Origin of the sequence: Arthrobacter sp. AB6 (genome assembly GCF_031844545.1) — a bacterium.
Classification (GTDB): domain Bacteria; phylum Actinomycetota; class Actinomycetes; order Actinomycetales; family Micrococcaceae; genus Arthrobacter.
Window position 1 is genome coordinate 57131 of sequence record NZ_JAUZVL010000001.1, and the last position, 57671, is coordinate 114801.

At 61.2% G+C, this 57671-nt stretch carries 50 protein-coding genes and 1 pseudogene (2 of these 51 running past the window's edge); 23 read left to right on the plus strand and 28 right to left on the minus strand.

Features of this window, described 5'->3' with window-relative positions:
* Window positions 1–118 carry the final stretch of a hypothetical protein gene (locus Q9R30_RS00270; RefSeq protein ID WP_311216411.1) on the plus strand. The gene continues 161 nt to the left of window position 1, outside the view, so 118 of the gene's 279 nt are visible here — the last part of the coding sequence; its start codon lies off the left edge, out of view; the stop codon is at window positions 116–118.
* A gap of 167 nt (window positions 119–285) precedes the next feature.
* On the opposite strand, the gene Q9R30_RS00275 is transcribed toward Q9R30_RS00270, so the two are convergent.
* Window positions 286–1584, minus strand: coding sequence for a hypothetical protein (locus Q9R30_RS00275; protein ID WP_311216412.1), 1299 nt, complete (start codon window positions 1582–1584; stop codon window positions 286–288).
* Window positions 1585–2127: 543 nt separating this feature from the next.
* Here Q9R30_RS00275 and Q9R30_RS00280 point away from each other — a divergent pair.
* Window positions 2128–3534, plus strand: coding sequence for a hypothetical protein (locus Q9R30_RS00280; protein ID WP_311216413.1), 1407 nt, complete (start codon window positions 2128–2130; stop codon window positions 3532–3534).
* 201 nt (window positions 3535–3735) lie between these two features.
* Here Q9R30_RS00280 and Q9R30_RS00285 read toward each other — a convergent pair whose 3' ends face one another.
* From Q9R30_RS00285 to Q9R30_RS00295, 3 genes are read right to left on the minus strand one after another with little or no spacing between them, the layout of a single operon-like run.
* Window positions 3736–4968 (minus strand): hypothetical protein, encoded by a 1233-nt coding sequence (locus Q9R30_RS00285; RefSeq protein ID WP_311216414.1) that lies wholly within the window; start codon window positions 4966–4968, stop codon window positions 3736–3738.
* A gap of 49 nt (window positions 4969–5017) precedes the next feature.
* Entirely contained in the window at window positions 5018–6139 is a 1122-nt protein-coding gene (locus Q9R30_RS00290; RefSeq protein WP_311216415.1) for a DegT/DnrJ/EryC1/StrS family aminotransferase, read from the minus strand.
* A complete protein-coding gene (locus Q9R30_RS00295) occupies window positions 6136–6894 on the minus strand; it encodes a glycosyltransferase family 4 protein (protein ID WP_311216538.1) in 759 nt (252 codons plus the stop codon). The genes Q9R30_RS00290 and Q9R30_RS00295 overlap by 4 nt, the downstream gene beginning before the upstream one ends.
* A gap of 234 nt (window positions 6895–7128) precedes the next feature.
* Here Q9R30_RS00295 and Q9R30_RS00300 point away from each other — a divergent pair, with 234 nt between their 5' ends.
* Window positions 7129–7299: a hypothetical protein gene (locus tag Q9R30_RS00300; RefSeq protein ID WP_311216416.1), complete on the plus strand. Its 171-nt coding sequence runs from the start codon at window positions 7129–7131 to the stop codon at window positions 7297–7299.
* A gap of 61 nt (window positions 7300–7360) precedes the next feature.
* Here the strand turns inward: Q9R30_RS00300 and gmd are convergent, their stop codons facing one another.
* Window positions 7361–8371: a GDP-mannose 4,6-dehydratase gene (gene gmd / locus Q9R30_RS00305; RefSeq protein ID WP_396136677.1), complete on the minus strand. Its 1011-nt coding sequence runs from the start codon at window positions 8369–8371 to the stop codon at window positions 7361–7363.
* Window positions 8372–8623: 252 nt separating this feature from the next.
* Between gmd and Q9R30_RS00310 the strand changes: the two genes are divergently transcribed.
* Window positions 8624–10228 (plus strand): nucleotide sugar dehydrogenase, encoded by a 1605-nt coding sequence (locus Q9R30_RS00310; protein ID WP_311216418.1) that lies wholly within the window; start codon window positions 8624–8626, stop codon window positions 10226–10228.
* Between the two features lie 467 nt (window positions 10229–10695).
* Here the strand turns inward: Q9R30_RS00310 and Q9R30_RS00315 are convergent, their stop codons facing one another.
* Window positions 10696–11340 (minus strand): acetyltransferase, encoded by a 645-nt coding sequence (locus Q9R30_RS00315; protein ID WP_311216419.1) that lies wholly within the window; start codon window positions 11338–11340, stop codon window positions 10696–10698.
* 454 nt (window positions 11341–11794) lie between these two features.
* On the opposite strand from Q9R30_RS00315, the gene Q9R30_RS00320 reads away from it, so the two are divergent.
* From Q9R30_RS00320 to Q9R30_RS00340, 5 genes are all read left to right on the plus strand, one after another.
* Window positions 11795–12910: a GNAT family N-acetyltransferase gene (locus Q9R30_RS00320; RefSeq protein WP_311216420.1), complete on the plus strand. Its 1116-nt coding sequence runs from the start codon at window positions 11795–11797 to the stop codon at window positions 12908–12910.
* Window positions 12907–14820, plus strand: coding sequence for a sugar transferase (locus Q9R30_RS00325; protein ID WP_311216421.1), 1914 nt, complete (start codon window positions 12907–12909; stop codon window positions 14818–14820). The genes Q9R30_RS00320 and Q9R30_RS00325 overlap by 4 nt, the downstream gene beginning before the upstream one ends.
* Window positions 14807–15562, plus strand: a complete 756-nt coding sequence (locus Q9R30_RS00330; protein ID WP_311216422.1) for a GNAT family N-acetyltransferase — start codon at window positions 14807–14809, stop codon at window positions 15560–15562. The genes Q9R30_RS00325 and Q9R30_RS00330 overlap by 14 nt, the downstream gene beginning before the upstream one ends.
* Before the next feature lie 203 nt (window positions 15563–15765).
* Window positions 15766–16530 (plus strand): DegT/DnrJ/EryC1/StrS family aminotransferase, encoded by a 765-nt coding sequence (locus tag Q9R30_RS00335; protein WP_311216423.1) that lies wholly within the window; start codon window positions 15766–15768, stop codon window positions 16528–16530.
* 39 nt (window positions 16531–16569) lie between these two features.
* Window positions 16570–17736 (plus strand): glycosyltransferase, encoded by a 1167-nt coding sequence (locus Q9R30_RS00340; RefSeq protein WP_311216424.1) that lies wholly within the window; start codon window positions 16570–16572, stop codon window positions 17734–17736.
* 312 nt (window positions 17737–18048) lie between these two features.
* Here the strand turns inward: Q9R30_RS00340 and Q9R30_RS00345 are convergent, their stop codons facing one another.
* The 8 genes from Q9R30_RS00345 to Q9R30_RS00380 form a co-directional block, all read right to left on the minus strand.
* A complete protein-coding gene (locus Q9R30_RS00345) occupies window positions 18049–18822 on the minus strand; it encodes a transposase (protein WP_311216425.1) in 774 nt (257 codons plus the stop codon).
* A gap of 32 nt (window positions 18823–18854) precedes the next feature.
* Window positions 18855–20162, minus strand: a complete 1308-nt coding sequence (locus tag Q9R30_RS00350; protein WP_311216539.1) for an ISL3 family transposase — start codon at window positions 20160–20162, stop codon at window positions 18855–18857.
* 111 nt (window positions 20163–20273) lie between these two features.
* Window positions 20274–20792 (minus strand): transposase family protein, encoded by a 519-nt coding sequence (locus tag Q9R30_RS00355; protein ID WP_311216426.1) that lies wholly within the window; start codon window positions 20790–20792, stop codon window positions 20274–20276.
* A gap of 412 nt (window positions 20793–21204) precedes the next feature.
* Window positions 21205–22335, minus strand: a complete 1131-nt coding sequence (gene wecB, locus Q9R30_RS00360; RefSeq protein ID WP_311216427.1) for a non-hydrolyzing UDP-N-acetylglucosamine 2-epimerase — start codon at window positions 22333–22335, stop codon at window positions 21205–21207.
* A 2-nt stretch (window positions 22336–22337) separates the two neighbouring features.
* Window positions 22338–23429, minus strand: a complete 1092-nt coding sequence (locus tag Q9R30_RS00365; protein WP_311216428.1) for a capsular biosynthesis protein — start codon at window positions 23427–23429, stop codon at window positions 22338–22340.
* The gene (locus Q9R30_RS00370; RefSeq protein WP_311216429.1) at window positions 23426–24490 is read right to left on the minus strand and encodes a polysaccharide biosynthesis protein; all 1065 of its coding nucleotides are present in this window, start codon (window positions 24488–24490) and stop codon (window positions 23426–23428) included. Before Q9R30_RS00370 ends, Q9R30_RS00365 begins: the two co-directional genes overlap by 4 nt.
* 68 nt (window positions 24491–24558) lie before the next feature.
* Window positions 24559–25695 (minus strand): aminotransferase class I/II-fold pyridoxal phosphate-dependent enzyme, encoded by a 1137-nt coding sequence (locus Q9R30_RS00375; RefSeq protein WP_311216430.1) that lies wholly within the window; start codon window positions 25693–25695, stop codon window positions 24559–24561.
* A complete protein-coding gene (locus Q9R30_RS00380) occupies window positions 25688–27430 on the minus strand; it encodes a nucleoside-diphosphate sugar epimerase/dehydratase (protein WP_311216431.1) in 1743 nt (580 codons plus the stop codon). Before Q9R30_RS00380 ends, Q9R30_RS00375 begins: the two co-directional genes overlap by 8 nt.
* A 421-nt stretch (window positions 27431–27851) precedes the next feature.
* Here Q9R30_RS00380 and Q9R30_RS00385 point away from each other — a divergent pair, with 421 nt between their 5' ends.
* The 4 genes from Q9R30_RS00385 (at window position 27852) to Q9R30_RS00400 (ending at window position 32754) form a co-directional block, all read left to right on the plus strand.
* Window positions 27852–29351, plus strand: coding sequence for a polysaccharide biosynthesis tyrosine autokinase (locus Q9R30_RS00385; protein ID WP_311216432.1), 1500 nt, complete (start codon window positions 27852–27854; stop codon window positions 29349–29351).
* Window positions 29352–29497: 146 nt separating this feature from the next.
* Window positions 29498–31252 (plus strand): DUF4012 domain-containing protein, encoded by a 1755-nt coding sequence (locus Q9R30_RS00390; protein ID WP_311216433.1) that lies wholly within the window; start codon window positions 29498–29500, stop codon window positions 31250–31252.
* Window positions 31253–31450: 198 nt separating this feature from the next.
* A complete protein-coding gene (locus Q9R30_RS00395; protein ID WP_311216434.1) occupies window positions 31451–32032 on the plus strand; it encodes an LPXTG cell wall anchor domain-containing protein in 582 nt (193 codons plus the stop codon).
* 377 nt (window positions 32033–32409) lie between these two features.
* Window positions 32410–32754: a VanZ family protein gene (locus Q9R30_RS00400; protein ID WP_311216435.1), complete on the plus strand. Its 345-nt coding sequence runs from the start codon at window positions 32410–32412 to the stop codon at window positions 32752–32754.
* Window positions 32755–32773: 19 nt separating this feature from the next.
* On the opposite strand, the gene galU is transcribed toward Q9R30_RS00400, so the two are convergent.
* From galU to paaA, 8 genes are all read right to left on the minus strand, one after another.
* Window positions 32774–33664: a UTP--glucose-1-phosphate uridylyltransferase GalU gene (gene galU / locus Q9R30_RS00405; protein ID WP_104998861.1), complete on the minus strand. Its 891-nt coding sequence runs from the start codon at window positions 33662–33664 to the stop codon at window positions 32774–32776.
* Between the two features lie 53 nt (window positions 33665–33717).
* Window positions 33718–33894 (minus strand): hypothetical protein, encoded by a 177-nt coding sequence (locus tag Q9R30_RS00410; RefSeq protein WP_311216436.1) that lies wholly within the window; start codon window positions 33892–33894, stop codon window positions 33718–33720.
* 255 nt (window positions 33895–34149) lie between these two features.
* Window positions 34150–34929 (minus strand): enoyl-CoA hydratase/isomerase family protein, encoded by a 780-nt coding sequence (locus tag Q9R30_RS00415; protein ID WP_311216437.1) that lies wholly within the window; start codon window positions 34927–34929, stop codon window positions 34150–34152.
* Window positions 34930–34973: 44 nt separating this feature from the next.
* On the minus strand, window positions 34974–36215 hold the full coding sequence (gene paaE / locus Q9R30_RS00420) for a 1,2-phenylacetyl-CoA epoxidase subunit PaaE (RefSeq protein WP_311216438.1): 1242 nt from the start codon (window positions 36213–36215) through the stop codon (window positions 34974–34976).
* 9 nt (window positions 36216–36224) lie between these two features.
* Window positions 36225–36746 (minus strand): 1,2-phenylacetyl-CoA epoxidase subunit PaaD, encoded by a 522-nt coding sequence (gene paaD / locus Q9R30_RS00425; protein ID WP_311216540.1) that lies wholly within the window; start codon window positions 36744–36746, stop codon window positions 36225–36227.
* Window positions 36747–36757: 11 nt separating this feature from the next.
* Complete coding sequence (gene paaC / locus Q9R30_RS00430; RefSeq protein ID WP_311216439.1) at window positions 36758–37651, minus strand: 1,2-phenylacetyl-CoA epoxidase subunit PaaC; 894 nt, start codon at window positions 37649–37651, stop codon at window positions 36758–36760.
* Entirely contained in the window at window positions 37648–38028 is a 381-nt protein-coding gene (gene paaB, locus Q9R30_RS00435) for a 1,2-phenylacetyl-CoA epoxidase subunit PaaB (RefSeq protein WP_311216440.1), read from the minus strand. The genes paaC and paaB overlap by 4 nt, the downstream gene beginning before the upstream one ends.
* Complete coding sequence (gene paaA / locus Q9R30_RS00440) at window positions 38025–39041, minus strand: 1,2-phenylacetyl-CoA epoxidase subunit PaaA (protein WP_104998866.1); 1017 nt, start codon at window positions 39039–39041, stop codon at window positions 38025–38027. The genes paaB and paaA overlap by 4 nt, the downstream gene beginning before the upstream one ends.
* A gap of 412 nt (window positions 39042–39453) precedes the next feature.
* Here paaA and Q9R30_RS00445 point away from each other — a divergent pair, with 412 nt between their 5' ends.
* Window positions 39454–40473, plus strand: coding sequence for a hypothetical protein (locus tag Q9R30_RS00445; protein WP_311216441.1), 1020 nt, complete (start codon window positions 39454–39456; stop codon window positions 40471–40473).
* A gap of 21 nt (window positions 40474–40494) precedes the next feature.
* On the opposite strand, the pseudogene Q9R30_RS00450 reads toward Q9R30_RS00445, so the two are convergent.
* Window positions 40495–40634, minus strand: a pseudogene (locus Q9R30_RS00450) (Phenylacetic acid catabolic protein); the annotation flags it as partial.
* Between the two features lie 202 nt (window positions 40635–40836).
* Between Q9R30_RS00450 and Q9R30_RS00455 the strand changes: the two are divergent.
* From Q9R30_RS00455 to Q9R30_RS00495, 9 genes are all read left to right on the plus strand, one after another.
* On the plus strand, window positions 40837–41811 hold the full coding sequence (locus Q9R30_RS00455) for a type IV toxin-antitoxin system AbiEi family antitoxin domain-containing protein (protein ID WP_311216442.1): 975 nt from the start codon (window positions 40837–40839) through the stop codon (window positions 41809–41811).
* A gap of 179 nt (window positions 41812–41990) precedes the next feature.
* A complete protein-coding gene (locus Q9R30_RS00460) occupies window positions 41991–43268 on the plus strand; it encodes a hypothetical protein (protein ID WP_311216443.1) in 1278 nt (425 codons plus the stop codon).
* 201 nt (window positions 43269–43469) lie between these two features.
* A complete protein-coding gene (locus tag Q9R30_RS00465; protein ID WP_311216444.1) occupies window positions 43470–44189 on the plus strand; it encodes a hypothetical protein in 720 nt (239 codons plus the stop codon).
* A 37-nt stretch (window positions 44190–44226) separates the two neighbouring features.
* On the plus strand, window positions 44227–44988 hold the full coding sequence (locus Q9R30_RS00470; protein WP_311216445.1) for a hypothetical protein: 762 nt from the start codon (window positions 44227–44229) through the stop codon (window positions 44986–44988).
* Window positions 44989–45023: 35 nt separating this feature from the next.
* Window positions 45024–46349, plus strand: coding sequence for a hypothetical protein (locus Q9R30_RS00475; RefSeq protein ID WP_199775268.1), 1326 nt, complete (start codon window positions 45024–45026; stop codon window positions 46347–46349).
* A 2-nt stretch (window positions 46350–46351) separates the two neighbouring features.
* Entirely contained in the window at window positions 46352–47917 is a 1566-nt protein-coding gene (locus Q9R30_RS00480) for a hypothetical protein (RefSeq protein ID WP_104998872.1), read from the plus strand.
* A gap of 9 nt (window positions 47918–47926) precedes the next feature.
* The gene (locus Q9R30_RS00485) at window positions 47927–48994 is read left to right on the plus strand and encodes an aminotransferase class I/II-fold pyridoxal phosphate-dependent enzyme (RefSeq protein ID WP_311216446.1); all 1068 of its coding nucleotides are present in this window, start codon (window positions 47927–47929) and stop codon (window positions 48992–48994) included.
* Window positions 48994–49788, plus strand: coding sequence for an amidohydrolase family protein (locus Q9R30_RS00490; protein ID WP_311216541.1), 795 nt, complete (start codon window positions 48994–48996; stop codon window positions 49786–49788). Before Q9R30_RS00485 ends, Q9R30_RS00490 begins: the two co-directional genes overlap by 1 nt.
* Entirely contained in the window at window positions 49779–50387 is a 609-nt protein-coding gene (locus Q9R30_RS00495; RefSeq protein WP_158677273.1) for a hypothetical protein, read from the plus strand. Before Q9R30_RS00490 ends, Q9R30_RS00495 begins: the two co-directional genes overlap by 10 nt.
* On the opposite strand, the gene Q9R30_RS00500 is transcribed toward Q9R30_RS00495, so the two are convergent.
* The 5 genes from Q9R30_RS00500 to Q9R30_RS00520 all read right to left on the minus strand — a co-directional run.
* Window positions 50345–51739, minus strand: a complete 1395-nt coding sequence (locus tag Q9R30_RS00500; RefSeq protein ID WP_311216447.1) for a sigma 54-interacting transcriptional regulator — start codon at window positions 51737–51739, stop codon at window positions 50345–50347. The genes Q9R30_RS00495 and Q9R30_RS00500 overlap by 43 nt on opposite strands.
* Window positions 51740–52299: 560 nt before the next feature.
* Window positions 52300–53157, minus strand: coding sequence for an alpha/beta fold hydrolase (locus Q9R30_RS00505; RefSeq protein ID WP_104998877.1), 858 nt, complete (start codon window positions 53155–53157; stop codon window positions 52300–52302).
* Window positions 53157–54056, minus strand: coding sequence for a diacylglycerol kinase family protein (locus Q9R30_RS00510; RefSeq protein WP_311216448.1), 900 nt, complete (start codon window positions 54054–54056; stop codon window positions 53157–53159). The genes Q9R30_RS00505 and Q9R30_RS00510 overlap by 1 nt, the downstream gene beginning before the upstream one ends.
* A 272-nt stretch (window positions 54057–54328) precedes the next feature.
* A complete protein-coding gene (locus tag Q9R30_RS00515; RefSeq protein ID WP_311216449.1) occupies window positions 54329–54604 on the minus strand; it encodes a hypothetical protein in 276 nt (91 codons plus the stop codon).
* A gap of 637 nt (window positions 54605–55241) precedes the next feature.
* A protein-coding gene (locus Q9R30_RS00520; RefSeq protein ID WP_311216450.1) for a DNRLRE domain-containing protein crosses the window boundary here: on the minus strand, window positions 55242–57671 show its 3' portion. The gene runs 1572 nt beyond the window's last position; only the last 2430 of its 4002 coding nucleotides appear in the window; its start codon lies beyond the right edge, outside the window; it ends in the stop codon at window positions 55242–55244.

Consider the following 57671-nt stretch of genomic DNA (forward strand, 5'->3'; position numbering starts at 1 on the left):
CGACCACTTCCCTAGGCCCGAGCCCACCCAAGACATGCGCCGCATCACCATACAAGCCAACGCACTCGGCCTCACCGTCTGCTTCGACCCCGTTCATCAAACCGCACCGGCAACTTGAACCCACTCACCATCCATTTTCGAGTCAGTCAACGCGATGGGTAGCGCCGCCGGCCTCCTGTCGGATACCATCCGGACCCTCGACGGGCCACCACCTGACTGCCCCCTATTAGGGCGCACCCATCATCTGCCACATGCACACCGAACAGATGAAAGCTCCCATGCCGTTCATGATTCTCGGCGACACTTAGCGGGAGAAGCGGCGTGGTCACTTGGCCGCTCCGTCCTTGCTTGTTTAGCCATCAGGCCCAAGAGGGCAAGCACCACCCAAACGATCGTCGATGCCCGATTCACGGTGAGCGACGGGATACCCAAAGACGCCCCGGCAAGGAAAAGGGTAATGAAGATTCCCAGCATCCGGACCCCGGCATCCTCGATCCGCCGCGCCATCCACCATAAGCCAAGGTATACGAAAGCCAAAAGGACAAGACCCGCCACCCCGGCAAGGACCACAGCTTCAGTCCAGGCGCTGTCGTAGGAGACACCCAAACCCCCGAGGCCGAACCCGAGCAGCGCCCTGGTCCTGAATACCGCTTCAAACACATCCAGCATTGCCGCTTCTGCGTTCCACCGTCCGGCGCTGTAGAACTCAACGAGCCCTTGATTTTCGGCCGGGACGAACAGTCGGGCAAGGTAATTAAAGCCAGTCCACTGTTGCAGGAACCCGGACTGGGCCACACCGGCAGCGGCCACTGCCGCACTGAACAATGCCCACAGCTTCCTTGCCCCTGTGCGGGACACCCAAACGTAGCCGAGGATCAAGGGCAGGCCGCCGAAGATGAAAACTTTACTAACACATAGTAGACCTCCAATACAGATCAGCGTCAGTATGAGCACCATCATTTTCGGTCTACGCCGGAACCTCCAGACGGCCAGTATCCCGGCCATGCCGTAGACGACGCCAGCCTCCGCAGGTTGGTTGAAGATCCCCGATAACCGGCCAAGCTCCGCGGCACGCTCCGCCGTGGTCTCTCCCTCGCCCCCGCCACCACCCCAGAAGATCCTGAGGTAGCCGCTGAGGTCCATACGTGTTCCAATGATCCCCAACACCCCGTTCAACGCCGCGCCAACCGCGACGGCGGCGGCGGCGAGATGCAAAGCCCGTGCCGCCATCGACACCGGGACAACGGACCACACCAGCAGCATCACGACAAGAGGAAGGAATAAGTTGTCAATGCTGCTGAGCATGTTGGCGGGCGGATAGTTGCTGCTGTGCGCCGTCGGAGGAATGAGCCCCATCACCGAGGCGAGGATGAGTCCTGACCAGGGCAGGATGACTGGGATGTAAGGGCGGGTGAACGCGACAGTAAAGGGTAGAAGTACCGCCGCAGCCCCGTAAACGGCGAGTTGTTCCGTGCGGATATTCCCTGTCACGTAGGGGCCGAACGCCGCTGCCGTAAGCACCCCTACCAGAAAAAGTGGGAAGCGCTTGGGCGCAGTGTTGACCGTGGCCGTGAAACTCGTCAACTGACGGCCCGACCGCGATGGGGAAAAAAGCGCTCCGCTATGTCCGTCAGACGCCCGAGCGTCCTGTCAAAGATGCGGAACCAGAATCCACGCATACGCAGCTCGACACCCCGGTGTAGGACGTACGAAACGACGACGATCGCTACGCCCGCAAGCACCATCAGGGTCGCACCGAACCTGTAGGGATCAACAATCTGGATACGCTCCGCTACCCGCACCTTCGTTGCCGTACGCGTGATTACCATGAGTCCCCCGGGCTGTTGACAAAAGCTCCCTGTAGCTTACAGGCAGCTTTCCATAAGTCGGAGGCGGGACGGGGCTTGGTTTTCGGAGCTAGCCGATGCTAACCACCTCGAGCCGATTCTGCACTGAGCGCGGATTTTCCCCTACGAGTGTTGGCTCCCGGTCATTCGAGTATTACCGAGGCTTGGCAAGCAAATCCTCCACCAAAAACGAGTATCTTCCACTGTGGTTTCACACCAGCATGAAATCTAACTTCTAGTCACGGCACCCAAATGAGTTCAGGAAGGCTCGGTAGCGGCCATGACCAGTACCAACGGGAAGCAAAGCGTTCCGGCGGCAGAGAAAAGTTTCAGGCGACGCGGGCTTCTTCGTTTGGGAACCCTGATCACGGCCTTCACTGGAGCATCGGCAGTCACCTCCGCTGGTGGGGCCCAGGCTGCGCCCGGAGACAAAAATCCGGCCACCGCCTATGTCCCGCTAGCTGAAAAGGGCGCGCCGGCAGGCGTAGCAACACTGGACACGTCCTCGAAAATCCCGTCCTCCCAGATCCCGGACCTATCGTCCAGCTTCGTACAGGTACGCGAGGCACCTTTGACGCCCTACCAGTTCGGCGCCGTGGCACCCGTCGCCTCGTCAGATAACACGGCGGCGCTATCTCAGATGTGGGCTGCGGCTTGCGACGCAGCGAACCCGGAAATCAGGCTCCCCGCCGGCTACTGGAACACGACTGGTCCCACTGCGGGGTGCTTACCGCTTGTGACCAACATGAAAGTATCCGGCGCCGGTCGCCTCAAGACGAGATTGACGATATCTGCCTCATCCTCGCGACCCATGTTCACGTGGAACACCGAAACTAGCGGTGTAGACCTGAGCTCCATGTTCCTGAATGTGGGGGCGGGGGGCTCAGACATCTTCGCCCCCGGCCCGACGGGCGGGTTGCACGCCTCGACGTTCCGCAACATGTTCATCAATCAGCAGCATCCCGGTCGAAGAATCTGGTGGCAGGACAACGCTGCATCCTTCATACACAATACATTCGAAGACGTCGAAATGCAGCGCGTGACTGCGGCTACTGTTCCGGCCTTCCAAGTGCACAATTCCGGCGGCGCGGCCAATTTCAATCTGTTCAAGCAGGTCCGCATTAACGGCTACAACTGCACCAGTTCGCCTTTCTTCTCCTTCGAGTCCACGCTGCCGCAAACGTTCCTTACCGATTGGACATTCATCAACCTGCTCGGGGAACAGAACCCGGGCGGTATGATCCATGCCGCAGGCGCTTTCAACTGGACGCTGGTCAATGCTACGGACGAGGATGCAACAGTTCCCTACTCGTCTGACCTATTCAGATTCAGCGCAAACAGCGCAGGGCTGGCACCTCGCAACCTGACCTTCGTTGGCTGCGGAAGGCGGGGATCATCCATGGCGCCAGCAGCTTACGAGTTCAACATAGCTCCGAGCGGGGCTAACGTGACGCTCATTAACTGCAACCCAACACCGACCTCGGCCACTACGAAGGCACTCCTGCCTCGAAGTTCCACCATCATTGGGAGCAGGAACTACCCACAAACGTTGCAAGGCGCAGGCTCGCCGGAAGGATCAGTCTCGGCCGTGATCGGATCTACTTGGATGCGCACTGACGGAGGACCGGGGACTTCGTTCTATGTCAAGGAATCCGGAACCTCCGCCACAGGCTGGGCGGCCAAATAGCAAAAACCGGCGAAGTACTCATTGCTAACTTAGCCGCCGCGACGGCCTTCTCGAGCGGGCTGGCAGCTCGGCACGTGCTGACTAACAGACAACGCTCCAGAGGCAGGCGGCATGGCTCTCAGGACGAGCAGCAAGTGAACCGGGCGGACCTTTTGGGCCGCGTGGGACCGGGCCGCTGCAGACGGAAGCCAACAAAGCATTTCAAGACACGCGGGCGGTCGCCTTTTCATCACTTTTCATCAGCTGCCAATAACTTGCCCACCACAGAACGACGTTTAAGACAGAAATAGCAGCCATCATCCAGGCAGCTCCGACGGCGCCAGCCGCTGTACCGGCGGCTACAACCGCGACTGGTCGGACTATTCCAACGGTCAAGCGCAAAGTGAGAGCGCGTGCACCGGCGAGTTTTGACCTGTGTCCCGCCGACGCCACGCTGCCAGCGAGCGCCGCAGCCGACTCTATCGCCAACGGCGCCAGGACTGGTGCTACAACCTCCCAGCTTTCTCCCAACAATTCCGCCCCGAAAGCGTCGGGAATGAGTAGGAGAATAGCCGCTAAAGGCAACACGGCCAGCATGAGAGCGCTCGTAATCAAAGCAGCTGAGCGCACTTCGTGAGCAGCGCCCCTCAACCTGGCCCTCGTGAGATAAGGAAGCGCCAGCGATCGCGCTGTAGTAGACAAGAGGTTCATCGGGCCTAGAACCGTCCCGGCGCCCCGCAACGCGGCGACAACGGACGCGCCCAGAACAGCACCCAGCAGGCCAGTCGACACAAGTGAACCGCCGCTTCCTGCTAAGTAATCGACGGAAAACCAGGCAGCGGCGCGCGTGTCGCGTTCGTTTCTCCGCCATAGCGGTCGCAGCGGAAAGCGCCCCAACGCCCAAGCCACAAGCCCGATGACCGCGCCCGAACCGCTCCATACGGCGAAGACAGTCAATGGCTCAACCCGAACGAGGAGTGCGGTGACGCCGATTGCAAAGACACTTATTGTCCATGCCAGCCCCAGCCAAAGTGCAGCCATGGGCCGGTACATCGCTGAGTGGGTGACGCGGATGTAATCCAAGGCTGCTAACCCTGGAGTGCTGATCCCTACTACCAGCACGAAGTTCATTCCTGTTATCAGCCCCCCTATTATGAGAACACCGCCGATAACTAGAGAAATCAGTATTGCTCGCTGGAAGCCGTTGTGAAGGTCTACCTTCGATGGCCCGAGGGACAGTGTCGTCTCGGTAACCGCAGCCCGGATTAGGCCCATTGAAAAGAGGTATAGGACCGTCGCTAATCCAAAAGCGCCGAATTCCTCGACACTCGAGGAGCGTGCTATTGCTATGGCCAGCAACAGGCTGGACACGCTGAAAAGGCCGTCCACTGCCAAGGCAAGGTACGCCCGGCGACTCGACATCAGCGCCACAGCGCTTCTCAATATCCTGGACATGCGCATCAACTCAACGACCTACAGCGGCGTATCCGTATCATGCAGCGAATCACGCGTGACCAAGCTGATGAACCGCATCCACTGCTGAGATAAGCGACTCAACCACGTGTTCGACGCCAGAACGATCCAGCCCTGGGTATGTCGGCAAGCTTATGCCACAGCGGGCTAGCCGGGTCGCGTTCGGTGTCTCAATGCCCTGCGCCCCAAGGAGATAGGGCATCTGCTGAAGGGCCCGGAAGACCGGGCGCGTTTCAACTCCAGCCCCGCGCATCCGAAGGATCACAGTGTCTCGAAGGGGTTCGGTTGCCCCAGCCAATTCTAGTGAAAACATCCAAGGACTGGCCTGGGCACGCGAAGAAGAGCCTTGCGGCACGATGTCTGATCTGTTTTCCAGCAAATGCGAGTACCATCCGATGACCCGCTTCCGACTAGCAATGAGGTCAGATACTCTCTCCAATTGCGCGGTTAAGATCGCAGCAGAAAGATTGGTCATTCGGTAGTTGTACCCGAGCACTTCGTGATAGTACCGAACATCCGGGTGGTTGCCTTGATTTCGCAGTTGACGGATCTTACGATCTATTTCCGGATCGTTGGTCGTGATGGCTCCGCCTTCCCCGCACGTCACGACCTTATTTCCAAAAAACGAAAACGTCGAGATATCCGCAAGGGAACCAACAGGCCTTCCACTCAGACTTCCGCCAAGGGACTCTGCGGCATCAGCAACTATTGCGATTCCGTGTCGGGTACCGATGACAGCCAACGCATCATAGTCGGCAGGGTGACCGTATAGGTCGACCGCTATTATGGCCCGCGACCGGTCGCTGATAGCCGCTTCAACCGCCAGAGGGTCGATACACCACGTATCCGTCTTCACGTCGACAATGACGGGCGTCGCGCCAACGTACAGCACGGCATTCAGGGTAGCCACATACGTTGTTGCCGGCACTATGACCTCGTCCCCCGGACCGACGTTCAGGGCAAGAAGCGCAAGGTGCAGAGCGGTGGTCCCATTGCTAACAACGGCTGCATGTCTGGCTCCTGCCACTGCCCGCAATGCAGTCTCCGACCGTTCAATGTATGGGCCCAGGGACGAGATCCAGCCGCTGTCAAAAGCGTCCAAGAGATAACGCCGTTCGAGAGGCCCGAGGTCGGGCTCCGAGATCGGAATCATGGCGTCCCGACATCTTGGAGATGAGTGGGCTTGGCGCCTTTGCCTGATACCCAGTGGAAAACCTCAAGATAATCCCGGGCGGTGTCTTTCCAAGTTCGGGACCGGACGCCATGCGCCGCAATCGCCAATTTCGACTGGTACATTTCGTACGACTCTATTACTCGGTCCACGGCCTGCGCGGCATCCTCCGGGTCGTCCCACTGGAAAGTGGGCATATCAACGTCCAGCAGATCCATCTGGGCAGATATCGGCTCGATATCGCTGGCTACGAAAGGTAGCTCCCGCACTACCGCCTCAAATATGGGGCCGCTCGCGGCTTCCCAGCGGCTTGGCATCACCAGTATGTGAGCGCGAACGTACTCCTGTTCGAGCTCGTCCGCCGTGACGTATCCCCGCCACTCGACGCGCTCAGAAACCCCAAGCTGCTCGGCAAGTTTCATCAACGAAGCCAGATGTTGCTGAACGTGAGCACCGGTGCAGATCAAGCGCATGTTTGGGCGCTTGGCGAGCATCCGGATGATAACTTCGTGATTTTTGTGGGGCGTTACCGAAGCGGGGTAAAAAAGCCTTATGGGCTCACCGTGTGGCAGCGACCGGGGAGTAGTGGACCCGGGGTTAAGCACAGGCAACGGAACTAAGAATGTTTTAGATGCCGCCTGCGGGAACAATCGAATCAGATGCCGGTAGGGGTGAGCCCAACTGCAGACGATAGCGGCGGCCCGGGTGATGTTCGAGGCAATGATTTCCTGATCCATCACAGACGCGAGTTTCGGTTCAAATACCCGGAGATCATGCACTGTCACTACGCTTGACTCCGCGCGGGCTACGGACCGATGAAATGGGAACCATGTCGTAGCTGGACCGGCCGCTCGAGTAATTGCTCTACTCCTAAGCGTCCTCACCACACCTACGGCCTTCGACGTCTTCAGATAGCTCGGAAGCACTCCCCTCAGTGCCGACTGCCAACGGCTGCCAGGCCCTAAGGCAACATGGACTTCTTCGAGTTCCGGAAAGGACGCGTTGAGCTTATTCCTCCACGCTTCCCCGGTGCCGTGGCCGATCAAGCAACGTGGGTGAACCCCGAGCTCAATGAGTCCCGTGACGACGCCGACGGCAACCGCTTCGACACCTCCGGTGGCCCCAGGGGCAATGGAGGTTAGGTCAACCGTGTAGTTTGCGCGTCTCGGTTGGTTCCGTGTCGCCGCCATCAAGCGGAAACGCCTAAATGTCGATGCGAACAAGTTTCCCGGCCTTTTCGTCGCGGACGCTCTGTACGTCCTCATCAACCATCCGGTTAACCAGTTCAACAAAGCTCGTTTGAGGTTTCCACCCAAGCACTCGTCGAGCTTTTGAAGCATCACCGATCAGCGCGTCTACTTCGCTGGGCCGCTCGTACCTTGCATCCGTTCGCACGAACTTCTCCCAGTCGAGATTGACCCTGGCAAATGCGGCTTGCGCGAATTCTCTCACGGAATGGGCTTCACCGGTGGCAATCACGTAGTCATCTGCCGTTTCCTGCTGGAGCATGAGCCACATCGCTTCGACGTATTCCGGCGCGTAACCCCAGTCTCGGACTGCGTCCAAATTGCCGAGGACAAGTTCCGACTGGAAACCCTCCGCAATCCGAGCCACAGCCCTACTGATCTTCCGTGTCACAAATGTTTCGCCGCGCCTGTGGCTCTCGTGATTAAACAAAATCCCGTTCGAGGCATGAATACCATAAGCTTCGCGGTAGTTCACCGTCGCCCAGTAGCTGTAAACCTTGGCGACGCCATATGGGCTGCGGGGGTGAAAGGGCGTCGACTCATTTTGGGGAGGAGGTGTCGAGCCAAACATCTCCGAGGAAGACGCCTGATAGAAGCGCGTAGGAACACCACTGGCCCGAATGGCTTCCAGGAGCCTGATGGTAGATACGCCTGTCACATCGGCGGTGTACTCCGGCACAGCGAAAGAGACGGCGACATGACTTTGTGCCCCAAGGTTATATATCTCATCGGGGCGGATGTCACGGACGAGGTTCGTGATAGAGGCTGAGTCGGCAAGATCAGCGTAATGCAGCACAAGATTGTCCGGTCGGTGACCCAGCTCTCGGCTGATGTCCTCTAACCGGGATGTATTGAACGAGGATGAGCGCCGTTTGGTACCGTGGACTTCATATCCTTTGCTAAGTAGGAGCTCTACGAGATAGCTCCCGTCCTGGCCTGTTACGCCAGTCACTAGTGCTGTTTTCACGGTTCCCCTCATCTGACCCCAGTGTTCGCCGATCCGGGGTTCCTCGGTTGATCAGGATCGAGCATAGTTGAAGATCTTAAACCCTTCCAACGGCGTCAACCGCATCTATATGTACAAACGGAAGCCCGCTGAACGGATCAGTAGCAGTTTTCGTGAAGATAGCTGCAGTCGGACCCCGTGTTCATTTCCTCTGCCGATGGAATTGTCTGCCAAAGCGGCTTAGCGCATACCTAGTTCTCTTATACAAATTCTGTGACACGCACCGATCTGAGTTCTGGATTTTGGCAGACAGAACGCTCCCGCAAGCGCCGGATCGGCCGCCGCCCAAGTGATAGCGGACCGCGTTGGCGAGCGGCCGTAAAGGCTGACTGGCACCTCGTTAGCTTGTGCGCGCGCTGTGTCGGACGAGACTGCGTGTCCTTCGGCTTGAAGCTCGCATTAGGCAATAAAGTAACAGTGTTGGCAGGTAGTTTAACTCTGCCGAAAAGCAATCTTATGGACAGTAGTTCGCCACGCTCACTTCCCCCGTTCTGCGGGGGCGAAGGGAATTGCGAATACAAGCGGTCTCTGCTGGATGCTGATGATCAGGACGGAATAAGCGTGAAAAATGTTGTTGTTATTGGGCAAGGCTATGTTGGGCTGCCCCTCGCTAAGGAAGCTGTAGCGGCAGGCCTCCGCGTCACAGGCCTGGAACTACATGATGCGCTCGTCGAAAACTTGAACCGCGGCGTCTCCCATGTGGATGACCTTTCCAACGATGACATTCAAATGATGGTCAACCTAGGCTACGTGGCCTCTACTGATCCGTCTGTGATAGCTCAAGCAGACGTTGTTGTCGTTTGCGTGCCGACGCCTTTGGGAGAAGCTGGCAGCCCAGATCTAGGTGCAGTAACCTCTGCGATGCAGACAATCTCCAACTTCATTACACCTGGCACGCTAGTGATCCTGGAATCTACGACTTACCCTGGCACCACAGACGGCATGTGCAGGGCGATCCTAGAGTCGAATGGTGGCGAACTCGACCAAGGTTTCTACTTGGCATTCTCACCAGAGCGTATTGACCCCGGCAACGTGCGCTTTGGTATAAAAAACACTCCGAAGGTTGTTGGAGGTGTATCCACACAATCGACGACACTGGCCGTCAAGTTCTACAGTCTTTTTGTGGATACTGTTGTACCGGTCAAGGGCGCCAAGGAAGCGGAAACCGCGAAGCTCCTGGAGAATACTTACCGCCATATTAATATCGCATTAGTTAATGAGATGTCTAAGTTCTGCCATGAGCTGGGCATTGATCTATGGAATGTCATTGACGCGGCCAAGACGAAACCTTTTGGATTTGAAGCTTTCTATCCCGGACCGGGCGTGGGCGGTCATTGTATCCCGATTGACCCGAACTATCTCAGCTATGAGGTACGAAGGTCATTGGGCTATCCATTTCGATTTGTGGAATTGGCGGAAGAGATCAACAATTCGATGCCCGGCTACGTCGTAGACCGCATCCAAGAGCTCTTGAACGATCGGTCACTACCTTTGCGCGGCTCGAGGATCCTACTCTTGGGAATTACATACAAACCTAATATCGCGGACCAGCGGCAATCGCCTGCGCTTCCAGTCGCAGAGACCCTTGACCGTCGTGGGGCGGTCGTCGCTTTCCACGACCCCAAGGTGACTGAATGGAGGGTGTCATTCGGAACGCTCAAAACAGCTCCGGACCTACACTCGGCAGTTGATGAAGCGGATATGGTGGTCCTTCTCCAAAACCATTCTGACTACGACGTGCCCACGCTGGCGTCACGCTCTAAAATCTTTTTTGACACCCGTGGCGTAACTAAGGGTGCAGACAATTACCGCTTGTAAGCACTAAGAGAGTCCCTACATTGAGGATCAGCCTGGAACGCGGCCGCCCGGCCGCGCATGCCGACCGTCGTGAGGAACTAGGTGGTTTTCACAGACAGAAAATCATTAGACGAAGGCGGACAAAGGCTACGCGTCCAAGACCAAGCGCACTTGGCTGGCCGAGCGCGGTATCAAGACCACGGTCCCGGAAAAGCCTGACTAAACAGCGAACCGGAAGAGAAAAGGCTCCGCCAGCGGGCGCCCACCAGCCTTCGACAGTGAGGCCGATAGTGGCGCAATGTCGTCGAACCTGATTCAATCGACTCAAGAACTGGCGCCGCCTCGCCATGAGATCGGACAAAACCGCACGCAACTACGTCGCCGCCGTTCAGCTCGCTGCATCGCTAGTCTGGCTAAAAGCCAGCTTTAGCAACACTCCCTAGACCAACGAGTCCGAGAAGCTGCGCTTGAGACGTCTTTTCTCGAGTTCACAGCGCTGGCACTCCCTTGACAGTCACGCCAGACGACACATCTCGCACCACGCAGGCGCTGGCGCCGACCCTGGCATAAGAACCGACAGTCAGGGCCTCCAAGACCACTGCACCGGCGCCAACGAATGCACCTTCCATAAGATGAACCCCTCCCGAAATGATGGCCCCCGGGTTCACCGAGACGAAGTCATCCAACACAGAGTCATGTCCAATTGTTGAATTCGGGTTAAGCTGCACGTGGAGACCCATCGAGACATTCGTGGACACCTGAACGCCGGCGCAAATGACGGATCCGTCTCCAGGCAGGGCGCTGCTGCCAATGCCAGCAGAAGGATGGACGAGAGGCCACACCCTCAAATGACCAGCGGCCTGATATTTTGTGTCAATCCGAAGGCGAATCCGTGGATTGCCGATGGCCACGACATACCTGGCCAGCTTTCCGGTTGCGAGCCAGTCATCGTCACTGCCGAGATAGTCCACCCCGCGGGCCCTAAGACGACGCAGATTTTCGGGTCCTGGCATTGGATCAATTACGCCGACAACCGAGTACGTGGGTTTGTCGGCTGAAGAGTTGATTGCATCCACCACGTCCAAAGTCTCGCGGCCAAAGCCACCGGCTCCAATCACGACAAGATCTTCCATTAGTAATCCGTTCAAGAAGCAAAAGTGCGTTGGGCGCGGAAGTGGCAGTGCGGCATTTGACCCGCCCACCATAGGCTAACCGGAGCATAGAGGCTGGCGACAACTGCGTCGCCTTAACGCAGAGCAACAAAACGCCCGGGTTCTTCCTTCGCGTGGCCCAACAAATCATCTGTTCTAAGTATAGTTCCGCGTCCTGAAGGTCTATGCCGAACCGGCAAAAGCAAATCCCTTGCGTAGAAGCCCTTGCTACTCCGTGCCGCACTTTCGTTTTTCGAAGGCTCAACCGCGCGATAACGCTCCGCCCTTTAGGCACCGACGACCCGAATTAGTCTGGTTGGGTCCGACTACAGCAGAGCAGTCCATATAGACTGGTCGCGAGTGTCGTACCGGGAGAATCGTAAGCTCGCAGCGCAGAGGCGCTGCATCTCTGCTGTTAAGGGGAAGGCTGTCTTCCATGTCCACTCTCCATCAGCACGGCGACTTGGAAGGTCGAGTCATGGACAGCAGTTTTTACATATGGGACGCAGACGATCCAAAGGACCATCAAGCTTGGATTGACTTCTGGCTCAGCTGGCCAGAGCGGGAGGTCTCCTCACACCCCGGATATGTGGGTCTCTTCAAAGGTCAAGGTGACCGGATCATGTGCGCCGCTTACAAATCGCGTGATGGATTCGTCCTGTATGCGTTCATACTGCGAGAAGTCCGGCCATCACCTATCGCGGACACTGTATTGCGCGACATGACAACACCCTACGGCTACGGCGGGCCTTTTGTTTGGGGTCTGACTGACGTTGCAAATGTTTCAAAGGGGTTCTGGTCAACTTTCGATGAGTGGGCGGCAGCCAACTCAGTAGTCACGGAGTTTATTCGCTTCGCATTGTTTCCAGAAAAACTCCTTCCCTATCCCGGTGAAGTCTCCTGCCGGTCGCAAAATGTAGTTCGCTCATTGCAAGTTGATGATGACTCTTTGTTTAAAAGTTTCGAAGCCAAGGTGCGGAAAAATGTTCGAAAGGCGGTGCGACACGGTCTTGCTGTCAAGATTGACGAAGACGGCTCATATCTCGCGGATTTCATGCGCATCTACGAAAGCACAATGAACAGACGAGAGGCAACTTCCGGCTACTACTTTCCGCGGAAATTTTTCGAAGCAATAAAGCGCAATCTTCCCGGACAATTCGCCTACCTTCACGTAGTCCTTGACGAAAATATCGTTTCAACGGAGCTCGTACTTTTATCTCATGACACTTCCTACTCGTTCTTGGGCGGGACCGACAGTTCGTACTTCGACCTCCGTCCAAACGACCTCCTCAAGTACGAAATCATTCGATGGTCGCGGTCTAAAGGGCTAAAACACTTCGTTCTTGGAGGAGGCGCTGCGCCAAACGATGGCATAGAACGGTATAAACGATCTTTCGCGCCGTCCGGCAACGTCGATTTTCTAACAGGCCAACGAATCCTCATGCCCCAGGCATATGAGCAACTTGTTCTTCGACGCGAGGCCGAGAGTTCCGCGTCCGACGCACGCGACACAGATCACGCTTTTTTTCCTGCTTATCGGAGGCCAGCATGAAGACTACCGCTAAGCTCTTCAATAGGCTGAAGTGGAACCAACAAAAGGAGAACGGCCCAATCAAGGTCTTGATGATCACGCAATGGTTTGACCCTGAACCTACTTTTAAGGGTCTTCTATTTGCTCAAGAGTTGATGCGTGCCGGCTACAAAGTCACCGTGCTTACAGGTTTCCCGAATTATCCTGGTGGTAAGTTATATGAGGGATATCGTATAAAGCTGTTCCAGCGTGAAGTTATTGATGGTGTCACTGTAATCAGAGTCCCGCTCTACCCTAGTCATGATTCTTCGGGCCTTAAACGTGCCCTGAACTATCTGTCCTTCGCGTTCAGCGCGTCCGTAGGCGCGCTCATCATCAAGAGACCCAACGTCGCATACATATACCACCCGCCCGCTACCGTCGGTGTTCCTGCAATCATACTGAAGGCCGTAAAGGGAGTGCCGTATGTATATGACGTTCAAGACCTGTGGCCAGATACGCTTGCTGCCACGGGCATGCTAGACAGCCCGCGAATTCTGGCCGCGATCGACAGAATAATGCTCGCGGTCTACAAGGGGGCCACCCGAATTGTTGTGTTATCCCAAGGTTTTCGGGAAGCTATCATCCAACGTTCTGTTGCGTTGCAGCGCATTGAAGTCATTCCCAATTGGGCGGACGAAAAGCAGATAGACCTGACCTTGGGCGAGGCATCTTCCGATAGCAATGCCGTCTTTGGCAACAAGTTCACTATTACCTTTGCTGGGAACATCGGTAAAGCGCAAGCACTCGAGACAGTTCTTGACGCAGCCGACCTTTTACGTGACGAGGAGTCTGTACAGTTTTTGATCGTCGGTGGAGGGCTAGAATTGGACAAGCTGCAAGCTCTGGCGTCTTCCAAGGGCCTCAGGAATGTGGTGTTTCTGCCTCGGCGTCCAATTTCTGAGATAGGTGAAATCCTGGTCCGGTCACATGCCCTCTTGGTGCATCTCCGGGATGACCCGCTCTTTTCAATAACCATTCCCTCAAAAACCCAGGCATATATGATGGCCGGTCGTCCGATCTTAATGGGAGTGCGAGGTGATTCTGCTGAGATAATTGCTGAGGCGGGAGCGGGACTGTGTTTCGAACCCGAAAACCCTGTTGATCTCAGCAGAGCAGTTCGCCGACTGCTGGCAATGGACACTTCGGATCGGGAGGAAATGGGATCTTCAGGGCAACGATACTATCGTGAGCGCCTGTCACTCTCAGTCGGAAGCCGGCGTTTTGCTGATGTGCTCCGAACGGCGAGCGAGGCGAAAACGCTGCTCTTGAGGAACAAAAGATTTATTGACATGGGCGGTGCTGCCTTAGGATTGCTTCTGCTGAGCGCCCCCATGGGCGTGGTGGCTCTACTGGTACGCAAAAAAATGGGTCGCCCGGTTTTGTTCACGCAGGTGCGTCCAGGACTTCATGGCCAACCGTTCAAGATGTTCAAATTTCGAACAATGGTCACCCGGACCGACGACAACGGAGTTCCCCTTCCGGACGGACAGCGATTGACAAAGTTCGGGGCGTGGCTTCGATCCTCAAGCCTGGATGAGCTCCCTGAGCTGTGGAACGTTCTCCGCGGCGACATGTCATTGGTCGGACCTCGTCCACTGCTTGCCCGGTACACCCCTTACTTCACGGAAACGGAAAGGGCCCGTCTGGAAGTCAGGCCGGGAATAACGGGATGGGCCCAGGTCAACGGCAGGAACGCCGCTGCTTGGGACGACAGACTGGCACTTGACGTTTGGTACGTTCGACACATGTCTTTGGCCCTGGACCTAAAGATCCTCGCCCTGACAGTTTCAAAGGTGTTCCGAAAGCAGGGAGTCATAGCTGACCCTGAATCGGTAATGCAGAACCTGGACGACGAACGCAGGCTGAAGGACCAAAGTGCCGGAATTTGAAATCCGAACGCTAAGGCTCGAAGAGATTCCTAGAATCGTGGAGATGGTCCGGGCTTCCTTTGATAGCCGCCTCGGATCCTACATGATTTATGGACAGTCGGGAATAGAAACCTATCTCTCTGTGCCATTCAAATATCCAAAGCTGCTGCACGACGGCGTATCCTTGGTGGCCGTCATTGATGACGGCGTCGTGGGCTTTGCCGAATTTCGCCTTACCGACAGCAACACAGCCTTTTTGTCCTACATCTGTGTAGACCCGGACGTACAAGGAAGAGGAATTGCGGGCCTACTGATGAGGCGGTTCCTGGCAATGGAGCCTAGTATCACGGCGTTAAGCCTCGATGTCTTTCACAGCAATGTCCGGGCGCGCAACCTCTATGAGAAAATTGGATTTCAGAGAAGCGCAACTTCTGCATGGGTGAGCCGATCTTTACCGCCCCCCAAGGGCGCGGTGGGCATCCGGTCCCTGCCTGCCGCTATGGCTGCATTCGAGTCGCACGGCTTCTGCGAGTTCGACGTGGTATTGGATCACGATGTAACGCGAGTCGGACTCCTGGGCTTGCACACCGTTCGTTGTACTTCGGCCAGAAGCTTTGAAAATGATGTGTTGTTGGGAGGTTTGAGGCAGGTGTTCCCTCAACTAACTGCGGCTTTTACCGTCCTGCCGCAGGCTCAATTATCCTCCCTGAAAATCGCTCACGAAGTTCTGACACTCTCCGATCGTATGACACTCGCTATCTGAGCGACGTTGATTGCGCTACGCCCCCGAGGAAATCGATGCTACTGACTAAAACGGCCCAGCTCCACGATGTATACAGGCAACCGTCCTTTTTCTACACGTCTGCCCGAGAAGGAATGCTGGACTTTCTAACCAACGTCCTCGAGCCTTCAGATCGCGTCTTATTGCCTGCATATATAGGATGGTCAAAGAATGAAGGAAGCGGAGTGCTCGACCCCGTCTTCGAGGCCGGTGCAGAAGTAAACTTCTACAACCTTCATTCCGATTTGAGTGTGAACCTGGACGATCTCGAACGCCAGCTTCATGACGGATCCTATCGCGTCTTAGTTGTGATACATTACTTCGGCCGTAGTGATAGTCAGCTTCCAGCCGTAAGAGAATTAGCCGATCGCTATAATGTGTTGCTGATGGAAGACCTGGCCCACTCGTTTTTTTCGGCCTTAGGCACAGGAGTGGCAGGGAAGTTCGGTGATGTTTCACTTTATTCGCTGCATAAGATGTTTCCCTTCGAACAAGGTGGCCTTATCCGGTACTCGGACACCTCTTTAGTCCGCAACCAAAGGTCTACACTCCCACAAATTGCGGCGCAATTGCTCTCTTACGACTTCTCGGCCATCAGTAGGGCCAGACGGCTTAACTTCATGACCCTAATCGAGCTTTTAAGTTCGATTCCTGAGTTCGGTTCCCGGTTTCAGTTCCTATGGCCGGTGCTGAGCGACCAAGATGTTCCGCAAACATTGCCGGTTCGGATTTTTGGCAACCGTAGAGACGACATCTACAGGGGTGTTAATGAAGATGGCTATGGGTTAGTTAGCCTGTACCATACTTTGATTCCCCAAGTTCGTGCGAAGTTTCCTGAACTCAATTTATTATCGCGACAAGTTACGAATTTCCCCGTGCACCAAGATATCGATGCATCAATCCTGCCCGCAATGGTTGAGTCTTTCCGCAAACATCTAAACGCTTCCTAAAGTCGGGAGCTCATTCTTTACACTGATCGAGGAGTGCTTTTGCAGATCGTTGTCTTTAACTCCTTCTTTCCGCCTGCTTTTCTTGGGGGAGGTCCCATCCGGACACTGGGCGCAATGGTCACGTCCGCTCCACCGGAGTTTCGCGTGTCGGTAGTTACAACCAACACAGACCTGGGAAGGACGACTCCTCTAGACGTCGTGGCAGACGAGTGGGTTCCTTACGCGAATGGTGAGGTCTTCTACAGCTCCACGTCCTCGTGGCTGCGCCTGTTCCGGGCACTCAGTGAGGCCCGGTCACGGAGACCAAGGATTGTCTACGCAAACAGCTTTTTCGACGCGAAGTTTTCGATACTGCCGTTACTTTTATTTGCGGTGGGATGGTTGCGTCCGGACCTCTGGGTGATTGCACCGAGAGGTGAATTCGCTCTAAGCGCGCTGAGGCTCAAGGGGTGGAAGAAACGACCCTATATCTTGTTCTTTAAGGCGATGGGGCTTGCCCGGCGGGTGTCTTGGCATGCATCTTCAAGTGCTGAGGCCGCGGACGTTAAACGGGTTTTCGGCAACAGTGCCCCGGTTGTCATTAGAGAGAACGACACTCTATTGCCCCAGTACGCCGCAGCACCGATCCCATCCCCGGCCGATGGCCCTTTGAGGGCGGTAGCATTGTCACGTGTTTCACCCGTGAAGGGTATCGACACTTTGCTGGCTGGACTCAGCCAAGTTGGGTCGCCACTAATTCTTAATATTATCGGTCCACCGGAAGACAAGCAGTACTATCACCGTTGCCAGGCAATTGTGGCGTCGTTGCCCACGCATATCGAGGTAAATTTCCTGGGTGCCCTTCCAAACGACATGGTTCGTGAGGTACTCCGTCAGTATGACGTCATGCTGTGTCCGACAAAGGGCGAAAACTTCGGCCACGCCATTGCCGAAGCTTTATCCTCTTCTTGCCCCGTTCTGTGCGCCGACGTCACACCTTGGTCGGCTCGTCTAAGTGCTGGAGGAGGCATGGTCGTGTCGCCCAACACCCCGGATGGTTGGACCGCAGCTGTGAGTGAATATGCGCGGCAGTCGACCGGTGAGCTGCTTCGACGCAAGCAGCGCGCCGGAGCGATCTACGAGGAATGGCGTTCGGAGTCAGTTCAGTCGCATGCGTTCTCTCTGTTTGCAGAAGTTCTCCGAAACGGAGATAGAACGAAGGCATAGCTTCCGGAGGCAATTTATTGCGCTTGTCCGTGGCACCCCCTAAGCCCTTGGCTCGGGACTCCTTGCAAACGATTGGGGGCCCTTCGCAGATGAGCGTGGTTAGGGGGCTCTTCGCGGTTGATGGTGAAACAGGTTCCGTGTCTTGAAAGCTGAAGGGCTCGTAGCCCTGCTGTGATGGATGTTCTCTACGCATTCATCAGAGTCAGGAGCTACGAGCCTTGATCGAGCCTACTTCGCCGCGCCCCGATGCTGCCACCGCCATCTTCAATGGCTCTTCACGGTTCGTGGTGAATGGTCTGCCGTGATGGGTGTTCATGCCGCTGTTCTTGCGGCACTGCGCAACAGGATACGCGTTTTGTAGTTGCGTGCGTTGGTGAATCCCCGGCCTGTCCTTTTGATGTGTTTGATCGCGGTGTTGTTGGCTTCCACTTTTGCCGTTGTCGCGCCGGTGACGATGAGGACTTCGATCTCTTTCCACCATCGGCAAACCGTGCGCCAGAGCCGGTTCGTTTCCGGTTGCGCGGCGTGCTGAACCAGGGTTTGCAGCCGTTCTTTCGCGGCCGCGGCACCGGCAAGAGACCCTGTGGCCAACAGCGTCCTCAGCTGTTCCTTCACCAGCCAGGCGGCCTGCAGTTTCCCGGTGGCGTCGTCAGCGGCGAACACCGTGGCCAGCCTGTCCCGTGCCCGGTCCGAAAGCGTGTCCCCGGCCCGGAGCAGTCGCCGGTTGGCCCAGACCGGGTCGACGGAGCGACCGCGCCGGCCAAGGACCTGCTGGGTGAGCCGCTGCCGGACCTCGGCGAGCATGTCATTGCCGAGCTTGACCAGGTGAAACGCGTCGACCGACACTGCGGTGCGCGGCAGCCACATCCGCAGGTCCTTGCGGAACGCCGCGGACGGGTCGATCGCGACGACCTGCACGCCCAAGCGCCATTCCAGCGGGCGGGCGAAGAGCCAGTTACCGACGCCCTCGCTGTCGCGGCCATCGACGATTCCCAGGACCTGTCCGGTGTCCAGATCGACAATGGTTGTCATCCACGGTTCGTACCGTTTCCAGGCCTTGGTGGCCGGGTCGCGGAAGAACCGCACGGACCGGTAGCGGTGTTCATCAATGCGGCTCTTCAGAATTGAGAGTGTAGTTTTGGTCTGAATCCGCCTGATTCCAGCAGTGATCTGGCGATGTAGTTGGTGAGGTTCCGGAAGCCGAGGGCGGAGCCTCGGAGGTGTTCCAATCTTCCGTTGATGGCCTCGGTGGGGCCGTTGGAGGTGCCGGGCCGGTCGAAATAGGCCAGGACGTCATGGGCCCGGCGTTTGAGCGTCCGCCCCAAGGTTTTGAGCTCGGTGAGGGCGGCCGGAACTCCTGTGCCGAGGGAATCGATCACGGCCTGCATCAGCTTCTTTCCCAGGACCCGGTCGGGTTCCCGATAGGCGGCGATCATGCCCTGGTAGACGCCCCAACTGGCTTCGACCTCGACATGGGCGTCGGTGGCGAACAAATCTTCAAGGCGTTGGCGTTGCTTCCCGGTCAGGAGAGCGGTTCCGGTGTGCAGGGTCCGCCGGGCTTTATAAAGCGGGTCACCGCTACGTCCGCGGTGGCCGCACGTCTGCTGTTGAACGCGCCGCCGGCATGAATCCAAGGCATCGGCGGCCAGGCGGATGACGTGGAAGGGGTCCATGACCGGGACCGCGTCTGGCAGCTCCTCGGCCGTGGCGCTTTTGAACCCGGAGAACCCGTCCATGGCCACAACCTCCACCCCGTCCCGCCAGTGCTGGGGACGTTCCTGCAACCAGGTCGTGAAGACGTGTTTCGAGCGGCCCTCAACCATGTCCAGCAACCGGGACGGACCGGTGCCGTCACGGATCGGGGTGAGGTCAATGATGACGGTGACGTACTTATCCCCGCGGCGGGTATGCCGCCACACATGCTCATCAACACCAATGACTCTCACCCCATCAAAACGGCGCGGATCATCGATCAACACGCGCCGGCCCTCGGCCAGGACGGCGCTGTTCGCGGTATTCCACGACACCCCCAGACCCTCAGCGACCCGGGCGACCGTCAGGTGCTGGCAGACGATTCCTTCCAGCGCCCAACGCAGCCCGCGGCGTGAGAGCTTCGCCCGCGGCTCGGCAGCCTTGGACATGTCCTGGCGCCACACGTGCCCGCACCCCGTGCAGCGGTAGCGGCGGACGCTGATCAACAGCGTCGTCGGCCGCCAGCCGAAGGGTTCATGACCGAGCCGGCGGGTCACCGTGTCCCTCGGGACGCCCTGGCACCCGCACTTGCGGCACCAATCATCAAGGTCGGTGACACGGCAGGCCAGAACGGCACCACCCGGACGGACATACTGCCCGGTCACCTCAAGACCGAGCCCGTCAAGCCGGCAGAATGTAGTCAGGTCAGGGCATTGGAAGGTAGCGTTAAACACGAAGGCCTTGCGGTAGAAAATCCAGATCTCGACAATCTGATTCTCTCCCAGGGCCTTCACCCTTCCCTGAAGCAACCCGCCGCCCACACCAGGCGCCCCGCTACAACGCCACTACACTCTCAATTCTGAAGAGCCATCAATGCCGAGCATTCGCGGGGCCAGGGCGTCGACATCCGGCAGCGTCAGCGCCGCGGAGTCTAGTGCCCGCTGCACGAGCCACCAGGAAACACCGAACGAGGAGGCGGCCTCCGCGGCGGCCCTTCCGGACCCGATCACGGCGGCCACGAGGGCGTCGCGCAACCGGCGGGTGGACCGTGCCCGGCGCGGAACCTGGGCGGTCTCCTCGGTGAACGTCCGGCGCGGGCACAAGTACTCGTCGCAAAAGAATCTTCGCTTGGCCCACTGCACTTCGACCGGCCCCGCGACAGGGATGTCGCGCAGGCGTTGCGGCCGACGTGAATGAACACGGCCGCTGATCACGCCGCAGCACGGACAGCCCGCCTCAGCGGTGGCCACCACGTGGATCCGCCGCTGTCCGAACGCGAGGACCTCGGTACCGGTGACGCGGTACTCAGGCAGATTGAAGATGGCGGTGGCAGCATCGGGGCGCGGCGAAGTAGGCTCGATCAAGGCTCGTAGCTCCTGACTCTGATGAATGCGTAGAGAACATCCATCACAGCAGGGCTACGAGCCCTTCAGCTTTCAAGACACGGAACCTGTTTCACCATCAACCGCGAAGAGCCCGATATCCTACGCGCTGTATCTCTCCACTATCCGATACTGTCCCAATGTAGCCATGCCGAGGCGCCCCTGGGGTTTGCGGATTCGGTGGTGCTCCTCGTTATCGCAGCGATCCTTGGACATCGTTACCTTGACCGTATTTTGCCGCGGCCCCGGTGGCTGGGTAATCAAGAGATCCGAGGCAAGCGGCTCGTTTATAACGGTCGCCTCAACTGCTGCGCTGGGTTACGTCGGGGAGGAAAAGCATGAGTCCCTGGTTCCGCAGTCCGCTTGGGACCGCGCCCACAAAAAATTGTCTCAACTAGGGGCGAATACCGGTTCGCTGCCGGTGATTATGCACTGTTGAGCGTATGAAACCGACGACGCGTCGGGAAGTATCCGACACGTCATATTCGGCGGGCGCAGCAGGTGCACCGTCGGCGATGTACTCGTCCAACACTATGCGGACGCCATCAGCAATTGCGTCAGGAGAAACGCCGACGGCCATGATCCCCGCGGTATCGATCGATTCCGGACGCTCAATGAAGTCTCGAAGCGTGACGGCCGGGAAACCGAGGATTGCGGACTCCTCACTGATTGTTCCACTGTCGGAGAGAACAACCTTGGCTGACTGCTGGAGTGCGACGTAGTCGTGGAACCCGAAAGGCGGGTGGAACGTTAGTCCCCCCTTCGATGCTTCTGGCAGCACATCAAGCCGCTTCCGGGTTCGCGGATGCGTAGACACAAGCACCGGCAGACCATAGGCGGTTGAGAGTTGACTCAAACCGTGCAGGACCGACGTAAGACGTTCCACGCTGTCTACATTCTCTTCGCGATGCAGGCTCACGAGAAAGTAGCCGTCAGGAGTCAGGTTCTGGCGTTCCAGTATGTCGCTCGCTGCGATGCCTTCGGCGTTCGCACTGAGCACTTCACGCATCGGTGAACCAGTGAGCATAATACGGGACGGGTGGATTCCTTCCGCCAGCAGGTTGCGCCGAGCATGCTCGGTGTAAACAAGGTTGTAATCGGCTACATGATCCACAAGGCGCCGGTTGACTTCCTCGGGAACATTCTCATCGAAACACCGGTTGCCAGCTTCCATGTGATAGACGGGAATCTTCATTCTGCGGGCCATTAATGCAGAAATGCAGCTATTAGTGTCTCCGAGCACGAGCATGGCATCCGGAGCTTCAGCAGTCAGCACGGATTCAATTTTGGTTAAGGTCGTTCCCAATAGAGCACCAAGTGACCGCGTATCGGCTTCCAGGAAATGATCAGGCCGGCGGAGACCCAGATTTTCGAAAAAGACCTCGTTGAGTTCGTAATCATAGTTTTGACCCGTATGTACCAGTATGTGATCCGTGTATCTGTCCAGCCGCTTGATAGTGGCAGCCAAGCGGATAATTTCAGGCCTGGTACCAACAACTGTCAGGACTTTCAGTTTCTGGGTCATATTTAGACGGGCTCCGGGATCGTGTCAGGTGCTGTTGGATCAAAGATTTCGTTGGTCCAGAAGGACGTGTAGAGAGTATCCGTTCCGGTGTTGGTTATTTTATGGGTCCACATCGTGGGCATGTCGACGGCTACCGGGGACTCCCCTGTTACCTGAAACTCGTGCACTTCGTCAGTGAACATTTTCCGAAGCGAGATAGTGGCTGTCCCGGCAAGCACGGTGAAACGCTCGATCTTTCGCCGGTGAAAATGGTCCCCTCTGCTAATACCAGGCTCTGTCGTTGAAAACGACGTCTGCCCCGTTCCTCCCCGAGTCCTGAGGATCTCAAAGAACGAACCGCGGGCATCGGCATGTCGGTGCAAAGCCACGGGCGCCTGCCCCGGAAATGTGTAAGACCGATACGTGTTGAAGAGGTCGCGATCGAACTTGGTGGAGATATCGGGGATGTCCCCTTGGTTGTAGGCAGCTGCGATTGCTCTTAGCCGTTTCAGCAGCCCTCCTACTGACTCCCGGACTTGCAGCGCGCCGGCTGCATCAGTTCCAACCGCGCCAATCAGAATGTCGGCAGCGTCCTGCACATGGAGAAGGGTCAGTTCCTTGTCGTCCTCCACCGTCGGTTCACTTCCCCGTGCCAGGAGGTGGCCGAAGGTAGCGGTGACTGCGTTGTAGAACGGCAGTCCATGTTCGCCAAACAAGTTCGGCAAAAGCACGTCCTCAAACCGCGCACCTATCTTTTCCGTTGCTAGCCTGAGTATCTCCGCCGCTTGGCTTTTGGCTTCCCCATATACGGTACCGTTCCGTGCCTGTTTGGAGTTGGCGAACACAACAGTGCCGGGCGGATTCGCGCTCTTGACGAGCGCATCCGCTACCTGTGTAGCGAAGTGGATGTTGCCGTCATGGATTTGGTCGTCAGTTCCTCGGTTCACCCCGGCCATGTGTATGAGCCGGTGCGCTCCCTCCATTGCCACGGAAGCATCGTCGGCATTGAAATCATCCCCTACACGGAACGAGCGAATCGGACGGTCCCCGTACAGCGCCGCCCGTGTGTGCCAACCTAGGAAACCGTTAGCGCCAGTTAGCGCGATCACACTCATTCGCGTACTAAGTCCTTATCCGCGGAGAGGCCTGCTGACGCAAGCTCCTGACGTACTTCGGGCAGAGTGAGGAGCATCTCCTCAACTTCAGAAACAGTCATCCTCTCCACAGTGTGAGAATCATAATCTGAGTATGCTGCCTGAACGAGGTCGCCTTGCTCAAAGTAGATGCTGTAGTTCAGATCGCGTTTATCCGCTTGAATTCGGAAGTACTCACCCATGTCTTGAGCACGTGCAAGTTCCTCGCGGGTGGCGAGCGCCTCAGACACTTTTTCTGCGTGCCTGGTGCCAATCACGTGAATGAGGGAGCGTGACCGGAAGAGGTTCACAGTTGCCTGCGCAAGATCTCCGATAGTGCAGGCTCTCGCTTTGCGAATGAACAGATCTCCCTGCTTCGCATTGTGGAAAGCAAATTCAACCAGGTCCACGGAGTCGGCGAGGGACATCATAAATCTCGTCATGTCAGGGTTGGTTACGGTAAGGTCCTTCCCCGCCTTGAGCTGTTTGATGAACAGCGGAATGACAGAACCGCGTGAATACATCACATTTCCATAGCGCACGCAGGAAACGGTGGTTTCAGCGTTTGGGTTGTTTAGTCCGTGCGACTGGGCCACCTTCTCCATCATCGCCTTGCTCATTCCCATGGCGTTTACGGGGTAAACGGCTTTATCGGTACTTAGGCAAACAACCGACTTCACTCCGGCAGCATCTGAAGCCCGTACGACATTTTCACTACCAATGATGTTGGTCTTCATGGCTTCAATGGGAAAAAACTCGCAGGACGGCACCTGCTTAAGGGCGGCTGCGTGGAATACAAAGTCTACGTCGCGGACTGCCCTCTCTACGCTTTGGTAGTCGCGGATATCTCCCACGTAGAACCGCAGGCGGGCATCGCCAATTTCATGGCGCATTAAGTCCTGCTTGGCTTCATCCCGACTAAGAATCCGGATCTGGTCGACGCCCCGCGTCAAAAGTTTCTTGGTAGCGATGTGACCGAACGAGCCGGTACCTCCCGTGACAAGGATGCGCTTTCCCTCGTATTGTCCCGAACTATCCATCATCAGATATCACCTTTCCCGCTGAAGACAGCCCTGCTGGTAGACATAGCGCTGTTCCTGAACCGCATGATTCACGCTCTGCTGTCAAGGAATTGCCCGATGGTTGATTCGACCAGTCCGAGAGAGGACTGTGTCATCGCTGACCCACTGGGTAGTGTTAGCCCTTGGTCGAACAATCGGTTCGAAGTCCCATTAATGAGGCCGCGCGCATGGCGGAACACCGGTTGGAGGTGCATAGGCTTCCAAAGGGGTCGGCTCTCGATATTCCGGGAGGTCAAAGCCGAGCCAAGCTCAGCTGGAGAGAACCCGCTATTCTCTTCGTCAACGAGTATGGAGGTCAACCAGCAATTGTCATCCGCATCAGATGCTCCCCCGAAAACTGATATGCCGGGAACACCGTCAAAGAGGCGCTTGTATTGCTGACGGTACTCCCGCCGTCGCGAAATCATTTCATCGAGCCGAAGCAACTGAGCCCGCCCCAAGGCAGCCAATAAATTACTCAGCCTATAGTTGTACCCTATATCGGCGTGCTCATAGTGCACGACAGGCATTCTGGCCTGCGTGGCCAAATACCGGACCCGGGATGCAATCTGCGCGTCGTCCGTGAGTAACATCCCACCCCCCGAGGTGGTCATAATCTTATTACCGTTGAAGGAGATTACGGCAACGTCCCCCCAAGCCCCGGCAGGTTTTCCTGCATGCATTGCACCGAGCGACTCTGCTGCATCGGCAATTAGCGGAACGCCGTAGCGCTGAGATATTTCGCTGATCGCCGTATAATCCACGGCTTTGCCCAGAAGGTCGACTGGTACGATGGCACCCACTCGTTCACCGGCAGCGGTAAGTGTCCGCAGTGCGTCTTCCAGTAAGTTCGGATCCATGTTTCCGGATTCCGGAAGACAATCGATGAAGAATGGTTCGGCACCTGTATAGCTGACCGCATTGGCTGTGGCGGCAAACGTCATGGTGGATGTCAGCACAACGGCTCCCGGTCCCACGCCCTGTGAGAGTAGGGCCAGATGGAGCGCCGCCGTACCCGAGCTTAGGGCAACGGCATGACTTCGGCCTATGCGCTCAGCCATCTCCTGTTCAAAGCGGTCAACATCCGGTCCTAAGGGTGCTATCCAGCCGGAACGGAGCGCGTCCAGGATGTATTTTTCCTCAAGTTCACCCACATCTGGAGCCGACATGTAGATCCGGTCAGTCATTCTTACTGCCTAGCGAGGTTGCAAGATAGGGCTTCGGGACTTCCGGGGTTCGGCCCGCGGATAGTCTCCATAGATCGAAATCAAGGGAAGCCGGATCCAGCAGTGGTACAGAGGTATGCGTCACCTTGTCGTGATAGGGCCGCTCCCCGTGCTCCTCCCGTCCAAATAACTCCTCGTGCAGTTTTTCGCCGGGACGGAGACCCGTGAACACGATGTCGACGGCCCTACCGGACATGGAAATCATTCGTTTTGCGACATCGAGTATTTTGACCGGATGCCCCATGTCCAGAATTAAGGCCTCACCCGGCCGGCCGATTGCCCCCGCCTGGATCACCAGTTGGCAAGCTTCCGGAATCGTCATGAAATATCTCGTAACCTCGGGGTCTGTCACTGTTACCGGGCCGCCAGCCTCAATCTGGGCAATGAAGGTTGGGAGCATAGAGCCGCGGCTTCCGATCACGTTACCGAAGCGAACAGACAAATAGGATCGCCCAGTTCTTTCGGCCGCCCAGGCTGTCAGTCTTTCGGCAAGCCTCTTCGAATTCCCAAGCACACTTGTGGGGTTCGCCGCCTTATCCGTAGAAATATTGATAAAGGTCTCGACTGCAGCGTGCTCGGAAGCTCCCAACACGTTCAGCGTGCCCATGACATTCGTTTTCCAAGCTTCTTCAGGATATTGCTCCAACATCGGCAAGTGCTTTAGCGCTGCAGCGTGGAAGACAACTTGTGGTCTTCTATTTTCGAAGATCGCGCGGACTGCCTCCCTGTCCCGGATGTCAGCCAGCACCACATCGCTGCTATTGAGCAGGCCATGGCCGGACAGCGTCAATTGAACACCGTGCAGCCCGGTTTCATCACGGTCCAACATGATGAGCTCCTGCGGTGCGTACTTTGACAGTTGGCGGCACAGTTCTGACCCGATAGACCCGCCAGCACCTGTAACAAGGACGCGCTTCCCAGCGACATATCCAGCAATCGATGCGATCTCTGTGTCCACTGGTCGGCGCCCAATGATGTCTTCGATCGCCACGTCCCTCAGATCGGCCAGCCTCATCCCGTCCTCGAGTATTTCGGAAAGAAGTGGCATCACCATCAATCGCAGGCCCGCCCGGTCAGCTGCATCTGAAATCCTCCGAATAAACTCGGCGTTCGCCCGCGCGACGCAAAGGACCAGTGCAGTAGCTTCCGTCCTTTTCGCCAATGCCTCCAACTCTGCGCCGGTGCCCAAGACCGGGACGTTCGACAGCCTTAGGTTGCGCTTATCTGGATCGTCTTCAATAAGCCCGACGGGCCTATACGGGGACGCCGGATCGCCCAGCATTGTTCTTATGAGATACGCACCAGTCTGGCCCGCTCCGTAGATCAGTGCACGCTCGGCAGAGTCCAGGGGACGGAACCTGCGTTCTGAGAGGAGCCTTCGAAGGTACCGGCTGCCACCCATCAATACGAATGCGACGGGCAAAGCTACCAAGGCAGTGCTTCGCGGCAAACCGGCAGCACTGAGGAAGAACAGATTGACGACGAACAGCACGGAGGCGACTGTGACCACGGTGGCGAGGAGCGTTTGTGCTTCATCAAAGGCCCCGTGCTGGTGCCGTCCCCGGTACAGGGCAAGCACCCACCCGACGGCCGCCTGGAAAATGATTGCCAACACAGCGAGGATTCCCACGGAAAGCCAGTTGACGCGCTCCACTACAAAATCGAATCGAAACAAGACAGCGAAGGTAATCGCCACAACCCAGACTTCAGCGTCAAGCGAGTACTGAACTACCCGTGATGCCCATCTGGCGGCGCGACCATCATCCGCTGTGCAACTTCGCGCGCCCCATGTCAATCGCATTTGACTTGTTTCCCCCCAAATTAAACTGGATACACTCGCTTCGTCACATCAGTCACGGGGGCGAGCTTCGTTGGAGGCCCCGTCGAATCCCTGAATCCCCGCTTCATTAAAGCATCTTCCGGGGAAGCCGCCGCCGGCGAGCATCGTGAATATGTTTTTTCATCCGCCGTCACGAAAATGACGAGTCGGCAGAAAGTGCCGGCAAGCTACAGCGATGGCGTCGAGGGTGATTCCGATCCCGTCCGGTTGTGAGCTGAGGAACCGGGTACGATGAGGGAAACTTCCCCTCAGAACTTCATCCGGAAGGGGCTCGACTTTGGAGCTTAAGGACTACCTGCGCATCATACGACGCAACTGGATTGTGGTCGTCGCCTGCGCATTGATCGGCATCCTGGGGGCAGGTGCGGTGTCCTTGCTCATGAAACCGAACTACAGGTCCGAGACGAAACTCTTTGTTGCCCTCCAGAATTCCGGCTCCGTCTCTGAGCTTCAGCAAGGCAACGCATTCAGCCAGGCCCGCGTGCAGTCGTATGTGAAGACAGTTACCACACCCACAGTCCTGCAACCAGTAATAGATAGCCTGGATTTGAAGGTAACCCCCCAGGCCTTGGCTAAGACAATCGTTGCGACGTCGGACCTGAATACTGTTCTCATCAGCATCTCCGTCCAGAATGAATCCCCTGTACGGGCAGCCGCAATTGCGCAATCGGTAAGCCGAAGCTTGATAGCTGCCGTTGAGGAATTGGAGAAACCTTCAAACGGCGGCACCTCGCCAGTAAAGCTGTCAATAGTTACCCCGGCCGTTGCTCCAGTTTCGCCCCACTCACCCAACGTTCAGATGAACCTGGTGTTAGGGCTCTTTGCGGGATTGGCTTCCGGAGTCGGCCTTGCAGTTCTTCGGGCGATTCTTGACACAAGAATCCGCGGCGAGGCCGATCTGCGCCGAGTCACAAGCTCTGCCGTGTTGGGCGGGATCAGCTTCGACACGGACGCCATCAAGAAGCCGCTGTTGACGCAGGCCGGGCAACAAAGCCCCCGTGCGGAATCTTTCCGACAGCTTAGGACCAACCTTCAATTCGCCCACGTAAGCCACGAATCGAAGACCGTTTTGGTTACATCTTCCATTCCGGGAGAGGGAAAGAGCACGACCGCAACTAATCTTGCGATTGCCATGGCGGAGTCGGGACAGTCCGTTGCTCTAGTAGATGCAGACCTGCGACGGCCGATGGTCGCCGAGTATCTGGGGCTCGAACGAAATGCCGGATTAACGACGGCATTGATTGGCAAAGCTGACGTCAATGATGTGTTGCAGTCTTGGGGCGACGGCGAGCTCTATGTGCTGACATCCGGCCAGATACCTCCGAATCCCAGCGAATTGCTCGGGTCCGAGAAGATGAGGCAACTGATCACCCGGTTGGAAAGCGTCTTCGACGCTGTCATAATCGACGCTCCTCCCCTCCTCCCGGTGACTGACGCCGCGGTTCTCGCGCAGCAGGTTGGCGGAGTTGTGGTAGTTGTGGGCACACAAAAGGTGCGAACCGGCGATCTTGAGAAGTCCTTGGCATCGCTGCAGATGGTCCACGCCGACGTCTTGGGTATTGTCCTCAACCGCCTGCCTGTAAAGGGTCCAGATGCGTATGCCTATGGCTACGGATCCTACGGCTATACCAGCCCATCCGAACCGCAGGTCAAATCCTCGATTAACGCAGACCACGACGATGCATCGAATACGGATGGAGTCTTCGCCGAGGAAATTTTTCATGGAAGTACCCGCGAGGCCACCCGTTTCACGGGCGGCCGGGGGCAGGGAGCCTAGTGCTCGCTGGCAAGAGACAGAACCTCCTGGGACATCAGTCCGAAGCGTCCGACACCAGATATTCGCGAACACGGCAGCCCCTACCCGACCCAAAGGGACGCAGACGTATTTTTCGCCTGCGTACGATAAGTATCATCGGGGGTCTCGTGCTCGCCGCCGCTGCCGTGGGCGGCTGGCTCTTGTACCGAGCCCTTGAGATAAGGAGCGAAGTAGAGAGCGTTACTAGCCTCGTATCTGAATTCAAATACAGTCTGCTCGCACACGACGATGCGGCGGCGCGTTTGACATTGGCACAGCTCCAGGACCACATTGGGCGGGCCCGCAGTGCCGCAACGGATCCGCTATGGAAAGCGGCCGGTTCGGTCCCCGGGGTCGGCGCCAACTTCTCCGTTGTTTCTGAGCTGGTTCTTTCTGCCGATGATGTCGTAAACGGCGCCGCTCAACCGCTGCTTTCTGCCTACAGCTCGCTTGATTGGAAGTCGCTGAAGCCTGTCGAGGGGAAATTCGATGTATCAGCTCTTGCCGCTTCCTCGCCGAGCATCGTCGCGGCCGCCAATACGGTTGATCTGACTTACACACGGCTTGCCGGCATCGAGGATGAGGGTCTTCTCCCAGCAGTAGCCCTACCCCTGGCAGACGTAAGAAACACCTTGCACGACCTTCGGCGCTCGCTCAACACCGCGGCGGATACTTCGAGAATTCTCCCTAACATGATGGGAACAGCCGGCGCCCGGAACTACCTGGTTCTGATACAAAACAATGCAGAAATCCGGGCGACTGGGGGTCTGCCGGGAGCATTGGCTGTCCTGAGAGTGGAAGACGGGACCGTTAGCCTTGCAGCGCAGTCCAGCGGAGCGGCGCTTGGCAAATTTTCGCCTCCAGTAGATGTGGATTCCGCTCAAAGCACCATCTACAGCAAGCGCTTAGGCGCCTATATCAGTGATGTCAACCTCACACCGGACTTTCCGACGGCGGCGAAGACCGCAAAGTCGATGTGGGAGACCCGGCACGGGACGCCGATAGACGGCGTCATTGCTTTGGACCCTGTGGTCTTGGCACATATCCTCAAGGCATCAGGACCCGTCTCCATACCGAGCGTGGACCCAGAGTTGGACTCACGCCTTCCCCGAGTCTTAGACGGGGGCAATGTCGTCAAGGTCCTTCTCTCTGACGTCTACTCGAGTGCCAGGACCAACGAGTTGCAGGATGCCTACTTCGCCTCCGTCTCCAAGGCAATTTTCAGCCTTTTGTCCTCTGGGAAAGTTCAGAGCGACCTGCTGCTCAGTGCCTTCACAAAAAGTGCTGAGGAGCACCGACTCCTGGTTTGGAGTGGCTACCCGGATGAGCAGGACGTTTTACAAAACACGCCGGTTGGAGGCTCGATATCTGGCCCCGCCGTTGGCGGTGCTTCCTTCGGCGTTTACTTTAATGATGGCACCGGTGCCAAAATGGATTACCACGTGCGAAGAACTGTCCAACTGATAGGGACTTGCACAACTGGGGATTACACCGACTACAAAGTCAAGGTCACGTTGGCGAATACAGCGCCGCCGGACGCTGCGACGTCCCTGCCTAAGGCCGTAACGGGAGGGGGAAGTTTTGGCACCCCTGCCGGGTCCATCCAGACAAACGTCGTGGTTTACGGCCCGGCGCTATCACATCTGGATACGGCTCTCCAAGACAAAGGGCAGGTCGCCTTTGGGTCCTATCTGCACAAGGATCGCCCTGTAGGAGTCGTCACAACCCGGTTGGCGGCAGGCGAGTCAACTGAGCTTGAGCTAACCTTTGGCAGAGTCGTACAAAAAACGGATCCTGTCGTCGTTGTCACTCCGACAGTGCAGGAAGTCAACGATGTGCTTATACGGACCGAGAGATTTGACTGCAGCACCGCCATTAAATAACTGCTAACAGGATCTTCCATAGAGCAGTCCCTTACCCCGAAATCATTTTGTAAACAGATTTGACCGCATTGCTCCCGTGAACTCACAGGTGGTAACGTGCTTTTGGGATATACGTCCGGGATTCTGCAGAGGTCTCATGCAGGGAGGAACCTTCCTCACATCGGATTCATCAAAAAATAACGTCTCCGGGGGGACACAATGAAGAAAATATTCGCTGCACTTGTACTCGCGGGCTCTCTCGCCGCCGTCGGCACTGCTCCGGCAATGGCGACGACCTACCCAGCTCCTGACAACTGCGTAGTTGTATCAGACGCAACCGTTGCCACGGGAGAAACGTTCGTCCTTTCCGGTAACTGCTTTGCGGCCAACGAAACCATCACCATCACGTTGACGCTCACGGCCGCTCCCCAGGCAATCAGTGGCGGAGCCGGTGGTGCCAGCATGGCCGTACCTTCGAAGATCAGCGTGCCGATGGCACCGCAGACCTTCACCACAACAGCCGACAGCAACGGTGATTTTACCTTCCCTATGCAGATCAGCGATCCGGGAACCTACACACTGACGGCCACGGGTAATACGTCCCGTGTCTCCGACAGTGCAACGGTAACCGTTGTAGCAGCAGCCAGCGCTCCTCTGGCCAACACCGGTGGAGCTCCCTTGGCGAACACGGGTGCTGACGCCAGCCTGCTCCTTTGGGGTGCAGCAGGCGTGGGCGCACTGGGCCTCGGCGCAGCAGGCGTCATTATCGTCCGCCGCAACAAGAACCAGGCTTCCGCCTAGCAGCAACGCGTCAAGAGCGAGAACAGGTGGGTGGTTTTCCGGGCAGCCGGAACACCACCCACCTTTTGCATGCCGCTGCATTGGACTGGCCCAACGACGGGTTGTGCGAGCTATGACTGGTATGGGAAGACACTGGCGCAGGACACCACGAGAGTTCGACTTCTCAGTACCGCTCCCCCGCCCCCCAGTGCTCCGCTATGTCCTTGTGGGACTTCTGGGGATTGCAGCCCTGGGCACCGCAGCACTGGCCCTGCTCCGGACTACGTGAGGCCGTCTTGAGGCACCTCCGTAACCCCAGGCATTGGCGGGTACTTCTCGTCGCGATGCTGGTCCCCCTGGCTTTCGTCGCCTTCTGGCCCACCCCGGTGGACAAGCCTGTGGCCGGCACCCTCGCCGGCATCCTGGACTTCCTTCACCGCCACGGAATTCCAGCTTGGTTTAACTACAAATTTGTTGAGGCATCGGCAAATGTAGGGCTCTTCGTGCCGCTGGGGATAGTAAGCTCACTGGCCTTTCCTAATAAATGCTGGTGGCAGGTTGGAGCATTTGGACTGCTGATTTCCGGCTGCATGGAGCTCGGTCAGTTGCTATTTCTTCACAGCCGCTTTCCTACCCCGCAAGACCTCGTGACAAACACGTCAGGAGCGGTCATGGGCGCGCTCCTGACAGGGTGGGCGCTCAAAAGACTAGAGGCCCGCAACCCTTCGGTAGCGGACCTCTAGAAGTCATTGAAGCGTAAAGCTAGTTCACGAAGCCCTTCATCCAGGTCTTCAGGTCCTCCCCGAACTCGACGCGCTCGGACGCGAGCGTGATGACTGCCTTGAGGTAGCTCAGCTTGTCGCCCGTGTCGAAGCGGCGGCCCTTGAACACCACCCCGTAAACGCCGGAGCCCTCCCCCTCGCCGGTGGCAAGCGTCTGCAGCGCATCGGTCAGCTGGATTTCGCCGCCCCGGCCGGGCTCCGTCTCCTCGAGGACGCCGAACACTGACGGGTGCAGCACGTACCGGCCAATAACCGCCAGATTGGACGGTGCCTCGCCCACTGCGGGCTTCTCCACCAGGCTGTTCACGCGGACGTAATCCTCACCGTCCACTGCGGTGATGTCCGCGCAGCCGTAGGCACTGATCTGGGAGGGATCAACCTCGATCAGGGCGATCACCGAACCGCCGGTCTTCTGCTGCACCGCCATCATGGTGCTCAGCAGATCCTCGGCTTCGTCAATGAGGTCGTCACCCAGCAGGACAGCGAACGGCTCGTTGCCCACGTGCTGCGCTGCGCACAGCACCGCATGACCCAGGCCTTTGGCCTCGCCCTGGCGGACATAGTGGATGGGGCCCAGCTCGGACGCGTGCTCCACAGAAGCGAGGCGGTCCGTGTCGCCCTTCTTCTCCAGCGCACGCTCCAGGCCAGGCTCGCGGTCGAAGTGGTCCTCCAGGGAGCGCTTGTTGCGCCCCGTGATCATCAGCAGGTCGGTGAGGCCCGACTTCACGGCTTCCTCGACGACGTACTGGATGGCTGGCCGGTCAACCACCGGCAACATTTCCTTCGGCATAGCCTTGGTGGCGGGCAGGAAGCGAGTCCCCAATCCGGCAGCAGGAATGACGGCTTTGGTGATAGCTTTCCCCGTAGTCATAGCTGAACCTTACAAACCAGCTATGACTGATAGCAATTTCCTTGGCGGACCACCTATGCGGACGGGTAAGGCCCGGACTCGGCCGAGAACGTGGTTCCGCCTTCATCCGTCACCATCTGGTCCGATTCCCTGAGCACAGCCGATGCGGAACAGTCATCGCAGCGGCCAACAAACTGGTGGGGGCAGGCCGCGAGGTTGGTCCCGTCCCCGGTGGACATTCTGATTCGCATGGTTCCCGCCGTTCCTGAATCGTCCCGGCTCACCAGGAGACTCATTCGTCCAACCGCCGCGAGGGTGGTGCCGGCGAATGCTGCGGTGGGAGCGTGGCCACTAAGCCCTCGCCTCGCCGGCACTTCCATTGAACAACCAGGCCAGGCGGGAAACACGAGTAGGCGATACGTGTTTACAACGGGCCAACCGTACTTACCCAAGTCCAGGGAACCGGGCCCTACCTAAGCCCCCATCGGGCCTGGCTCCACAGGCGCCTAACCCCCAAATACCGGCTCCCGCTTCTCCTGGAACGCCCGGAAACCCTCGGCATAATCCTCGGTCTTGCAGAGCCTAGCCTGCTCAGTGTTCTCCTCCGCCATGGCCTCCCACAGGCCCAGGCGCTGGTCCCGGATGTGCGCCACCAGCTCCTTGCTGGCCACGAACGCGCCGGTGGCGCCGGTGGCCACCTTCGCCACAATCTCCCGGGTGCTGTCCAACAACGACGCCGCCGGCATGGCCCGGCTGAACAGCCCCTGGGCCACGGCCTCGGCGCCGGAAATCAGCTCCGCGGTGTAGATCAGGTCCAGCGTCCGGTGCATGCCCAGCCGCTCCGTGAAGTACCAGTGCCCGCCCGAGTCCAGCGTGGCCCCCAGCTTGGCGAACGGTGAGCCGAACTTCGCGTTCTCCGCCACGTAAACCACGTCCGTGGCCAGCAGCAGCCCCAGCCCCACGCCCAGGCACGCCCCGTGGGCGGCCGCGAACGTCGGAGCGGGGAAGGACGCCATCTTCTTCAGCAACGGCTCCACCAGCCCGCCCAGGTACGCGGCAGCGACGTCGCTCTCCGGCTTCACCGCAGAGATGTCGCGGCCCGCGCAGAAGGCCCGGCCCTCTCCCCTCAGCAGCAGCGCCCGCACCTCACCGCGCGAGGCGGCGGCAGCAGCGTCGTCGTACGCCTGGGACAGCTCCGCCAGCGCCTGCTCATCCAGCGAGTTCAGCTTGTGCGGGGCGTCCAGCACAACCTCGGCAACGCCGTTGGTGATGGAGAGGGAAATCATGGGGCTCCTATTGTTCAGACGGGCAACTTGGGACGGGTCAGGACTCAGACGTCGAAGTCGACCGTGACTTCCTTGCTGGTGGGGTGGCTCTGGCAGGTCAGCACATAGCCCTTGTCCAGCTCATCCTGCTCCAGCGCGTAGTTTTCGTCCATGGTCACGCTGCCGGTGACCACCTTCGCCCGGCACGTGCCGCACACTCCCCCGGCACACGCGAACGGCACATCCGGACGGACCCGCAGCGCGGCGTTGAGGATGGACTCGCGGGCATGGGTGGGGCTGGCCACCTCGCCCTGCAGGCCGTCCAGCTTGAACGTGATCTTGTACGTCTCCTTGGACTCGTCCACCAGCACGGGACGGCCGGCGTTGCCCTCCGGCTTGTCCGGCTTGCCGGACGTGAACAGCTCGAACCGGACGTTTTCCGGCTTCACGCCGCGCTCGGCCAAAGTGTCCCGGCACAGCTGCACCAGCTCGAACGGCCCGCACAGGAACCACTCGTCCACATCGTCCGCGTGGATGGCGGTGCCAAGCAGCTGCCGGAGCTTCTGCGAATCGATCCGGCCGGACAGCAGCGGGGCGATCCGCTGCTCGCGGGACAGCACGTGGTGGATGGCCAGCCGCTGCGGGTACTTGTCCTTCAGGTCCGCGAGCTCCTCCAGGAACATCACGTCCATGGCGGCCTTGTTGGCGTAGATGAGATCGAACCGGCACTCCGGGTTGGCGGCCAGCAGTGTCCGGGCGATGGCGATCACCGGGGTAATGCCGGATCCGGCGGCAATGGCCACGAAGTTCGCTTCCCCCTGGGAGGCGACGTCCCCCGCCAGCTCCTCCGGGTTGTTCATGGAGTTCATCCGGTTCTGCTCCACGGCCTGGCCGTCGCGGCCGTGCCGGGACACGAACGCGCCCATGGGGCTCATGACGTCCAGGGTGTCCCCGGCCTTCAGCTCGGCGTTGGCCCAGGTGGAGAACAGTCCGCCCAGGTCCTTCTTGATGGCCACGCGGATCTCGCTGGTGCCGTCCCCGAAGCTGCGCGGCTCGGCGCAGATGGAGTAGCTGCGGCGGATTTCCTTGGGCTCGCCGGCCTCGTCCGGCAGCGTGGTGCGCAGGGCCACGTACTGGCCGGGCAGGTAGTCGAACTGGCCGGCGAGCTCCGCGGGCACATGGAATGCGACCTCGATGGCGTCCTCGGTGAGCCGGCGCACCTCCTTCACGGCGAGGGTGTGGAAGGACGGACGACGGCGGCCGGTGGCCTGCGCCTCTTCGGCGGCGGTCTGGCGGACAACAGGCATGGGGCTTCCTTACAGCACTTTGAAGTAGTCGAACGGTTCCCTGCAGTCCTGGCACACATAGAGCGCCTTGCAGGAGGTGGAGCCGAAGCGGGTGAGCTCTTTGGTGTTCAGGCTGGCGCACTGCGGGCACTTGACGGCCATCTTCAGCCGGATGGGGCCGGCGTGCCGTGCCGCTCCCGCCTTGCCGGACGGCGGGGCGATGCCGTACTCCTGCAGCTTCTGCTTTCCGGCGTCCGTCATCCAGTCCGTGGTCCAGGCCGGGGCGAGCACCAGGTCCACCTCCACGTCCGCGTAGCCCTCCTTGGCAAACGCCGTCTTGAGGTCATCGCGGATGGCGTCCATGGCCGGGCAGCCCGAGTAGGTGGGCGTGATGGTGACTCTTACCTTTTCGCCCGTCACGTCCACATTCCGCAGGATCCCCAGGTCCTCGATGCTCAGCACCGGGATCTCCGGGTCCACCACGGTGGCGGCGATGTCCCAGGCCTTCTGCCGGGGCGTCCGGGTCCGGGTTTCGAAATCGGAGATGTACATGTCCATGACGGTCACCAGCTTGCCCCGGGATGCTCGCGGGCCAGCACCTGCATTTCGGCCAGGATGTAGCCGAGGTACTCGGAATGCCTGCCCTGCCGGCCGCCGCCGGGTGCGGCGGGAACGTCCGGGACCTCCAGCCCGGCCTCGGCCAGGACTTCGCCGGTCAGCCGGTCGAAGTCCCCTTTGAGCGAGGAAGGCGCGACGGCGATGCCAGCCTCCGCGAGGCCGCGCGTCAGGTGGTCATCGCGGAAGAGTTCCTCCACGTACGGCCACATGATGCGCAGGCCGTGGATCATTCGGGTGCGGGATTCCTCCGTGCCGCCGGCCAGGCGAAGGATCCACTGGGCGCTGTGGTCCCGGTGGTAATCCACTTCCTTCACGGCCTTCGCGGCGATGGCGGCCAGCGTGGCGTCTGCTGACTCCGTGAGCCGGCGGTAGAGCTCGTACTGGTAGTAGCTCACCACGAACTGGCGGGCGATGGTGGCGGCGAAGTCGCCGTTGGGCTGTTCGAACAGGTGCGCGGAGCGGAACTCGTGCTCGCGGCGGAAGTAGGCGAGGTCATCCTCGGACTTGGGCGTTCCGTCCTCGTTTTCGAGGGCTCCCCCGGCGTAGCTGAGGAACGAGCGGGCGTGGCCCAGCTGGTCCAGGGCGATGTTGCCCAGCGCCACGTCCTCCTCCAGCTCGGGCGCGCGGGAGATCCAGTGGCCCAGTCGCTGGGCGAGGATCAGGGCGTCGTCGCCCAGGCGCAGCGCGTATTCGGCCACATCCTCCGTGGGCTTGGCCAGGCCGGTGCGGACCTCGAGCGCGATGTCCTCCGGGCGGAGGGCGTTGCCGGGGGTGATGCGGGTGGCGGAGGCGTTGCTGTCTCCCGCCACGCCGGTGGAAATGTCGCCGTGGCCGCTCACAGGTGCTTCACCCCTTCGCTCTTGGTGTAGTACGTGGCGTGGCGGTAATCCTTGCCCTGGGGCGACTCGAAGAACGAACCCTTTGCGTCCGGATCGCTGGCGGCGATGGCGTCCGCGGGGACAACCCAGATGGACACGCCCTCGTTGCGGCGGGTGTAGAGGTCCCGGGCATTGCGCAGGGCCATGGCGGCGTCCGGCGCGTGCAGGGACCCGGCGTGGACGTGGCTCAGGCCGCGGCTGGACCGGACGAAGACCTCCCAGAGGCCCCAGGCGCTCTTGTCATGGTGCTCCTGCGGAGCCGGGGATGCCTTCGGTGCGTCGCGGTTGATCTCGGTGGCGGAGCTCGCGGGGGCTTCCGGGTTGCCGTGGGGTGTCATGCTGCGTATTCCTTCGTCGTCTTTGACTGCTTTGCTGCCTGTTTCGCGGCATATGCCGCGGCTGCCTCGCGGACCCACGCGCCGTCGTCGTGCGCCTGCCTGCGGCGCTCAAGGCGCTGGGAGTTGCAGGGGCCGCGGCCGGCGAGCACTTCCTGGAACTCGTGCCAGTCCAGCGGGCCGTGCTCCCACCGCTTGGTGTCCTCGTTGAAGCGGATCTGGTCATCCGGGAGGGTGAGGCCCAGGACCCTGACCTGCTCCACCATCATGCCCACGAAGCGGCTGCGGAGTTCGTCGTTGCTGAAGCGCTTGATGTTCCAGGCCATGGACTGCTTGGAGTTGGGCGAATCGTCATCCGGCGGGCCGAACATCATCAGGGCCGGGGCGTACCAGCGGTTCACCGCGTCCTGGGCCATCTGCTTCTGCGCGGGGGTGCCGTTGGAGAGTTCCAGCAGGATCTCGAAGCCCTGGCGCTGGTGGAAGGACTCTTCCTTGCAGATGCGCACCATGGCGCGGCCGTACGGGCCGTAGGAGGCGCGGCACAGCGGGACCTGGTTGCAGATGGCGGCGCCGTCCACCAGCCAGCCGATGGCACCCATGTCCGCCCAGGTGAGCGCCGGGTAGTTGAAGATGCTGGAGTAGCGGGCCTTGCCGGCGATCAGCGCGTCCGTCATCTCGTCCCGGTTCTGGCCCAGGGTCTCGGCGGCGGAGTAGAGGTACAGCCCGTGGCCGGCCTCGTCCTGGACCTTGGCCATGAGGATGGCCTTGCGCTTCAGGCTGGGGGCGCGGGAGATCCAGTTGGCCTCCGGCTGCATGCCGATGATCTCGGAGTGGGCGTGCTGGGAGATCTGGCGCAGGAGGGTCTTGCGGTAGGCCGCCGGCATCCAGTCCCGGGGCTCGATGCGCGAGTCCTCGGCAATGACGCGGTCGAAGTTGGCCTGGCCCGCCGCGTCTGCCGTTTCGCTGGTTCCAGCCGTTCGCTCAGCTGGCACTGACTGCAAGTTCTGCGCTGCCATGGTTGCTCCTATGCAAAGACCTTCGGGACGGACGGAATTATTTACCGACCGTTCGTTCAGGATATGCGGGAGCGCCGGACCCCGTCAAGCGCCGCCGCCACCCCCGCGATGAGGGACACTCCGGCGCCGGTGGCTGCACGGCGACTGACGGGGACCGCCCGAAGCTCCTGCGAAAGGTGCGCGGCCACGGTCCGTAATGTCTGCGAAATGTCCCGCCCGGCCTACACCGCGGACATATACTGGCCACGCCCTACCGGGCCTAATGACAGCCACAGGTCTCCTCACGTCGGCGTTTGGGCGCCGCCGACAGCACCCAGCCCGCACACAGTTTTCCTGCATCGCCTGACGCCGGGCCTCCATGAAACCGGTGTTTGCACGGACGTCGGATGCCGACTTCTAAGAATGGATGGTCATGAGACGGTTCCTGGTATTGATGACTGCTGTGGCACTGGCCTGCCTCGGCATGCCCGTGCTGGTTCCTGGTACTGCCCAGGCTGCACCGGGGCCCTGCATAGGCGCGCCGGCAGCCGACGGGACGAACTACGCCGAAACGCGGCAGTTCGTGGACACCCAGGCGTGGTGGGTGCCGGACGTGGATCAGGCGAACAATTCCACCACCAACACCGGCCATGTGCACCTGGGGGCGTGCATACCTGAGCGCGAAACGATCAGCTCGGGCAACCTCACCGTCAAAGTGAGGGTGACTCTCCACGACAACCCTGGCAAGGCGAACTACGTCTCCATGGTGTTCAAAACCTCAGACAGAGAAACAACCGTCCAAAAGTGCTACCTGCGGGCCACTGCATCAAACTTCAGCTGCCCCGGACCTGCAAGCAACGGCAAAGGGGATTTTGTGTGCTCCGGCACCTGCGAGCGTTGGCTGACGTTCTCGCAGCCCATCTCTTCATTCAATCATTCCGGCCTGCAGGAAGTCCGCTTCCGCGCTTTCGTCCCGGAGCCGGACGGCAAGGAAATGGTCGCCAGCTTCAACTGGCAGGTGGGCATCCAAAACGGAAAATCCCCGTCGAACGTCTCCAGGTACCCGTTCCTGCGCGGCAAGGGCTGGTACACGCACGCCCTGTACTGCGAGGCCTCTGTCCGCAGCCTCCCCCTTCCCGACGGTCCGGTTTCAGGCATCTGGACGCCAGTAGTGGGGCTGACCACCCATCCTGACGGCTCACTCCCGGCCACCCACTCATTCATCGCGATCGACCCGGACTTCCATGCTTCCCCGCCAAACCGCGGAACCGTGCTGTGGGACGCCGCCGGCCCCTACGGCCCCGAACCTTTTGGGGCTGCTCCCCTTTCCATCGACACCCGGACACTGGCCAACGGCGTGCACAAGCTGCACCTGAGGACCTCGTGCCGCGACAACACCCTGGGTTCAACCAACGCCGGCGTGACCGTGATTCCCTTCACGGTGGCCAACTGACGGCCCCGCGGCAGCGCTTTGGGCTGGGGACGCGGGAAACCAGTTGGACCCCGGCTGTATGCCGATGATTTCGGAGTGGACGTGCTGTGAGATCTGGCGCCGGGGGTCTTGCGGCAGGCCCCCGGCATCCAGTCATTGGGCTCGATGAGCGAGTCCTCGGCCTCCGGGCGTCAAGCGCCTCACCCACTGCGACGCTCTCGACTGGCAAATTCAGTTTCGACACGGATGCTCCACTGCGCAGCCCATATATCGGGTGCGTCAGGTCAGAGGAGCGTCGAGACGGAACAAGGGCGTCGCCCACCCTTGTCCACATAGCAGCAGACACCCCTCCCGCGCCCGCCCGGCAGCTGGGATCGTCGATCCATGCCAGATATGCCTCCGCTCTTCTTGTCCCGCGAGCGCATCCTGCTTGGGATCACCCCGAATGAGCTCGCCAAGCGCGTGAAGGCCGGGGATTTGGCCCGCATCCGGCACGGCGTCTACACGGACGGTGCAGCCTGGCGCAATCTGAAGCCATGGGAGCAGTACCGGCTCCGCGTGCAGGCAGCGGCCGAAACGTTCGAAAAGCCCACGGTCTTCGCACGCCACTCCGCAGCCAGCGTCTGGGGAGTGCCCACCGTCGGCTTGCACCACCCGGTGGAGGCCCTCACCATGAAGAACGACGGCGGCCGGTCGCGGGCCGGGGTCAGCCGTCACTACGCGGCGCCGGCGGGGCTTCAGATAGTCAGGCGGGAGGGGCTTCTGGTCACAGACCGCATCCGCACCGTCCTGGACCTGGCAGCGTATACTCCCTTCGCCGAGGCTGTTGTACCTATGGACCATGTGCTTCGCCCGGACAGAATACGAAGGCTGCCTGCCCTGACCAAGGCCGAACTCGAAGGCGCCATCGAACCGAACTACTCCGCTGCCGCCGGGCGGAGGATCCGTGCGGTTATTGAGTTTGCTGATCCTGCCTCTGGGTCGGCCGGAGAATCGTTGAGCCGGGCACTGATCCATCTGGCTGGCTTCGAGCCTCCGGTTCTCCAACAAGAGTTTGTGGACGCAGCCGGCCGTGTGGGCTACGCGGATTTCCATTGGAAGCAGTGCAAAGTTGTTGGCGAATTCGACGGCGACGAAAAGTATGTCAAGCCGGAATATGTCAAGGGCAGGACCGCGTCGCAGGCCGTGATAGCGGAAAAGAGGCGCGAGGACCGGATCCGGGCCTTGGGGCTGAAGGTTGTGCGCTGGCATTGGGCTGACCTCATGGAAGCCGGGACCCTGCAACGGAAGCTGGCGGCGGCCGGCGTGCCCCGCCGTCGTACGCGCTCTGCCGTAATCGACGCGCAAACGCGTCCGTGACGCGCATGTTCCCTGGCGCCCCCGTTATCCCCGCGTCGACAAGGAATATGCGCGTCGAGAAGGAGTTTGCGCACGAGGAACGGGATGCGGGCGCAACCAGCAGGGAAACCGCCGGGAGAGGCTTTGCAGACGAAGGTTCGGGGCTTCCCGAGACGCAGCGGCCGGGGCTAGCCTGAGCCATGGTCACTCTGGGACCGGCAGGCCAGGGCATGGAGCTACAGGCCGGGCTCGCCACTGAGCTGCGCGCCTTGCCCGGCCTGCTGAAAGCACTGGGCATGCTGGCCATGACCCACCTGGAGGTGCAGCAGGCCACCGAGAACTGCCTGGCCGAGAACCCCATGCTGGAGCGGCTGGACGGCCATCCGTGCCCCGGCTGCGGCCGCCATGTCCAGTCCGGCTCCTGTTACCGTTGCCGGGACAAGGGACCCTCCCTGCACTACCAGGACGGGCCCGAGCCGGGCATTGACCCGTTCAGCACCCTTGAAGCAGATGCCGGGCTGGAAGTACGGCCGGACTCCCGCACTGCCCTCGAATACGTGATGGCGCACCTGACGCAACGGGGAACCCTGGACGCGGAGCCGGACGAGATCGCGCAGTTGCACGGGCTGAAGACCGGCCAGGTGCAGGAAGCCCTCCGGGCCCTGCGCGCCGTAGGGCCGCCCGGCATCGGGGCACCAAGCGTCACGGCCCTGCTCACCGCCCAGGCCGAGGCGCTGGTGGAGGCGGGCGAGGCGCCGGCCTGGCTCCCCCGCCTGGTCAGCGACCACCTGGGCGACCTTGCCGCGGGAAGCACTGCCGACGTCGGACGCGCCCTGCAGATCCCGGAAGTGCAGGTCCTGGAGGGACTCGCCGTCATCAAGGAACGGCTGAGGCCCTTCGCCGCCGCGGAGACCGGCCGGACGGACGCCGCCCCCACCGCCGACGTGTTCCTCTACCGCAGGCCCGACGGGTCCCTTGAGGTGGAGGTGCCCGGGAGCGCCTGGTTCGGCCTCAAGCTGGTGGAGCTGTGCGACGGCGTGAAAAGGGCTCCCGAGGCGAGGCAGTGGCTTGCCGAGCACGAACTGGCTGCCCAGCGGCACATCTACCAGATTGACCGCCGGGCCAGCGTCCTGCTGCGCATCACCGAATGCGCCGTGGCCCGGCAAAAAGATTTCCTGGACCACGGCGACGGGCACCACCGGCCGCTCACCCGCACCGCAGTAGCGGAGGAAATCGGCGTGCACCCTTCCACCGTCAGCCGGGCTGTCCGCGGGAAGCGGCTGCGGCTGCCCTCCGGTGCGGTTGCCGACCTTTCCTGCCTGTTCGGCAAGGGCCTGGCCCCCAGGGCTGCACTCCAGGGACTCCTCGCCGGCGGCCCCGAGCGCCTGTCCGATGAAATGCTCCGCGCAGAACTGAGCCGGCAGGGCTTCAGCATCGCCCGCCGGACCGTCACCAAGTACCGCCACTCCCTCCAGTAGGCCCGGGCCGCCGCGAACCTGCTTTCGCGCAAGCGAACCCGGCTTCGGCTCCGCGCTGCCGCGAATGAACCACCTGCCAGCGAACCGGCCCTCCCCGAAGCACCCATCCGCGTTGGCACGAATTGTGCAGTAGGAGGGGTATGCGGTGTTCCGCGAGGGTGTCCCCCAAGGCACCCGCAAGACTCCGGGAAGGAAATACTCATGCACGACATCGACAGGGCCCTGTTCGAAGGCCAGGACGAAGGCACCTGGGGCGAGGTGATGGATGAAGAATCCGGCCTCTCCTATGAAGGCGAACAATCCCCGTTCCAGGCTGAAGAGTCCACTGAGGACAGCGCAGGCGAATTCTGGGGCGAGACCGACAGCCAGGAGATGGATGAACTGTCCCTGGCCGCTGAACTGCTGGCCGTCAGCGACGAAGGCGAGCTGGACCAGTTCCTTGGCAGCCTGGCCAGGCGGGCCGTTTCAGCAGCACGCGACTTCGCCGGATCCGACGCCGGGCGGGCCGTGGGCAACATCCTGAAGTCCGCGGCGCGGAAAGCACTTCCGCAGCTGGGCCAGGCCGTGGGCAACTACATTGTCCCCGGCGCCGGCGGACAGGCCGGACGCCAGGTGGGCAAGTGGCTCGGCAGCAGGTTCGAGACAGGTCTCCAGCTTGAAGGCCTCTCGCCGGAAGACCGCGACCTCGAGACCGCCCGGGCGTTTGTCCGCTTTGCCACCTCCACGGCCCAGCGCGCCGCGGCCATGCCCAAGAGCGTCCCGGGCCCCCTTGCAGCGCAAAAGGCCGCAACCGCCGCGGCCCGCCAGCACCTTCCGGGGCTGCTGAAGCGCCCCGGCCAGGCCGGCTCCCCTGCGAAACCTGCGAACAGCGGCCGCTGGGTCCGCCGGGGCAACAACATCGTGATCATCGGCGCCCGATAACCCCACCCACAGAACAACCGACCCAAAGGATATTGACATGAGCACCAACTACTACGCAGGCGAGACTGAATCGGCTTTCCCCTGGGCGCAGGAGGAAGAGGACGAAGGCAGCTTCGGCGGTTACGAAGGCGAACAGGACAACGAGGAAAACCTGGAGTCCGAGCTGGCCATGGAGCTGCTCAGCATCACTTCGGAGGAGGAACTGGACCAGTTCCTTGGAAAGCTCGCCCGGAGCGTGGTGCGGAACGCCTCCAAGTTCGTCAAATCACCCATCGGCAAGGCCCTGGGCGGTGCCCTGAAATCGGTGGCCAAGAAGGCGCTGCCCATCGTGGGAGGCGCAATCGGCTCCTTCGTTGCTCCCGGCGTCGGCACTGCCATTGGAAGCAAGCTCGGCTCCCTGGCCGGCGGGCTGCTCGAGGCCGAGGAGGCGGAGTCGATGGACGAAGCCGAGGCCGAGGAGGAGGCGGCCCGCCGCTACGTCCGGTTTGCCCGGGCCTCCTACCGCAACGCCGCACGCACCCCGGTGTCCGTGCCGCCGGCCGCGGCTGCCCGCGCCGCTGCCACCAGTGCGGCCCGGCGGTACGCCCCGTCCCTGCTGCGTTCCCGCCGCGCTGCCCGCCGCGGTTACCGCGGGGGAACCCGGATCTACGGCGACCAGTACGCCGGTGCAGTCTGGGGCGCCCCCGACGAAGGCTGGGACAGCCAGCCAGACGGCGGCTCGAACGGCAACTCCAACGGCGGCGCCGACGAAGGCCGGTGGATCCGGCGTGACGGACGCGTCATCCTGCTCGGCGTGTGACGGCCCAGGCGACGAGCAGAAGGGAGGCGAGCCGGATGGACACAAAGACCCTTGGCACCAGCCTGATCGAGAGCGAAGCAACCGGCCTGCTGACCCGCCTTGACCAGGTTAAGCCGTTCGTCATGCACGAAACGATGGTCCTCGCCGCCGCCCTGCCCCGGGACGCCCAGCTGCTGATCGAACGGTTCCTCCACTCCGGACGCAACGACCTCCGCCGGCAGCTGGCATCCTTCCTGGACTGGCTGCACGATGAGGGCCGGTTCGCCACGGCCGCCGAGCAGCAGCACCGGTTCGTCCTCATCCGCCTGCAGTTCAACGTGGTCCTGGCCCAGTTCGATCTCTTCACCGAAGTGGTGACCCAGCGCAGCGAACACTCCACCGGCGTGTGGCTTTCGGGCCTGGACATCCTCGCGCAGGATGCGCTGCGGGTTGAAACGTCCGACGACGGCGACGCCAGGCTGGTGGTCTACCTCGCCAGGGGTGCGGGTGCTGCGATCCGCCGGGCCAAAACCCGGCTCCCCGGGGGCAAGCCAAATCCCGTGGGGATCATCAGGCTTCCCCGGGAGCGGATGATCGGCAGCGGGATCGCCTCGTCACTGGTCCATGAAGTGGGGCACCAAGGTGCCGCGCAGCTGGAACTGGTCCCCTCCCTGCGCGCCGAAATCGAGCGGCGCACCACCGGGAACCCGGGCGGGGTGTGGGAGGCATTCTCCCAGTGGGTCAGCGAGGTGGTGGCAGACCTGTGGTCCGTGGCCACGGTGGGCATCACATCCACAATCGGGCTGCTGGCCGTGGTCAGCCTCCCGCGCTATTTCGTTTTCCGCCCCAGCGGCACCGACCCGCACCCGATGCCGTACCTGCGGGTGCTGATCTCCGCCGCCATGGGAAACGCCCTCTACCCGCACCCCCAGTGGCTGGAACTCACCCGGGTCTGGAAGGCGATGTATCCGCTTGCCGGCCTTCCGGCCGAACACGCTGCCTGGATCCGAAACTGCGAAGCCCGGATCGGGGACTTCGTTGAGCTTCTGCTGGCCCACCCCGTGCCGCTGGCGGACGGCCGCGACCTCGGTTCCATCTTCCCCCTCGGCGAGCGCCAGCCCGAACAATTGCTCCGCCTCCACCAGGCGTGGGGCGGCGACTTCGGCGTCATGGCCCGCCAGCGGCCGGCCCTGGTCTTTGCCGTCCTGGGCCAGGCCAAGGCAGCCGGACGCATCACGGCAGAGGAGGAAAGCTCCCGGCTGTCCTCGCTGCTGACCGCCTGGGCGGTCCGGGGCAGCCTGGACGTCCTGGGCTCCCCCGCGCCTGTCAGGGGACACGCAACGCCCAACTTCACCACAACAGCACCAACAACAAGGAGATAGCCATGGATTTCACCCGACGGCCATCCGCTCCGGTCTATGCCGGACAGGAAGTGGCCTTCCGTTTCGAGCTCGAGGGCTGGGAAAAGCCGGGCGACTACGACTTCCAGATCATAGACGAACGGGGCCGGACTGTCCCGATGGGAGGGAGCAAGGGCGGCGTTGTCACCAAGCTCATGGGACCCGGCAAGGACTTCGAACCAACGGTCATGCTTTCTGATTCGGGCGAATACAGGGTGCGCGTCCGCTCCCATGTCCTCCGCGGCAAGCCGGCACGCTGGTCCGTTCTGGACACGATAAACGTCGAACCGCCGGAGTCGGCTCCCGTGCTCAAGGTCGCACTCCAAACGGACGCGGCGCCCAACAGCGGCCACAAAGACCTGTGGGGGTTTATAGGGGGCGTCGCCTCGAACCTCAAGTTCGGAAACTTTGCCCGCTTTGCAAAAGCCAAGGGTGCCAGCCTGGGGACCAAGCCGCCGTTCGGGTCCATGACGTACGACATCCTGCATGCGCTGTCCAAAGAGTTTGTTACCGAGGGTGCCCTGGGCAACATGTACCCGTCGTCGGGCAAGAAATCGGCCTGGGGTCCAGGAAAGCTTAGCGGCACGGCGATCCCTTTGTCGTACGTCACCGACCAAAGGAACGTGCCGTACAAGCCCTTCCCGACAGGCATCCCGCGCGGCCAGTACCCATTGGAGCTGGTGCCGTTCGTGGAGCTGATCTACGTGTACTGGCTGGAGGAAGCCATGCTGTTCCAGTCATTGAACCGCATCATTGCGCGCTTCCAGAACCGCCGTGCACCCGGGGGAAGGGATCCGCTCTCGCGGCTCGCCGTCAACCCGCTCATGCCGCTGCGGGGACTCTTGTGGGGCCTCGCCGAGGCCGAGGACGAACGCCTCTCGCTGCGGCGCCGGGCCGCCGAGTATGAGTACCAGTACGGACTGCAGCTGATCGGCCGCGCGGTTCCGCCGGCTGAGCTGCTGGTGGAACGGCGGACGCAATTCCTGGAGGCCTTCCACAGCCTGCTCAACGCCTGCCACCACTATTACAAGGAGCTCAACGACAAGACCGTGGACGCGGACGCGTTTCCGCTGCTCAGCCACCTGCAGGAGCTGCACCTGGTGCTGGCCAAGGGCGCGAACAACCAGTTTGCCGACATGGCCCTCATAGCCCGCATTGAAACCATGGATGTGCAGTGGATGCTGGCCCAGCCGGAAATGCATCAGTTCCTGGGCGGGCCCACCATGGTCCCGTATGAAGAAGAGTGGATGGACCGGGTGGACACCATGAAATCCATGCAGGGGTGGTCCGACGTCAGCGTGACACACTTCTACGATCTGGCTGTCCACGGCGAGCAGCTCCTTTTGTCCGTCCGCCACGGACGCTGGAACGAATCCACCATGAAGAGCGATGACGCGAAGAACTGGGCCATCGCCTGGAAGTCGTCAGTCCAGCGCTACATCCACGCCTACCGGGCCGTCACCGGGGTGGACCTCAGCGAGCGGGTGGATACCACCATGCCGTCCACGCTGCTGCAGCGCCGGCTGGCCCAGAAGCTCGTCCGATACTGAGGGGCGGAGATGTCCGCAGCATTCGGGAAGGCCGACGGCGGGGCGGACTTCACGTCCGCGCTCTTCCTGGGCCAGCACCATCCCAGCGCCGGGTTCCGTCCGTGGGCTGAATTCACCACGGGCGTTCCCGCGGCGCTGCGGGAACTGCCGGACGCGGAAAGGCTTGCGCGTGTAATCGCCGGTCAGCAGCAGGCCGGGTCCGGCCTGGTGGCCCGCTCGGCCCTGCACGGGATGATGGATGTGCTGCAGGCACTTCCCTGCCCCGGGGACCTGCTGCTGGTGGACGGGGGCGCCTACCCTCTGTCCCAGTGGGCCTGCCGGGCAGCGCAGTCCCGGGGCGTACGGGTGGTGACGTTTCCGCACTTCCGGCCGCCCGCCGTCGTGCCTGGAACCAGGACGTGGCTGGTGACCGACGGCTGGTGCCAGGGGTGCGGCCGTCCGGCGCCGCTCGCCGCGCTGCAGGCGCTGGCCGGGAAGACCGGCGGCCAGGTGATCGTGGACGATTCCCTGGGCTTCGGTGTCCTGGGGCGGCGGTCCGTGGAGGGCAGCTTCGGGGACGGAACGGGGACGCTGCGGTGGGCCGGGTTGAAGCACGACGGCGTGGTGTGGCTTGCGTCGCTTGCGAAGGCGTACGGGACCCCCGTCACGGTCATCACCGGGGAGGGCGGGGCCATTAGCAGGCTGGCCCGGCTCGGCGGCAACCGCCTGCACAGCAGTCCGCCGTCGGCAGCAGACCTCGGCGCCGGCCTCAGTGCCCTCCGCGACAGCCGCATGCCCCGCCTGCGTGCCCGCCTGTTCCGGCTCACGCGGTGGCTGCGGCAGGCGTTGAACGATCTGGGACTGGCCCCGTTGGGGCTGCCGTTCCCCATTGTGGGAACCCGCGTGGACTCGCTCCTGCTGGCACGGCGGTGGCGGAACGGCCTCGCGGCCCGGGGCGTGCAGGCCCTGGTGCAGCTGCCCCGCTGCCAGCCCGGCGCGCTGCTGTCCGCGGTGGTACGGGCGGACCACTCGCAGGCGGACCTTGACCGCCTGGTCCGGGGCCTCGCCCGAGTCACCCGGGACCGGCGGGCGGCGTGATGAAGCACCTGGTCATCGACTCGCACGTGCACGTAGGCACGGCCGGCGTACCCCTTGGGCCGGCCGATCCGGAAACGTCCTTTGCCCTGTGGCAGGCCCGGGCCGCCGCCGCCGGGATATCCGGGGCGGTGCTGATGGCGGCGCCGGTGCGGACGTATGCGGCGGCCAACCGCACAGTCGCGGAACTTGCCGGGCGCGATCCCGCCACGTGGCTCTGGTACGTCTTTGTGAACCCGGCCACGGACCGCGGGAGGGTGGGCGCCGTGGTGGCTGCCGCCGTCGTCCGTCATGCCTGCGGGATCAAGGTGCACTGGTCCGACGCCATGGCCACGGACGAGGTGGCCGACGCCGCGGAGCGCCACGGCATGCCCGTCCTGTTCGATCCCGGCGGGGACGTGCAGCGGGTGGCCTACCTGGCGGCACGCCACCCCGATGTGCCGTGGATTGTGCCGCACCTCTCCTCCTTTGCCGACGACTGGCGTGCCCAGAAGCGGCTGATCGATCTCCTGGTGCGTGCGCCCAACGTTTTCACCGATACATCCGGGGTGCGGTATTTCGACCTGCTGGAGGAAGCCGTTGCGCGGGCCGGCGCCCACAAGGTGCTGTTCGGCAGCGACGGGCCGTATCTCCATCCGGCCCCTGAGCTCGCCAAGATCTTCGCGCTTGGCCTGATGCCCGAAGACCGGGACCTTGTCCTGGGCGGCAACATCCTGCGGCTTACCGGTCCAGCCCGAAAGGCCGCCGGCGCCCGAAACCCCACCACGCACTCCAGGAGGAATGAAGCATGGCTATGACCACGTTGGGCAAGGGACCCGAAACCATCACCGATGCGGGCCTCGCCGAGATCAAGCCGGACAACACTGCGGCCATCCGGAAGGGACTGAACCAGCTGCGCGACTATGTAAAGCAGAGCAAAGCGGCGCGCAGCGGAACCGGTGCACCCCGGCAGGCCTGGATGCAGGGAAGCGAGCCGGAACGGAATTCAATATGGCTGGTCACGTACTCACCCTGGTCGGCGAAATCCGGCCCTCCCACCCATGTTCGCGTGTTCGCCCACCAGGTGGACCGCAGCGAACTGGTGAAGGGAAGTTCCCTGCCCGGCGTTGACCGCCTGCTCCTGTCCCGCCGTGAGCTCCCGAAAGTGGAGCTGCCCAAGATGATCCCGTTTCCCCACCCCAAGAAAGCCGACCTGTTCGGCCTCACCGTGGAATCGTATGTGCGGGACGCCTTCGCGCAGGCCTACAAGCGCCCCCGGCAAAAGCCGCAGCGGCTGGGCCGCAAAGGCCCGGACGTCCTGTGGCGCGAGCTCGAAGAACTGTTCCGCGAACTGGCGGAGGAGACGGGCGACAGTTACTGGCGCGAGGTGGCGGACGAGCTGTCGGCGGGTGTCTGACACGCGCCGTCGGGGCCCGTTTTCCTGGCCTGCCGCTGCTGGATGGCCCGGTCAGTGAGGCCCAGCATGGCGGCGGCGGAGTGCACGTTTCCGCCGCTGCGTTCCACTGCCACGTCCACCGCCGCCTCCGCCGCACGTTCCTTGATGTCGCGCAGGCCCAGCCCGCGGTCCACGGCCCAGGCCACCGCTGCCCTGAAAGGATCGCCGCCTGCACGTGCTCCGGCGGCCGGCGCGGAATGCATGGAGACGGGCCGGTCCTCCCGGGGCAGGTCACCCGGAGTGATGGCGCCCGGACCCACGTGGCGTGCGGCAATCCGGAAGGCCAGCTGGCGCAAGTCGCGGAGGTTGCCCGGGTAGGCCCTGCGCAGCAGCACGTCCTGGACCGAGGCGTCCACGTCCGGGTCCGCAGCTGAACCGCTGACCTCCCGGCAGAACCGGGCAAAGAGGGACAGGATGTCTTCCACCCGTTCCCGCAGCGGCGGCATGGTGACCATCGAGGCGGCGATCCGGTGGTACAGGTCGGCGCGGAAGCTGCCGGCCGCCACTTCATCCTTGAGGTCCCGGTTGGTGGCACAGATGAGCCGGAACTTGCTGTGCAGCCACTTGTCGCCGCCGACGCGTTTATAGGTGCCCTCCTGGACCACGCGGAGCAGTTCGGGCTGCAGGTCAAGCGGCAGCTCCCCCACCTCGTCAAGGAAAAGGGAACCCTGGTCCGCTCCCGAGCACGCTCCGGTCCGGACACTCACGGCGCCTGTGAAGGCTCCGCGCTCGTGACCGAAAAGCTCGCTCCCCATCAGGGTTGGCACAATGGTGGTGCAGTCCACGGTCACCAGGTTGCCGCGCTGGTGGCTTACCGCGTGGGCCACCCGGGCCGCCAGCTCCTTGCCTGTCCCCGTTTCGCCCTGGATCAGGATGGGGCCCTGCCCGAACCGGGCCGCCACCACGAGGTCCCGGAGCGCGGACCGGAAGGCGGGGCTGTTGCCGGTCAGTTTTTCCCGGACCGCAACCGAATCGAGGACCGCTTCAACATCCTGGATCCGCTGCATCCACGCCGATACCGCTGGCACCTGCCCCTGCCACGCAATGCACTCCGCTGCGCCCGCATCCAGCACAGGCCAGGGCTTCAGCTTCCCGTTTGGAGGCCCGATGACCATCACCCGGCTCCCGCCATACTCGGCCGCCCCGAGGGCAGCCCTCAGGTCCTGGGAATCCGATACGGACAAGATGATGCCGGCCGTTGAGCCGCCGGACGGGGCATCGGATTCCGCCAGGGCCACCCCTCCTGCGCTGAGCGCGGCGATCGCCTCCCGGGCCCATAATTGCCGCCCTGTGAGATCGATCAGCCATGGCATAACACTGATCCCCTTCACATGAGGCACCCCAGGAACGAATGCAAAGACGCGAGACATATGATCATCCGTCGCGTTACGGGAGCGTTACAGTCCACGCTGCAGGCCGGGGAACGAGTCAGCTGACGGCGGTATCCATCCCGGGCATGGAAGCGCCCCGATGTTATTGGGGGATACATCGGGGCGCCTGCAAAACAGAATAGGTCCGGGTTTTATTCAAATCAAATGCCAAACCCGTACGGCAAGGCGAAGGATATGGCCCAACCCCCAATAGGATTCCTAGGCCATATCCCCGCCGGTCAATGGGTTCCCGCAGGGACGCGAAAACGCTGTTTTCTGCACAGTGGATCCCATAGCGCCGGCGTACCTGCGCACGGGGGCGAGGCGCCGACTGGCGACGGTCGGAGGGTGACTGGCCCCGGCCCTGCGGACGGCGGGCCTGGCGGCCACAGACAGGGACCTCCGGGAAACACTGAGAGGCCGCTGCATGACCTCTCAGAGAATACCAAGATCAGCACCCCGGCGTTAATGTCACCGCTCCGTCCCAGGCGGATGCCGCGGAACTAGGTGCCGGCGTGGGCGAGGATTTCCGCGGCAGTTGCACCGGGCGCCCCGTGCTGGACGATATGTGGCTTGCCCGGTATTTCCACGAACCGGCCGTCCGGCGCGGTGGCGGCCAATTTTTCGCACCAGGGCCCCGGTGCCACCGGATCGCGCGAGCCGCGGAGGACCAGGACCGGCTGGGACGCGACCGCCACGTTGGCCTCCAGCGCGTAGGACATCATGACCGGAAGTTCGGTGAGGTACCAGCGCAGGCCGGAGCGGACGTAATCCCCGAGGACGATCGCATTTCCCGCCGGGCTTTCCCTCAGCGCGTCCAGGCCCAGGGCCAGGGATTGCTGGCGGACGGTCCGGCGTGCCGGGTCCACCACTGGCCCCAGGAGCACAAGGTGGGAGACGCTGGCGGGGTGCCGGACTGCGAGCTCGGCGGCGAACTGGGCACCCATGGAGTGTCCCACCACCACGGCCGGACCGGCGCCCATCTTTTCCAGCGTTGCGGCGGTGTGATCAGCGTAGTCGGGGATGCTGAGCTGCCGGTCCGGCGTGGGCGTTGACCCGAAACCGGGCAGGTCGATGGCGTGCGTGTCGCCGTGCCGGGCAAGGATGGCCTGCAGCCTGCGGAAGTACCGGTGCGACATGCCGATGCCGTGCAGCAGCACGAAGACCGGTCCGGATGAGCCCGGAGGACCTGCCAGGGTGTGGACGTGTGAGGTCAGGGATCGGGTGGTGACGATCCTCGGAACCAGCGGCCGGCGCATCCAGGGCAGGGACCCGCGGAATGACGGTGGTTCGACGCCGGGCGGCTGGCTGGGTTGGGTGTGCACGGGTTTCCTTTCAACGCGCTCGTTCTGCTGGTTCATTACCCTAAAGTGGCCAGGGCAGCCGGGACGCTTTCAATGGTGATCCGCGTGTTGGCATCAACGGATTTCACTTCTCCGTCCACCTGGTACGGAATGGGTTTGAGCGTGGTGAACCAGTAACTGCTGGCGCTGGGCTGGTGGCCGAGGCCTTTGGTGGCTGCCCGGAGCGCTGTCAGGAGCACCTGCAGTTTGGAGCGGTGGGGGAACATGACTACTTCGAATTTGCCGTCCGAGGGCAGGTTGTCGGCTTCGCTGAGGGTGGCGTATTTGGCCATCCGCGGGATGTTGGCGAACACAAGGCTGTCGAACTTGCGGCGCCCTCCTCCGCTTTGGCGGATTTCGAACGGCTTGAACTTCGAAAAAGTCCTCATCACGGAGAACAGTTCCTTCAAGGCGCCCTTGCTGCCCTTTTCCAGGTCGATCGCCATGACCGGCGTCAGGCCGAAGCCGATGTAGGAATGTGCATACTCGGCAGCAGCGTCCGGCCCGTCGCCCGTCCTGATGCGCAGGAGGTCGATATGGCGGACGGCACCGCCGGTGATGGCAGCCCCCAGCGGCCGGGTGCCGGTGGTGCGGCGGTGATCGTTGGCGTTCCCCGCCGCCATGACCGCGCATACCGCGCGGGGGTTGCCGGCCTGCATCACACCGTTGACAACTTCGTTGTAGCCGCCGTCTCCGCTGACGGAGACGATCAGCACGTCCCGGCCGCCCGAAGCAGCATCGCGGGCCAGCTCAACGGCATGCCCGGCGTGGTCCGTGGGTTGCAGGGTGACATCCGAGGCATAGGGAAGAAGCTCTCCGAGCTCCTCCCGCAGTTGCTCGGCAAGCCGTGGGGCGTCGCCGCTGCTGTTGGGATTAAAGATGATGACGATTGACTCAAAGGCCTGTTCAGTTTTCATAATGGCTTTCGTGGTGTTTACGCATCCTCAGGCCGGCGGTCCCTGCGCTCTAGCGGCCGCATTCTTGGCTCGGGCTCAGGCGCGGGGGCAGCGGCCTCAAACTCAATGCCTTGCGCGGGACATCGGGGGGATCTGAGGGATTTCCAGGCGTCCGCGGCTGGAATCCCGCAGGCTGGACAAATGGAACGTGGACTGATGCAGGGCGCGGCACCGTTGTGGTGCCGCGCCCTGCATCAGGTCAGCTCCCGGCCTTGCGGGCCGGATAAGCGGTGTTAGGCGTGCGTGCCGTGGGCACGGTTACCGGCCTTCGCCAAGCCGCGGGCGATCATCAGGCCAACTGTGAGGAAGGTGATGTACTGCATGGCCTGGCTGGCGTTGAAGACGTCGACGCCGTTCTCGCTGGCGTCATCCCCGACAACCGCGGCCGTGATGATGGTGGCCAGGACCGCTGCAACGTAGACGGCGAACTCGAGGGTGCGCGTCGAGATCTTGATGTCATTGGCGTTGCGGACAGCGCTGGAATGGTCATTGTGGGTGTTTACAGACATGTAATGCTCCTGAGGGTTTGGTGAGCGGCCCAGATTGGCCGTGCAAACTCTGATCCCTCTACTCGAAACCATGTCAACAACTTCTCTACACCGTAGACTTTACTTGTAGACCGCTTAATAAGCAAACTTATGTTCATGCCCGCGTTGCCGTTATCCGGAGCTGCAGCCGCTTCGAACGGGCGCTGGTACGTGTTAGGTAGAACTGCCGCGAGATTGGGTAGGCGCCGGCGAAGATTGGGTAGATACAGCCCCGCGATCCAGCGCGGACGGCGGCGTTACGGTTGACGCAAATTCCTAAGTTCCGCAGCTGTATCCGGGCTCCTGTTCACGACTCTCGTTGTCGTGGCACCGGCGGCTTCGGCCGCTCCCATCGCCTGTCCCGGCGGGCAGACCGTCACCAAGGTCGATGGGGCTGGCAGTGCATCAATAACGGCGGGAACGGCAGCAATAAGGAGAACCCGAAGAACCCCAACGCGGGTAAGGACAAGTTCTAGGGTTGCGCTCAATCGGGCCGCCTCCAGCGTGGCGGCGGCCCCCTTCATGCACCCGGTCTGCCGGTCATGCCCGGTTCGCAGGTGCGGTTGCCCGAGGCATGGGATGTTCGGTGGCGAAAGCGCCAGCGGGAACGAGTAACGACCTACTTGAGGGTGAGGACGAGTTTGGGTGCGGCCGTGCTGCCGGCCTCCCTGGAGTTCAGGTCCAGGCCGTCGCTGCTGCTGGTGTCCATACCCAGGGAAAGCAGCTGGCCGAGCTCACCGTTCACTGCAGCGGGGTTCAGCGAAACGCTGTAGTTGGTGTTGGTCGTTGTCGGCCCGACGAGCGTGCCGATGGTGGTGCCGAGCGGCGGTTTGTTGTTGTACGTGATCCCGGTCTCACTCCAGTCGTCAATGCCGACCAGCTTGACGTTCTGCGTACCTTTTGACCCGCTCCGGGCACTGCGCAGCTGCAGTGTCGCACTCTCCAGCGTCCTGCCCGCATACGCCGACAGGTCAAACTTCAGGTACGTGACCTCCACCGGGCTGTTGTCCACACCCAATATCGTGCTCGTGCCAAAGTTTGTCGTCGCTGTTCGGCTGGACACGTAGCTGTCAGCGATGGCCGTCAGCGTGACCGTCTCCGACGCGCCCCCGCCGGAGACGACACTCCAGGAATGCGTCGCTGCTGTCGCGTCGGTGTTGCCGGCTGCATCGGTGGCCCAGACATCGAAAGTATGGGATCCGATCGACAACCCGGCATAGGTCTGCGGCGAGGTGCACGCCACGCGCGGTCCACCATCCAGGCTGCACTGGAACGTCGAATTCGCCTCACTCGAAGTAAAAGTAAAGGAGGCACTGGTCGACGTCGAAGACGCAGGCGGCCCCGACGTAATCGTCGTCTCCGGAGCCGTCGTATCACCACCACCCCCACCGCCGCCGCCGAGGGTGAGGACGAGTTTGGGTGCGGCCGTGCTGCCGGCGTCCCTGGAGTTCAGGTCCAGGCCGTCATTGCTGCTGGTGTCCATACCCAGGGAAAGCTGTTGGCCCAGCTCACCGTTCACTGCGGCGGCGTTCAGCGAAACGCTGTAGTTGGTGTTGGTCGTTGTCGGCCCGACGAGCGTGCCGATGGTGGTGCCGAGCGGCGGTTTGTTGCTGTACGTGATCCCGGTCTCACTCCAGCTGTCATTGCCGACCAGCTTGACGTTCTGCGAACCCGTTGACCCGTTCCCGGCACTGCGCAGCTGCAGCGTCGCACTCTCCAGCGTCCTGCCCGCATACGCCGACAGGTCAAACTTCAGGTACGTGACCTCCGCCGGGCTGTTGTCCACACCCAATATCGTGCTCGTGCCAAAGTTCGTATCCAGCAACCCCGTCCCGTTGGTGACGTAACTGTCAGCGGCCGCCGTCAGCGTGACCGTCTCCGACGCGCCCCCGCCGGAGACGACACTCCAGGAATGCGTCGCTGCTGTCGCGTCGGTGTTGCCGGCTGCATCGGTGGCCCAGACATCGAAAGTATGGGATCCGATCGACAACCCGGCATAGGTCTGCGGCGAGGTGCACGCCACGCGCGGTCCACCATCCAGGCTGCACTGGAACGTCGAATTCGCCTCACTCGAAGTAAAAGTAAAGGAGGCACTGGTCGACGTCGAAGACGCAGGCGGCCCCGACGTAATCGTCGTCTCCGGAGCCGTCGTATCACCACCACCCCCACCGCCGCCGCCGAGGGTGAGGACGAGTTTGGGTGCGGCCGTGCTGCCGGCGTCCCTGGAGTTCAGGTCCAGGCCGTCATTGCTGCTGGTGTCCATACCCAGGGAAAGCTGTTGGCCCAGCTCACCGTTCACTGCGGCGGCGTTCAGCGAAACGCTGTAGTTGGTGTTGGTCGTTGTCGGCCCGACGAGCGTGCCGATGGTGGTGCCGAGCGGCGGTTTGTTGCTGTACGTGATCCCGGTCTCACTCCAGCTGTCATTGCCGACCAGCTTGACGTTCTGCGAACCCGTTGACCCGTTCCCGGCACTGCGCAGCTGCAGCGTCGCACTCTCCAGCGTCCTGCCCGCATACGCCGACAGGTCAAACTTCAGGTACGTGACCTCCGCCGGGCTGTTGTCCACACCCAATATCGTGCTCGTGCCAAAGTTCGTATCCAGCAACCCCGTCCCGTTGGTGACGTAGCTGTCAGCGATGGCCGTCAGCGTGACCGTCTCCGACGCGCCCCCGCCGGAGACGACGCTCCAGGAATGCGTCGCTGCTGTCGCGTCGGTGTTGCCGGCTGCATCGGTGGCCCAGACATCGAAAGTATGGGATCCGATCGACAACCCGGCATAGGTCTGCGGCGAGGTGCACGCCACGCGCGGTCCACCATCCAGGCTGCACTGGAACGTCGAATTCGCCTCACTCGAAGTGAAGGCAAAGGAGGCACTGGTCGACGTCGAAGACGCAGGCGGCCCCGACGTAATCGTCGTCTCCGGAGCCGTGGTGTCGCCGGGCGGGGCGGTACCCGGCTCCCTCGATCCGCTGTCTGTCTGCATCCCGCCATGGACAGGGCGGAACTCCCACGAGTAGGAGCCATCAGCTTTAAGGCTCATCCTCAGATG

Excerpts from the sequence above, each read along its gene's own strand:
- Q9R30_RS00375 (WP_311216430.1), bottom strand. The coding sequence starts at position 25,695 with ATGACTGACCGGATCTACATGTCGGCTCCAGATGTGGGTGAACTTGAG.
- Q9R30_RS00300 (WP_311216416.1), top strand. The coding sequence starts at position 7,129 with ATGGACTTCTTCGAGTTCCGGAAAGGACGCGTTGAGCTTATTCCTCCA.
- Q9R30_RS00455 (WP_311216442.1), top strand. The coding sequence starts at position 40,837 with ATGCCAGATATGCCTCCGCTCTTCTTGTCCCGCGAGCGCATCCTGCTT.
- Q9R30_RS00285 (WP_311216414.1), bottom strand. The coding sequence starts at position 4,968 with ATGTCCAGGATATTGAGAAGCGCTGTGGCGCTGATGTCGAGTCGCCGG.
- Q9R30_RS00315 (WP_311216419.1), bottom strand. The coding sequence starts at position 11,340 with ATGGAAGATCTTGTCGTGATTGGAGCCGGTGGCTTTGGCCGCGAGACT.
- Q9R30_RS00415 (WP_311216437.1), bottom strand. The coding sequence starts at position 34,929 with ATGATTTCCCTCTCCATCACCAACGGCGTTGCCGAGGTTGTGCTGGAC.
- Q9R30_RS00480 (WP_104998872.1), top strand. The coding sequence starts at position 46,352 with ATGGATTTCACCCGACGGCCATCCGCTCCGGTCTATGCCGGACAGGAA.
- Q9R30_RS00510 (WP_311216448.1), bottom strand. The coding sequence starts at position 54,056 with ATGAAAACTGAACAGGCCTTTGAGTCAATCGTCATCATCTTTAATCCC.
- galU (WP_104998861.1), bottom strand. The coding sequence starts at position 33,664 with ATGACTACGGGGAAAGCTATCACCAAAGCCGTCATTCCTGCTGCCGGA.
- Q9R30_RS00395 (WP_311216434.1), top strand. The coding sequence starts at position 31,451 with ATGAAGAAAATATTCGCTGCACTTGTACTCGCGGGCTCTCTCGCCGCC.
- Q9R30_RS00320 (WP_311216420.1), top strand. The coding sequence starts at position 11,795 with ATGTCCACTCTCCATCAGCACGGCGACTTGGAAGGTCGAGTCATGGAC.
- paaA (WP_104998866.1), bottom strand. The coding sequence starts at position 39,041 with ATGGCAGCGCAGAACTTGCAGTCAGTGCCAGCTGAGCGAACGGCTGGA.
- Q9R30_RS00515 (WP_311216449.1), bottom strand. The coding sequence starts at position 54,604 with ATGTCTGTAAACACCCACAATGACCATTCCAGCGCTGTCCGCAACGCC.
- Q9R30_RS00325 (WP_311216421.1), top strand. The coding sequence starts at position 12,907 with ATGAAGACTACCGCTAAGCTCTTCAATAGGCTGAAGTGGAACCAACAA.
- Q9R30_RS00475 (WP_199775268.1), top strand. The coding sequence starts at position 45,024 with ATGGACACAAAGACCCTTGGCACCAGCCTGATCGAGAGCGAAGCAACC.
- Q9R30_RS00490 (WP_311216541.1), top strand. The coding sequence starts at position 48,994 with ATGAAGCACCTGGTCATCGACTCGCACGTGCACGTAGGCACGGCCGGC.
- Q9R30_RS00495 (WP_158677273.1), top strand. The coding sequence starts at position 49,779 with ATGGCTATGACCACGTTGGGCAAGGGACCCGAAACCATCACCGATGCG.
- Q9R30_RS00465 (WP_311216444.1), top strand. The coding sequence starts at position 43,470 with ATGCACGACATCGACAGGGCCCTGTTCGAAGGCCAGGACGAAGGCACC.
- Q9R30_RS00410 (WP_311216436.1), bottom strand. The coding sequence starts at position 33,894 with ATGCGAATCAGAATGTCCACCGGGGACGGGACCAACCTCGCGGCCTGC.
- Q9R30_RS00290 (WP_311216415.1), bottom strand. The coding sequence starts at position 6,139 with ATGATTCCGATCTCGGAGCCCGACCTCGGGCCTCTCGAACGGCGTTAT.
- wecB (WP_311216427.1), bottom strand. The coding sequence starts at position 22,335 with ATGACCCAGAAACTGAAAGTCCTGACAGTTGTTGGTACCAGGCCTGAA.
- Q9R30_RS00445 (WP_311216441.1), top strand. The coding sequence starts at position 39,454 with ATGAGACGGTTCCTGGTATTGATGACTGCTGTGGCACTGGCCTGCCTC.
- Q9R30_RS00280 (WP_311216413.1), top strand. The coding sequence starts at position 2,128 with ATGACCAGTACCAACGGGAAGCAAAGCGTTCCGGCGGCAGAGAAAAGT.
- paaD (WP_311216540.1), bottom strand. The coding sequence starts at position 36,746 with ATGTACATCTCCGATTTCGAAACCCGGACCCGGACGCCCCGGCAGAAG.
- paaE (WP_311216438.1), bottom strand. The coding sequence starts at position 36,215 with ATGCCTGTTGTCCGCCAGACCGCCGCCGAAGAGGCGCAGGCCACCGGC.
- Q9R30_RS00505 (WP_104998877.1), bottom strand. The coding sequence starts at position 53,157 with ATGAACCAGCAGAACGAGCGCGTTGAAAGGAAACCCGTGCACACCCAA.
- Q9R30_RS00370 (WP_311216429.1), bottom strand. The coding sequence starts at position 24,490 with ATGATGGATAGTTCGGGACAATACGAGGGAAAGCGCATCCTTGTCACG.
- Q9R30_RS00460 (WP_311216443.1), top strand. The coding sequence starts at position 41,991 with ATGGTCACTCTGGGACCGGCAGGCCAGGGCATGGAGCTACAGGCCGGG.
- Q9R30_RS00485 (WP_311216446.1), top strand. The coding sequence starts at position 47,927 with ATGTCCGCAGCATTCGGGAAGGCCGACGGCGGGGCGGACTTCACGTCC.
- Q9R30_RS00295 (WP_311216538.1), bottom strand. The coding sequence starts at position 6,894 with ATGGATCAGGAAATCATTGCCTCGAACATCACCCGGGCCGCCGCTATC.
- Q9R30_RS00365 (WP_311216428.1), bottom strand. The coding sequence starts at position 23,429 with ATGAGTGTGATCGCGCTAACTGGCGCTAACGGTTTCCTAGGTTGGCAC.
- Q9R30_RS00470 (WP_311216445.1), top strand. The coding sequence starts at position 44,227 with ATGAGCACCAACTACTACGCAGGCGAGACTGAATCGGCTTTCCCCTGG.
- Q9R30_RS00500 (WP_311216447.1), bottom strand. The coding sequence starts at position 51,739 with ATGCCATGGCTGATCGATCTCACAGGGCGGCAATTATGGGCCCGGGAG.
- paaB (WP_311216440.1), bottom strand. The coding sequence starts at position 38,028 with ATGACACCCCACGGCAACCCGGAAGCCCCCGCGAGCTCCGCCACCGAG.